The sequence below is a fragment of the Limnobaculum parvum genome, assembly GCF_003096015.2.
GTDB lineage: Bacteria > Pseudomonadota > Gammaproteobacteria > Enterobacterales > Enterobacteriaceae > Limnobaculum > Limnobaculum parvum.
The window spans coordinates 1,265,343-1,323,013 of the sequence record NZ_CP029185.2; the positions used below are offsets into that span (position 1 = coordinate 1,265,343).

Here is a 57,671-nt window from a genome sequence, read left to right on the forward strand (position 1 = left end):
GATGATTGGGGCGTTTGCCGCAACTGAATTACGAGTGCATGACATTTTGCTGGTGGATATGTTCGCCCCGGAAGCGGATGTTCGGCACTTCTGCACCGAAGAGCAATTGGAGCCGATGATTTTGCGCGGGGAATACTTCTCTGAGCAAGCGCGCGAAGTAGGCATGGCGGAAGTGTCGCTGGTTCCTGAATCTGAATATATCGGTAAAACTCTGCGGCAGATGGGATTTCGCACTCGCTATAACCTGAATGTGATTGGTATCCGACGCAATGGCAAGCTGATTGAAGCCAATCAAATTGATGAAGAGCTTAAAGTGGGTGACATGATGCTGGTGATTGGCGACTGGCGTCAGATTCGTCAATTGCAAAGTAATACCCGTGATTTTCTGGTGATGAATCTCCCTGCCGAAGTGGATGAAATAGCACCTGCCACCAGTCAGGCTCCTCATGCATTGTTGTGTCTGATTCTGATGATTTTCCTGATGGTGACGGGTAGTGTGCCCAACGTGATTGCAGCCCTGTTGGCCTGTTTACTGATGGGGAAGTTCCGCTGTATTGATATGGAAAGCGCCTACAAGTCTATTCATTGGCCGACGCTGATTCTGATTGTAGGCATGTTGCCTTTTGCCCATGCGCTACAAAAAACCGGTGGTATTGACCTTATTGTGCAGGGATTGATGGGCACCGTTGGGGATATGGGGCCAAGGGTGGTACTGCTTAGCCTGTTTGTTTTGAGTGCGATAATAGGATTGTTTATTTCCAATACGGCGACAGCGGTATTGATGGCACCGATAGCTATTGGCGCTGCAAATCAGATGGGGGTTTCAGCCTTGCCGTTTGCCATGGTGGTGGCGATTGCCGCATCGGCCGCGTTTATGACACCCGTATCATCACCGGTAAATACTATGGTGCTTGGGCTTGGTGGCTATAAATTTAGTGATTTCCTGCGTATCGGCGTGCCGTTTACACTACTGGTGATGGTGGTGAGCGTGCTAATTATTCCGCTGTTGTTTCCGTTCTAAGACACAAATTGGACATATTTCGTTCATAAAATTGACACTCAGCCTGAGTAAGCTGCTCCTGAAAAAGAAAAATAAGGAGAATGTTATGAAGGCAAGTTGGTTGGTTCCTGTCACTTTTGCGTTAGTTCCTGTGGTTATACCTGCGACGGCGTTTGCCGTGAATATCTATCCTATCGATCGAGCGACCATGTTAACCGGTGGCAAATTTGACTTTAAGGTTGAGTTTGACAAACAGGTCGATCCCGCTCAAGTCAGTATCAAAATTAATGGAAAATCGTACCAACAGGTATGGAGCCAAAAAAGCGATTTTATTAAAGATGAAGACGGGCTAAATGCCTCATCAGTGGTAATAAAGAATGTCGACATCGCCACGCCGGGTGATTACAAAGTTGAAGTAAGCGCAGGGGATGAAAACGGCACGGTAAGCTGGAGTGTTTATCAAACGCCGAAAAAACGTCAGGCTAAAAACGTCATTCTATTTATTGGTGATGGCCTGTCGGTTGCCCACCGAACCGCTGCCAGAGTGATGTCGAAAGGTATCACTGAAGGTAAAGCCAATGGTCGTCTAGCCATCGATGACTTAACCAATATGGCATTTATTGGCACCTCGAGTACCGATTCTATTGCTGCTGACAGTGCCAACACCATGAGTGCCTATATGACTGGTCACAAGTCCGGCGTTAACGCGTTGGGGGTTTATGTCAGCCGCGCTAAAGATTCCCTTAACCATCCTAAACAAGAAACACTGGGAGAACTGATTAAACGCACAACCAACATGTCGGTGGGCGTCGTCAGTGATGCTGAACTGGAAGATGCCACGCCAGCAGCGGTACTGTCCCATACTCGTCGTCGTGCCGATAAAGCGGAAATTGTCAGTATGTTCTATGACATTAAGCCGGATGTTCTGCTTGGTGGAGGTTCAGCCTATTTTCTGCCGGAAACCACGTTAGGCTCTAAACGCAAAGATAACCAAAACTATATTGAACGCTTCCAGAAGGCAGGTTATCTGCTGGTTACTAATGCTAATGAGCTGAAAAAACAGGGCTCCAGTGCGGATAAGTTACTCGGTCTGTTCCATACCGGTAATATGGATGATGTACTAGATCGACGCTTCTTGAAGAATGATGTCACTAAAAAGTTTCCCGACCAGCCGGACCTGACGGAAATGACCCAAACGGCATTGGATGTATTGTCAAAAAATCAGGATGGCTTCTTTCTGATGGTCGAATCAGCCCTGATTGATAAAGCCTCACATCCACTGGATTGGGAACGTGCGGTATATAACACCATTATGCTTGACCAGTCCGTGGCCATTGCCAAAAAGTTTGCCGAAACCCATCCAGATACGCTGATTATTGTTACCGGCGATCATACTCACGGCATCTCAATTATCGGAACCATTGACGATGATAAGCCGGGTAACGATATGCGTGAGAAGGTTGGTGTGTATGAAACGGCAGGATATCCAAACTATCAGGATAAAAACGGTGACGGCTACCCGGACAGGGTGGATGTCTCTAAACGTTTAGCCGTGTTCTTCAATAATTTCCCAGACCATTATGAAATCTTCAGACCCAAGCTGGATGCGCGTTTTGTGCCCGCGATTCAAAATGAGAAGGGAGAGTATATTGCCAACGCGATATACAAAGATATACCGGGAGCCGTACTGAGAAGCGGTAATCTTCCGCGTAAAAGCGATACCGGTGTGCACTCCGTTGATGACATGATTGTTCAAGCATCTGGCCCCGGCGCTGAACGCTTTCATGGATATATGGACAACACCGAGTTGTTCCGTGTGATTGTCGATGCGCTGTCGTTAGGCCACGGTAAGCAGGAGTGATAATGACAAGATGCGCCGTTCTGAATCGCCGGATTGCCCTCGGCGGTTTTTCTGGCAGGCGTTATTGCCAATGGTTACTGCTGATACTGCTTGTGGCATCACCGTTAAAAGCCCAGCCGACACTTACCTTCGAGCAGTTTTATAGCAAAGTAAGCGTGTTGGGACTGGAGTTTTCCGATCGCGTAAAACAATTGTCGGGCCAACAGATAGAAATCACCGGCTTTATGGCACCTCCCATCAAAGCGGAATCCCAGTTTTTTGTCTTAACCAAAATGCCGATGGCAATTTGCCCGTTTTGCTCTTCGGATGCCGACTGGCCGGAAGATATTCTGGTGGTCTATCTCACCAAACGTCAAACCTTTATACAAAATAACAGCATGATAAAAGTGACCGGTATCCTAGAGTATGGAACCTGGCGGGATGAAAATACGGGGTTTGTCAGCCTGTTACGCCTGCGTGATGCACAATTTAGCGAACTTTAATCGGGAGTCTGTATATGTCAGAACTGTTTATTAATCAGTTACAGGTTAGGTTTAACGGCAGCGTTCAGGCGGCACTGAATATTCCTCAATTGGTCGTCTCTGCAGGGGCTCATGTGGCGGTTACCGGTGCTTCCGGCAGTGGAAAAACCACGTTGGTTAATGCGATTAGCGGCCTTGAGCGTAGTGGTAGCGGTAAGATTTTTTGGAATGGTAAAGATATTGGTCGTATGTCGGAACGCCAACGGGATCGCTGGCGGGCGAATCATGTCGGTCTGGTGATGCAAGACTTCCATTTGTATCCCGGATTAAGCGCGCTGGATAATGTTTTGCTACCGGTGCGTTTTCATCACTGGCGTTTGCCCTCATCGTTGAAAATACGCGCCGCTGAGCTACTGGAGCAGGTTGGTATCCGACAGCACAAGCAGGTGGTGGATACATTATCGCGAGGTGAAAAACAGCGGGTAGCAATAGCTCGGGCATTGTTGAGTAAACCGGAAATTGTGATTGCCGATGAGCCTACTGCCAGTCTGGATGCTAATAATGGGCTGGACGTTATCCGTTTGCTTACTCAGTTTGCAAAGCTGTCGAGCGCTACCCTGATATGCATTACTCACGATCCCCGTTTGAGCGATGAAATGCGTCGGCGAATTACGCTGGAGAACGGCCGTCCGGTTAAAGACATTACCGCAGGGAAAGCACAATGATTCCTTTTAAAATTATCTATGCTGATTTTAGACGCCTGTGGGGCGGAACGCTGATTCTTATCCTACTGATTGCCGCCGCGGTTGCTTTCAGTATCGTGGTCAACTTGCAAGAAAGAGCGTTGCGCGAGGGAAGTGCTAGAGCGGCTGACCGCTTTGATTTGATCGTTGGTGCCGCAGGAAGTGAAACTCAACTGGTGTTATCCAGCGTATTTTTACAGCCCTCTCTATTACCGCTGTTACCCCATCACTATTTGGATGAGCTGAAACAGCATCCGCTAGTGGCGTCTGCGTCACCATTAGCCTTTGGTGATAGCTATAAAGGTATGCCTATTATCGGAACCGATGATGACCTGTTGCGGGGCAGGAATATACAGTACGGTAGCGACGGCCTGAACCATAAAGATTCTGTATTTGGTGGTGAGTATGGTGCCATTGTCGGCGCGGCGACGGGACTCTCTGTGGGTGATAAGGTGATACCCATACATGGACAGGTTGGTAGTGAAGGTGCCCACCCACATGAGTCGATTCGATATACCGTCACTGGCGTATTGTCAGCCTTTGGTGATGCTTGGGATAAAGCGATTCTGGTACCTATCACTGCCGTATGGGCGATACATGGGGCTGAAGAGCATGAAGGTCACGTCGATGGTGAAAAACATCATCATGAGGGTGATGTCTCCGCGGTGGTGGTTAAGCCGAAAAGCATTGCCGGAGCCTATCAACTCAGGTCGCAATATCGTGCAGGTGAAAGTATGGCGGTTTTCCCCGGTGAAGTATTGACGCGCCTGTATGGCACGCTGGGAGATGTCCGTCAGATCCTCTCCCTGATGGCGATTGGCACACAGGTTCTGGTGGTGATTGCCATTTTGATGGTGATTGTGGTTCATCTGGAACAGCGTAAACGGCAGCTTGGTGCTCTGCGGGCATTTGGCGCACCGCAACGTGGTATTGTGGCACTCATCTGGTCTGGATTGATGTTAATGATGACCACTGGAATTATGCTGGGAGTTATCGTTGGCTATCTGGCGACGCTATGGATCTCTCAACGTATATCCTCACTGTATGGAATGAAACTGCCGGTAACAATCCAACCGGAGGACGGCCTGTTGATAGCGGCGATATGGGGTATTATTGGCGTGATCCTGCTGCTGCCAGCGGTGTGGACGTATCGTTATTCTCCTGCGGAGGCATTGAAGGTCTGAAGTCTTTATTGTTTTGACCTTTGGATGTTAACTGCGTCGGAATGTTGCCGAAGGAAGGCAAAAAGTAGCACGAGCCGCATGGATGCGGTGAGAGGCGTAGCGCTGCCGGGAGCAGCTCTACGCCGGTGCGTAAGCTTTTTGACTGACTGAGGTTGCCGCCGTAAAGCGGCGGTCAACATTCTGCGCAAAGGCGCGGGAGTGCAGGGGGCGTTCGCCCTAACGCCTCCTGCTCGCCGCATACATTGTGGCTGAGATAGACACTTAACTTGAAGCGGCGAAATGTACACGGAACTAATATGAACAAGTTATAACTGACTATCACCACTAATCTCATCCAACGACAAACTAAAACTCGGTACAAACACGTTAATGAAATACTCCATTTCCGGGCTGTGGCGGAGTTTTAACGTTTTTTCCAGCCGTTGCTTAGCCAGTGTGAATTCATTATTTCCAGCGGATAGCTCTTCCAGGCTTTTTAGATAGGCGCAGAGCGCATCGGCCTGTTTAACTACCAATTTTTCATCTTCACTGTAGTAGCTGTCGTCCAGAACAGAACGAAAGTCTTGCTGTAACTCTTCGGGTAACATTTCAATCAGCTTAAGCTGCGCCACTTTTTCTATCTTCTTATATTCATGGGCAATTTGCGGATTGTAATATTTGATAGGGGTTGGCATATCGCCAGTCAGTACTTCGCTGGCGTCATGGTACATGGCTAGCAGTGCTATTCTGTCAGGGTTCACATTGCCATTGAATTTTCGATTCTTGATTACCCCAAGCGCATGAGCGACAAAGGCGACCTGCAAACTATGTTCAGAGACGTTTTCAGTGCGGACATTACGCATCAGGGGCCAGCGGCTGATTAATTTCAGGCGCGATAAATAGGCAAAAAAGTGGCTTTGGGGCTGGCTCATGATGGTTTACCTCTGTCAGTGCGAAAACGAGGCTAGATTGTGGGGAGTTATCGCGTTGAGTGCAAGTTGGAGTTAGCTTGAAGAATGGAAATTATTGTACGTCACGCCCATTTTCGTCACTTAGATATTAGGTTGGTTCCATCTTTTGAGTTTTTGATTCAAATTTTACGGCCTGTAAATGAATATTAAGGACGGTATTTTATTCATCAGAATAACTAAATAACGTTAAATCGAATTATTTCTTCGATATTTTACGGGGGTGTCATCAACTATCTTTTTAAATTGCCGATGGAAGTAACTAACACTTTGAAAACCGCACTGCGATGCAATAGCAGATAAAGAAAGTGAGCTTGTCCTCAGCAGGAAGCTGGCTTTATTTATTCGCAGTTGCGATATGTAGTCACTAAATGACAATCCGGCAAAGGTAGCTAAATCCCGTTTTACCGCGCTAATACTACAATGTGCATGCTCGGCCACATGTTGTAGTGTCACTGGGGTTGTGAAGTGATTATCGAGATAATTTAATATTTTCTCCACCCGTTGGTTTTGATAGGGCAAGAGCGGATGTCTGTCAGAAATATACTCAACATCTCTATCTTCAATCAAAAGTTCAAACAGCAATACAAGCAGACTCAGGCGTGTTAGTGGTGAGCTACTGGCAACTATCTTTCTGAATAAAGACTCACTCTGCTTTGCGCACGCTTTAGAGAATTTAATAGCAGGTGATGCACGTGAAAATAATTGACTAACTGCACGGTATTCTTCCATGCCGCTAAGTAATTGTCGGTTAAGCCAGGTCTGTGGAATCAGAATGACAAAAATCTCACAGACAGAATCCATCCGAAGACTTTTCCATGAGTGAGGCTGATTGGGTGCGATAAAAACAAGGTCAGGCGAACTAAAGTTGGAAGCATGGTTACCAATATAGAGTTTCCCTTCGCTGTTTAGTGTCAGCGTTAGTTCATATTCCCGATGATGATGCCACTTAAACGGTATTTCATGCCCTTTCAGGTGTGTTGAAAACCATGAGGATGTTGTTTCATAACGGAATATTTCACGCTTGAGCATGGGATACCTCACATGCGAATCTAAGCTATTAGTATAGCATTTTGAGCTAATAGTGAATTTTAAAAATATATTTTTCTGGAGAATGAATGCAACTATTCCTGACACAGAGCAATATAAAATGATTACTGATTACTTTCAGACAAGTCTTCCTCACATCAACCGCGTTTTACTGAACCAGAAAGATCAAATTGAGCGTGTGGCTGAACAGATGGTAAAAACCATTCGGGATGATGGCATTATCTATGCTTTTGGAACAGGCCACTCTCACATGATTCCGATGGAATTGTTTGGACGAGCAGGAGGATTAGCTAATGTCTGTGCGATGTTTGACGAAACTATTTTAAACGGTGGTGGAGCAAGACGTTCGAGCAGAATGGAGCAGTTATCAGGGCTTGCTGAAATTATTTGGCAAAGTACGCCACCAGGCCATGGTGATATGCTATTTATTGTCTCAAATTCTGGCAGGAACGCCGCTGTTGTTGAAATGGCGTTTAAAGCCAAAGAGGAAGGTATTTTTACTGTCGCCATCACTTCACTAGCGCAATCAAAGGCTAATGAGTCGCTTCACCATAGTGGAAAAAAACTTTATCAACTTGCTGATATTGTTCTGGATAATGGTGCGCCTGACGGTGATGCACAAATGAAATTTGGCGATTATATGACCGGCCCTTTATCGACGCTAACAGGTATTATTCTTATCAATTCGCTGGTTTGTGAAAGCGTACGGTTGTGTCAGGAACGTAACATTCCGGTGCCGCTTTTTCAGAGTCAGAATACAGAAAGAAAGACAAATAATAACGTGCTGTTTGAACGCTTCGAATCCCGAATCCCTCGATTTTAAAACGGACATTGCACGGATAAATATGAATGGCGGTGGGGACACCGCCATCAGAAGAGAATTACTGTTGCTTATAGGTTTCTAGGAACTTGGCAAACTTACCGATAGCCATTTCCAGCTCATCTACCCGAGGCAGGGTTACAATGCGCACATGGTCCGGGTAAGGCCAATTAAAGCCAGAGCCCTGAACCAGCAGAACCTTTTGCTGTAGCAGTAGGTCGAGTACCATTTGCTGGTCATTCTTAATATTGAATTTTTTAGCATCAATTTTCGGGAACATATACAGCGCGCCTTTTGGCTTCACGCAGGAGACGCCCGGAATTTCATTAATCAGTTCCCAAGCACGGTTACGCTGTTCGTACAGACGACCACCGGGTTGAATAAATTCATTAATACTTTGGTAGCCGCCAATGGCGGTTTGAATCGCATGCTGCATGGGTACGTTAGCGCATAAGCGCATCGATGCTAGCATTTCCAAACCTTCAATATAGCCTTTGGCGTGCTCTTTCGGGCCGCTTAACACCATCCAACCCTGACGGAAACCGGCAACGCGATAGGTTTTAGACAGGCCGTTGAAGGTGATGGTTAACAAGTCTGGAGCCAGCGCTGCGATAGAGTGATGCTGTGCTTCATCATAAAGAATCTTGTCGTAGATTTCGTCAGCGAAAATAATCAGGTTATGTTCACGGGCTATTTGAACAATTTCCATCAGTAGCTCTTTGCTGTAAACCGCCCCAGTTGGGTTATTCGGGTTGATGATGACGATACCGCGAGTACGTGGGGTAATCTTTTTGCGAATATCATTTAAGTCAGGGAACCAGTCTGACTCTTCATCACACATATAGTGCACAGCCTTACCACCAGATAGTGACACGGCGGCGGTCCATAGTGGATAGTCCGGAGCAGGGATCAGCATTTCATCACCCATATTCAGCAGCGCCTGCATGGCCTGTACAATCAGTTCAGACACGCCGTTACCGATATAGATATCTTCTACGGTGATATCTCGAATTCCTTGTGCCTGATAGTGCTGCATGATGGCTTTGCGCGCAGAATAGAGCCCTTTAGAGTCGCTATAGCCCTGTGCCGTTGGCAGATTGCGGATCACATCTACCAGAATTTCATCCGGCGCTTCAAAACCAAACGGTGCCGGGTTACCAATATTCAACTTAAGAACTTTGTTGCCTTCTTCTTCTAGGCGCTTGGCTTCTTTTAGCACCGGGCCGCGGATGTCGTAGCAAACATTGTCCAGCTTTCTCGATTTCTCAACAACTTTGTTGGAGCTGGGTTCGATTAAGGGCTTAATGATTTTAGGCGCGGTTAAGCTTTGTTCTGCTGCATCCAACATGGCGTTGATCATTGGGTCATCGCCTTTAGGCTCAGTCTGATTTTCATCTGAAGCCACAATAATACCTGTATTATCCGACAGCAGACGCATTGTTGCGCCTGATGCAAAGGCGGGAGCCGCATCCAAAAGTTCTTTTTTTAAACGTAACGCTTGAGAGTTACCGCTTTTGAAGGATGCCAGATCGATCCATTCATTTGACCCTGTCATGCCACACCGCCTTAGTACTTTATAGGTTGTATATTGTTGTGTATTTTTACGTATATGGTAAATCCTACTATTGGATATACTTTATGGCAAGGCTTGGTTAATAAATTTGATTAAAAAAATGTTTATCGGTGTTTTGATGGGAAGGATATGGTGGATGTATATACATTTTTGGTGCTGGGTTGATACCGAGTGAATCTTTATAATCGGCTACTGTGAATATTCCGGCCGTAAAAGCTAATGGCTTATACGATCAATGTGCCCGTCCGGGGGAGATGTTCAGTAGCAATGTGTGCCGGGCAAAGCCCGGCATTTAATAAAAAAGCAGCGTTTCCGCTGCTTCAGACTGATGACAAAGTTTGCTAGTTCAGTTTAGTCCCTGACTAATTACTGTTGTATATGAACACCAAAAAGCAGCTTGAAACTGCTGACAAACCTAATAAATCAACGCCTGCGTATATTCCAACCATAAAAACACTCTGCTTATATCAGCACTGATAACGGTCGATAAACAATCTGTACTTAGCAACAGAGTGCGATGGGCCTGGCCGGGTTAGGGGTGTTTCGTTGGCTTACGCCAAGTCGACCCCAATACCCGTCCCTCCCATTGATGGGTTATCGCTATCTTAAAGTGCTTTCTTCTTATTCCCGGGAATCAGAAATACCAGCAGCATCACAATCGCTGTTGGAAGCACCCATGCCATCCCTTGAGCTGCCAGCGGCATATACTCAGTTTGCGCATCCAGCAGGGATTTAATCCAACCTACATTTTGCAGACTAGCGATGCCGCGCATGCCGTCTAACAGGCTGAAAATCAGCGCGACAAACATCACAGTGCGGAAGGCGTATTTAGGGTTTGGTAACCATGGGCGAATAAACGTCAGGGCAACCAGCGCGATTGTCAGTGGGTACAGGGCTAATAACACCGGTACAGACAGAGCGATTAACTGGCTCAGACCTACGTTGGCTACCAGCGCACAGATGATACATAACAGGATAACCCATTGGCGATAGCGCAGTGGTGTCAACGTAGCGAAGTAATCCGCGCAAGCACTAACTAGACCCACTGCGGTTGTCAGACAGGCTAACAGCACTACGCCAGAAAGAATCCACTGGCCCGGTTGACCAAACAGTGCTTGTACATAAGCCGCTAAAACCACACCGCCGTTTGCCGCACCCGGCGCTACGGTTGAAGACGTAGCCCCGAGCCAGAACAGAGAGATATAAACAAACGCTAAACCTGCGGCAGCGATAACACCTGCAATCACCAGATACTTATAAGTGGCCTTTGGTTCGGTTACACCCTTGCCGCGCAGTACGTCTACCAGCAACATACCAAACATCAGTGCAGCGAAGGTATCCATGGTGTTATAACCACCGATAAAGCCTTTAGTAAAGGAGTTATCCTGATAGCTAGCGGCTGGATCAGATAATGTACCCTGAGGAGCAACAATGACGCCAATCGCCAGACAGATTAACAGCAAGAATAGGGCAGGAGTGAGTATCTTACCGATGTTATCAATCAGCTTGCCGCGGCTCCAAGAAAAGACCAGCGTTATAACGAAAAACAGGCTGGTAATAATAGCTTGCGTCTTGTCGAGGATAATATTGGTAGACAGTGCCAGTTGATTATCTTCCAGCGTACCTATCAGCGGCTTGATTGCCATCTCATAAGCGACCAGACCGGTACGAGGCGTCGCGAAAGCTGGGCCGATAATGATAAACAGCAATACGGCTGCAAAAGTACCGGTGCCTCTTGGCAGGTCAGTGGTCATGGAAGGTAAACCACCGCCAACGCGTGCAACGGCAATAATTGATACCAGAGGTAGGCCTACCGCAGTCAGCAGAAAGCCAAACATAGCATACAGCACATTGGTGCCTGCTAACTGGCCTTCTAATGGAGGGAATATGATGTTACCTGCGCCTAAAAAGAAAGCGAAGGTCATTAAGCCTAAGCCAATGGTGTCAGCCCGGCTCAAACGTTGGTTCATGTGTTATTCCTTGTCTTAAATAATAACCACTAACTTATTGATAATTTTATAAAATCAATGAAAATTTAGAAGCTAAGTCTAGTTAAAAAAGAGATTAATGTGTGGTAATAAAGGCCAAAATTGCATTTAAATTCAATTCTAATGAATAAAACCAATTTATTCACTAAAACTGAGTCTGTTATCCAGCAGATTACCATTCAGGGGGATAGTCCATGATTGGCGGCCTTTACGCAATAGGAGTAGCATAAAATATGCAAATATTTGGTGATGAAACTAAATATTTAGATTTAATCGCTAGTTTCTTTTCTACTAATGGATGTTTAGTCCGATTAACCCGCTTAATTGTGGTTGTAAGGGCAGCCAGACTGCGTGTTAAAAATGAGATTTAGCAATTTAGCCCGTGTTATCTGACTAAAAACCAATCAAATGACGCATTAATTTAACCATTTTGAGGTAATGAATGTGTGGAATATGATTCAATTAGAATAATTTTTTGAGCCATTCTATCTTTTTACCAAACGCGTATTTTTTAGCCTGAGTCAGCGGTCATATCAACTTTGCGCTTGGTATAGGAGTAGGATAAGGTAACTCAATCCTGATTGTCATTGGCGTCATTTAGCGATGATCAACTTGCAGCGTGCGGCCCATCATTCTGTCGAGAAATGAAAGAGTTATACTATGGTACATCTGAAACGTCCTATTCCTAATCTTGAGCTTGATCTGTTACGAACTTTTGTTGCTGTGGCTGAAGGCAATAGTTTTGCCGCCGCAGCGGAGTCCGTTCATCGTACACAATCTGCCGTTAGCCAACAGATGCAGCGTCTGGAGCAGTTGGTGGGTAAGGAGTTGTTTGGTCGCAGTGGACGCAATAAATCGCTAACCGAGCACGGCGTGAAAATGCTGGGTTATGCCCGGCGTATTCTGCGTCTGAATGACGAAGCCTGTCTTTCTTTAATGTATGACGATGTGGATGGCGTATTACGTATTGGTTCACCGGATGATACAGCAAATACTATTTTGCCTGAGCTGCTCTCCCGTTTCTCTAAAGCTTATCCACGACTGGTGATTGAGATTGTGGTTAAACGCAGCCCTTTCCTGATGGATATGCTGAAAAATGACGTAGTGGATATGGCTATCTCCACGGTAGAAAGCGTCGATTACCCCAGTTTGGTGCTGCGTGTATCGCCTTCTTTATGGTACTGCGCCACCAACTATGAACTCAATATTGATGAGCCGTTGCCGTTAGTGGCTCTGGATGAACCCAGCACTTATCGGAATATGGCGATTAATCATCTGGAGCAGGCGGGTATTGCTTGGCGCATTGCTTATGTGGCGACCACGCTCTCCGGAGCCAGAGCAGCAGTCAGGGCAGGATTGGGAATCATGGCCCGTTCCATTGAGTTGCTGGGTGATGATTTGAGGATCCTGGGTGAGGCGGATGGCTTGCCGCGGTTACCGGATATTAAGTATAACCTGTATATGCGGAGTAATAGTCCGCAGAAGGCGGCGAAGGTGTTGTTTGAGTCGTTGAGGGGGGATGATTATCATTCGGAGGAGATGACTGGCTAAGATATGAGTTAGTTTTATCTGACATGACTGAGATATGCGCCAGTTTCGTTCACATATAGTTTTGCGTTAGTTTCGTCCACCAATAGTGCTGTGTTTGGATTGGCTATCGTGCAGGTGGCCGAGCAGAGGGCGCTGGGGCGAGCGCCCTCTGCACTCCCGCGCCTTCGCACCCGAATCCAGGTCGCCTGACGGCGACTTCCCTCCGCCTTCATTCGGGTTTACGCACCGGCATGGATTCGGTTTATTCGCCTCATCCATGAGGCTCACCCCTACGGGGCCAGCACGTTGTGCTGTTCAAAATTGCTCCTGCAATTTTGTCAGACGAAGCCATGCCTCGCCAAACATCCATGTTTGGCGTGCTACCCTCTCTCAGTTGTCGGCTGAATTCCAGTGCTCTTTGTTGAAGGGCCAGTTCAAGAGCAGTGAAAAGGACAAAGTTAAAAGAAGAGCGATACTCATGGACAGAAGAATAAAAAAAGCCCTTATCACGGTTAGAGTGAGATAAGGGTAAGGGGTATACAAGTAAATAATATTTTTATTATTAGAATGACTTCACTGTGCCAGTGAGGAGTTTTGCCAGTTCGGTGACTGACTGATTTTCCAGATCGCTGACCAGTTTAATGACTTTCTCTGTGGCTTCCTGAGTCAGAATGCCGGCTACGTTGTCGCGGAATTTGCGCTCTACGTCGCTACGCTGCATAGGGTTGTCTGGGTTGCCATAGTTAATATTCAGACGTTTGCTGATTTTGGTGCCGTTTTTTAAAGTCACATCAATATAACCTGGGAAGTAGGTTGGGAAGGGGATCTCTCCCGGTTGGCAATAACGGTAAGAGACCTTTTTTGCCATCTCCAATACTTCCGGGCGGGTTAACTGCTGCGGTTGGAATGATGAAAGACTCAGGCCATCATCATAGATACCGCTGGCGACCAAATATGGCAGGCTGAATTTCGCGGCATAAGGGGTTTGTGGAGCAAACTTGTTTTCCAGCGGTTCACAAATCAGTGCGGCTGCAATGGGATCCACTACGCAGTAAATACTTTCAATGTTATCCGGGGTGACGCCATCCTGACTCAGCATGCGGGCGCAATCTACGGTGGCGTGAGCGAAGTGGCAGCATGGATAAGGTTTGATTGAGACATGCATCATTTCCCAACGTTCGCCTAATTCAGCGTACACTTCTGCCGGTTTGGCATTTTCTTTTATACCGTGGGTAACATACAACCCGTAGCGGCCCTCAAAAATGGTCAGTGGCCCGGTCATACCACTTTTTGCCATATAGGCTGAAATCAGCCCGGAATGGGCAGACCAACCGGCATGGAAGCATTTGGCGGAAGAGCTGTTGGTCAAGTATTCCGCTACGCCAGAAGCCTGACTGCCGGTTAATCCGATGGCATGGGCACAGGCTTCCTGGCTCAGTTTTAGCAAATATGCGGCGCTGCTGACTGCACCAAACACGCCGGCAATAGCGGTAGAGTGGAAACCGCGTTGATGAAATGAGCCTTTGGAGGCGATGCCTACTCGAGCTGCCACTTCCCAACCAATGACATAGGCAGTCAGCATTTCTCGACTATTAAGTTTCAGATCTTCTGCTAATGCCATCACGAGCGGTGCCAACACCGCACTACCGTGAACAATCGAGTCAGTATGGGTATCGTCAAAATCCAGCACGTGAGAGGCAATACCATTTGCTACTGCCGCATAAGCAGGAGAAAGGGTGAATGGACTTCCCCATATCCGACATTCTCCCTGAGTGTGTGGCATTTCAACCAGACTGGTGCGGCTGTTGATACCGTTAGCCTGAACTGAACCCGCCAGCGCAACGCCAAAAGTATCCAATAAATGAAGCTTGGCCCGCTCAATAACCTGCGGGGGAATAGACTGAAAATTTTGTTGGGTAATAAACTGACTTAAATATTCACTGTGGGTCATGATTGTATTTCCAGATTCTTTTGAGTGATTCTCAGGGCTTATCTCACTAAGACTGCTTACTGAGATTGGCTCTGCTGGGTTAAATCAGTGACAGAGAATTAAAGATTCCTCTGTCACTGATGAGATAATTACTTCAGCCAGCCACTGGCTTTGACTGCAGCGACTACACGGTCAACTTGCTCTGGCGCGTTACCAACATAAGTGGTTGGATCCAGAACCGCATCCAGTTCCTCTTTAGTTAACGCAGCTTTAATGCGTGGGTCATCGGACAGGGCCTGACTGAAGGTGCCACCCTCTTCTAAACCGTGCATTGAGGCTTCATACACCAGTTCATGAGCGGTTTGCTTGCCCAATTTTTCTGACAGCTCAAACATCACGCGTTCTGCCAGCATAAATCCACCGAGAATATCCATATTGCTGCGCATTTTTTCTTTCTTCACGTGCAGGCCGGAAAGGGTGAACTTCATGTTATCCATGATGACAGACAGCATCAGGCAGATTTCCGGTAACAGTTTCCACTCCATTTTCCAGATAGCGCCATCACGTTCATGTTGATGTTTCATCAGATCTAACAGAATAGAGACGTTGCCTTTTAGGGTATTGCTAACGCAGGCGGCGTTTTCGGTAATTGCCGGGTTACGTTTATGTGGCATGGTGGAAGAACCAACCTGACCTTTGGCAAAAGGCTCTGCCACTTCATCAAATTCGTTATGGGCCAGTAGCAGAATTTCATTGGCAATTTTGCCGAGGGTGGCGCTGATCATGCCTAACACCATACCGTACTCGCAGAAGCGGTCGCGGGCAGGCTGCCAAGAGATTTCCGGTGTACCTAAACCAAGACGGGTTAGTACGCGCTGTTCCAGTTCATCGGCACCTTTGCCAAATGAGGCTTTGGTACCTACGGCACCCACTACGCTACCAACAAACAGGCGTGGTTCCAGTTGTACCAAGCGCTCGTGGTGACGCATCATTTCAGCCAACCAGATAGCGGTTTTATGACCGAAAGTAATCGGCAGTGCCTGAAGGGCTAAGGTTCTTCCTGCCATTGGGGTGTTACGGTGTTCTTCCGACAGTTTGAGTAAAGAGCGGCCGATCTCTTTTAGATCGCGTAAAAAGATCTTATGCGCCATTTTAAACTGCAACACCATACCGGTATCCATCACGTCCTGAGTGGTGGGGCCGAAGTGAACATACTCACCAAAGCCGTTAGCACAGGCGTGTTCAAGGCCACGGATAGTCGGAACCAGCGGGTGCTTAGTTAAACGAACCTGCTCAAGGATGAAATCCATATCCAGACGTTCAAGTTTGGCACAGGCAACGATCTCATCGGCGGCATCCTGAGGAATGATGCCCATCTTAGCCTGTTCTATCGCCAACGCTGCTTCGTAGTCCAGCCACATCTGCATACGCACATCGTCAGAAAAAACCTGACGCATCTCTTCGGTTGACCACAGGTTCTTCAGTAAAACAGAATCGAAAACGCTGGTAGACATAAATTTATCTCCTAATTTAAATAGGTTTTTAGTAATTTTAATGAATAGATAACACTCATTAGGGTGTTATTTTTATTGAAATATATTGTAATGAATTTATAAATTCAAATTATGATCTGGTTTTAAGTTTCCAATAACAATAAAAGATAAACAAGGTGTTTTTGATTGATATTCCATTAGTAATATTAATTCATTGTTAAATAATTTTAATGTGTCGTTAAATGGGCGTTTAACTGAATTCATTAAAAATTTTAAGATGATTTTTTGTAGTGGTTTATTTTTTTAATCATTTGTTTTTATTATATTTATTTCTTGTATAAATTTACCTTAAACACTGTTTAGAATAATTAATGTATTAAAGTGAGATCGCGATCAATATTTCAATTTATTTGGATTTTTTAGTTAATTTTTCAGTGGTAGTTTCAATTCAGGTAGCAAGGATATATTTGAAAAATAATTGGGCTAATATTTTTATATTTCGAATGAATCTATAGCCTTTTTAATTATATTTTTTATTAATTCACTATTTCTTATTTGTAATAAGGAATAAGGAGATATATCCAGAAATATTCTTTCTAAGGAGTAAATAATAATGACTCAAACGCGTAAAACTCGTCTTATTCATGGTGGTAGAGGACTAGCCCGGGACATTGGTCCGGTTAATCCGCCGGTAATGCGGGCCAGTACCATTCTTTTTGATTCAATCACTACCTGGCGCGATGCCCGTAAGCGCAGAGAAACCGAGCGTTTATTGAGCTACGGTGCCCGGGGGACCGAAACCGCTTTCGCATTAGAACAATTAATTACCGAACTGGAAGGTGGTTATCGCGCTCAGTTATTTCCTACCGGACTGGCCGCTATCGCTGTGACTATCATGGGCTACGCCCGGGCGGGTGGTCACGTACTGTTCGCTGATTCTGTGTATGAGCCGGTACGTAAAATCTGTAGCCACTTTTTAAAACCAAACAACATTAGTTACGACTTCTTTAAGACCGATGGCAGCGATTTTGAAGCCAAACTGCGTCCGGAAACTCAGTTGGTATTCGCTGAATCACCGGGTTCTTTGCTGTATGAAATGTTGGACCTTCCTGAAATTTGCCGTATTGCCCATGCGCGCAATATACCGGTAGCGGTAGATAACACTTGGGGTTCTGGCTGGCTATATAACCCGTTGGAACTGGGGGCAGACGTCTCGGTTATTGCCGCAACCAAATACCTGTGTGGTCACTCTGACGTGATGATGGGCATTGTTGTCGCCAATGAACAGGCATGGAAACAGATCGGTGAACTGCCGGAAGCGCTGGGTCAGGTAAGCAGCCCGGATGATGCCTCTCTGGTTCTGCGCGGTATGCGGACGCTGTCTACCCGTCTGGCGGTACATGGTCAAAACGCCATGACAGTAGCCAAGTGGTTACAGCAGCGTCCTGAAGTGAAGAAAGTTTATTTCCCAGGGCTGGAAGATCACCCACGTCACGATCTCTACCAGCGCGACTGTAAAGGATTAAATGGCCTGCTAACCATTGAGCTACACCCTCAATACACCTTAACTCAGGCGGAAGCCTTTATTGATGCTCTGGCGCTGTTTGGCATTGGTGCTTCGTGGGGGGGCTACGAAAGTCTGGTTCTGCCGGCCAACGTCAAAGGTGCCCGCACCGCGACGGACTGGAGCCAATACGGGCAATTCATTCGCTTCCATATTGGTTTGGAAGAGGTGAGTGACTTGCTGGCGGATTTAGAACAGGGAATTCAGGCGCTGAAAGTCTGATGTTATCCGGCGGGCAAGTCGTGGAGTCATTGCTCGCCGGAACCCGACTGTTCAGGCCAATTTAATGAGGAAAAATTATGCTTGGCGTTATTCTTGCTTTATTGGTAACGGTGCTGGTGATCTATATGCTGGCGAAGGGGTACAAGCCCCAACCTGTTCTGCTGCTGGGTGGCTTATTGTTGATGGGGCTAACGGTTGCGTTTGATATTGGGCCTCTCTTACCGGAAAAGACCACCACCAACTTTGAGTTTTTTGACATCTTTAAAGTTTTTAGCGATTTATTAAGCTCAAGACTTGCAGGATTGGGCCTGACCTTGATGGCCATTGCTGGTTTCTCTCGCTATATGGATCACGTGGGTGCCAGTAAAGCGCTGTTTGCGGTATTTGAGCGTCCGCTAAAAGCGGTTCGTTCTCCTTATATACTATTAGTGGTTGCTTTTCTGGTTACACAGGTACTGGTTATTTTTATACCAAGCCATGCAGGGTTGGGAATGTTGTTAATGGTGACCATGTATCCCATTCTGATCCGTACTGGCGTTAGCCCGCTGTCTGCGTTGGCGGTGATTGGTACCTGTCAGTTTATTGACCACGGCCCAGGCTCTGGTAACGTGATCATGGCGGCTAAAACCGCTGGGCTCGATCCGGCAGTCTACTTTGTTCATTATCAGTTGCCGGTGACCATTCCGATTATTCTGGCGGTGGCGGTAACGCACTTTATTGCACAACGCTGGTGGGATAAACGTGAAGGTTATGTATTCAATCAGGAAACGCTAGATAATATTGACCATAATGACCACAGTCGTCCGCCACTTATCTATGCATTATTACCGGTGGTACCTTTAGTTTTGATTATTGGTTTCAGCCCAATCTTCCATTCCAGTATTAATATGGACGTCACCACGGCGATGATTATCAGTACCATTGTGGCCTTAGTGTTTGAGTACTTTAGATTGAAGAGTGCCAAAGCGGTGATGGACAGTTTTATGCTGTTCTTTGAGGGAATGGGTAAACAGTTTGTCTTAGTCGTTTCACTGATCGTATGTGGTGAAGTCTTTGCTAACGGTTTACTCAAAGTAGGGGCGGTAGATACCCTGATTACGGCGGCGCAGAATGCGGGCTTTGGCGTCGGGGCGATGATCATCGTTATGAGCATCATTCTGGCTCTGGCTGCGTTCCTGATGGGTTCCGGTAATGCGGCGTTCTTCTCTTTTGCAGCCTTGACGCCAAAAATTGCCGCCTTCCTTAAAGTCGACGTGGTAACACTAATTCTGCCAATGCAGATTATGACCAGCTTTGGGCGAACGGTATCACCTATTACCGCCGCCATTGTGGCTATCGCCGGAATCGCCAACGTTTCGCCATTTCAGGTGGTAAAACGTACGGCTATTCCTATGGCAGTTGCTGCGATTGTTAACTTGGTAATGACCTTTATTTACCTCGGGTAACTATTTCAATCAGTGTTACAGAGTTGTGTCAAAGGTGGCTAATCAGCCACCTTTTTTCATATCAGTAAAAAATTTTTATTCATTTTGGTATTGGCTATACGAATATTTGGCTGGAAGCTATGCTTACCAAAGGCCGTGTGACGAAATAAGTTAAGGTTAATATTTCCAGTATGTACCAGAAATGTTTCATGATGTGCGGAGTGTCAAAGAAAAACTTCTGTTACAACGGTGGTAAAAATATCTATTTCTGTCAGAATAGCTGCTTGATTGAGTTCAGTTATTCTTATGCTGACTCGATTTAGTTAGATCGAGCAGTTTTACCTCTGTTTTGTGATTTGTATTAGTAAATGTTTGGTTGATGTTGACAAAATGTTGTAAAAAAGAGTAAAACTCCACGTTAATCATTGCGTAAGACAATGAAGCCCAAGTCAGGTGCAGGCGTTTTATTTTTCCTTTTAATTGTCGTAGTCATCGGATTGGCTCTCCTGAGAACAAGCCGGTAAATACTATTTTTTCTAAGAGTAGTAAGAGCATATGCCTACAAGTACTGAAGTTTTCGCCCATAACTGGGCTTTTGCCGTATTTATTGTTATTGCGTTGGGCCTGTGTGCCTTCATGCTAACCGCCGCCTATTTTCTTGGTGGTCGTGCCAGAGCAAGAACCAAAAATACGCCATATGAATCAGGTATCGATGCCGTAGGGTCCGCACGTTTGCGCCTCTCTGCCAAATTCTATCTGGTTGCCATGTTCTTTGTTATCTTCGATGTTGAAGCCCTCTATTTATTTGCCTGGTCTGTTTCCGTTCGTGAAAGCGGCTGGATAGGTTTCATTGAAGCAGCCATTTTCATTTTTGTTCTTTTAGCCGGATTGTTTTATCTGGTGCGCATCGGTGCATTGGACTGGACGCCACAGCGTTCCAAACGGCAGCTTAAGAACAGTGCAAAAATTCCCAGTAACTTGCAGTAACAGCGAGGCTTGAAGATGAAATATACGCTCACTCGCGTAGATCTCGACGGTGAAAACGATCGTTATCCTCTACAAAAACAGGAAATAGTCACCGATCCCTTGGAACAGGATGCCCAAAAAGGCATCTTTATGGGCAAGCTCGATACTGCCCTGAACGATGTCGTTAACTGGGGGCGTAAAAACTCGCTCTGGCCTTTTAACTTCGGTCTGTCCTGTTGCTACGTTGAAATGGTGACCTCGTTTACCGCGGTTCATGACGTTTCTCGCTTTGGTGCGGAAGTACTGCGTGCTTCTCCGCGTCAGGCCGACTTTATGGTGGTTGCCGGTACCTGTTTCGTCAAAATGGCACCGGTTATTCAGCGTTTGTACGATCAGATGCTGGAACCTAAATGGGTTATCTCGATGGGTGCCTGTGCCAACTCTGGCGGCATGTACGACATCTACTCCGTAGTACAAGGCGTTGATAAGTTTATACCGGTTGATGTGTATATTCCCGGTTGTCCGCCGCGTCCGGAAGCCTATATGCAGGCACTCCTGTTATTACGTGATTCTATCGGTCAGGAACGTCGTCCACTCTCTTGGGTGGTTGGCGAGCAGGGCGTGTATCGCAAAGAGATGCAGTCAGAAAAAGAACGCAAGCGCGCTGAGCGCATTGCCGTCACGAATCTGCGTACCCCTGACGAAATTTAACTTTAGCCAAAACACTCGCCCATTTATGCGGGTGTTTTAGCCACAGAATTTTATTTGAGTAATGAGCGGCGAAAACAACTATGACAGAACCGATGACGCAGGCGAGCGACCAGCCCGCTTGGCACACACGGGATCATCTCGATGATCCGGTAATAGGTGAACTGCACAACCGTTTTGGGCCAGACGCCTTTACCGTTCAGCCTACCCGTACTGGCGTGCCGGTGGTGTGGGTTAAACGTGAACAGCTTCTGGAGGTAATGACCTTTTTACGTAAGCAACCCAAACCCTATGTCATGCTATTTGATTTGCATGGTATGGATGAACGTTTACGTACCCACCGCAACGGTTTACCGGCTGCGGATTTTTCCGTTTTCTACCACCTGATTTCTGTTGAGCGTAATAAAGACATTATGCTGAAAGTCGCTTTGGTGGAAAACGATCTACATGTGCCGACCGTGACCGGCATTTTCCCTAACGCCAACTGGTATGAGCGTGAAACTTGGGAAATGTTTGGTATCACTATTGATGGTCACCCAAACCTGCGTCGTATCATGATGCCGGACACTTGGGAAGGGCATCCGCTGCGTAAAGATTATCCGGCGCGTGCGACAGAATTCGATCCTTTCGTCTTAACCAAGGCCAAAGAAGATCTGGAGATGGAGTCACTGACCTTCAAACCTGAACAATGGGGTATGAAGCGCGGAACCAAAAATGAGGACTTCATGTTCCTCAACTTGGGTCCTAACCATCCATCTTCTCACGGTGCATTCCGTATCATTATGCAGTTAGACGGTGAAGAGATCGTCGATTGTGTACCGGATATCGGTTATCACCACCGCGGTGCAGAAAAAATGGGCGAACGCCAATCATGGCACAGCTACATTCCTTTTACTGACCGTATTGAATATCTTGGTGGCTGTATCAACGAAATGCCTTACGTGCTGGCGGTTGAGAAGCTGGCAGGCATTGAAGTTCCGGACAAGGTGAAAACCATCCGCGTCATGCTGTCTGAGCTGTTTCGTATTAACAGCCACCTGCTGTATATCTCCACTTATATTCAGGACGTTGGTGCCATGACGCCAGTGTTCTACGCCTTTAGTGACCGCGCCCGTATTTATGACATCGTTGAAGCCATTACCGGTTTCCGTATGCACCCGGCTTGGTTCCGTATTGGCGGTGTGGCTCACGACCTGCCAAAAGGCTGGGAGAAGCTGCTGAAAGAATTCCTCGACTGGATGCCGAAGCGCCTTGATTCTTATGTGAAAGCCGCGCTGCAAAACACCATTTTGAAAGGCCGTACTGTGGGTGTGGCTCAGTACAGCGCGGAAGAAGCGCTGGCCTGGGGTGTTACCGGTGCCGGACTGCGTGCAACGGGCGTCGACTTTGATGTGCGTAAAGCACGTCCTTACTCTGGCTATGAAAACTTCGAGTTCGAAGTACCGATCAGCTATAACGGCGACTGCTATGACCGTGTGATGCTGAAAGTGGAAGAGCTACGCCAGAGCCTGCGAATTCTGGAACAGTGTCTGAATAACATGCCTGAAGGGCCGTTTAAAGCAGACCATCCACTGACTACGCCTCCGCCGAAAGAGCGTTCATTGCAGCATATCGAAACCCTGATTACTCACTTCCTACAAGTGTCATGGGGTCCGGTCATGCCTGCGAACGAATCGTTCAGCATGGTGGAAGCCACCAAAGGGATCAATAGCTACTATTTGACCAGCGACGGCGGCACCATGAGCTACCGTACCCGGGTTCGTACGCCAAGCTATGCGCATCTGCAGCAGATCCCGTCCGTCATTCGTGGCTGCCTGGTATCAGACTTAATTGTCTATCTGGGTAGTATTGATTTTGTTATGTCAGACGTGGATCGCTAGTTATGACCGATAAAGAAATTTTCACGCTGAGTGCGGAAGAGCTCGAAGCCATTGAGCACGAGAAACATCATTACGAAGATCCGCGCGCGGCATCGATTGAAGCACTGAAGCTGGTGCAGAAGAAACGCGGCTGGGTTCCTGATGGTGCCATTGGGGCAATTGCTGATGTGTTAGGCATTCCTGCCAGTGACGTAGAGGGTGTAGCCACTTTCTACAGCCAGATTTATCGTCGCCCGGTTGGTCGTCATGTGATTCGCTACTGCGACAGCGTAGTGTGTTACATCAATGGCTATAAGGCGATTCAGGCCGCGCTTGAGAGAAAGCTGGAGATCAAGCCGGGCCAAACCACCTTTGATGGACGTTTCACCCTGTTGCCAACCTGCTGTTTAGGTAACTGTGACAAAGGGCCAAGTATGATGATCGACGAGGACACTCACGAACATCTGAAACCGGAAGATATTGAGAAACTACTGGAGCAATATCAATGAGCGGGCCAACATTTTTAGGACCTCAACGTATCCTGACGGAAGAGCAACATCCGCTGACTTGGCGCCTGCGTGCTGACCAGCAGCCGGTATGGTTTGATGAGTACCGTAGCAAAAGCGGTTATGTCGGTGCGGAAAAAGCCCTGAAGGGAATGGCGCCGGATGACGTGGTTTCTACCGTCAAAGACTCAGGCTTAAGCGGTCGCGGCGGCGCAGGTTTCTCCACCGGTCTTAAGTGGAGCCTGATGCCGAAAGACGAAAGCATGAATGTCCGTTATATCCTGTGTAACGCAGATGAGATGGAACCGGGCACTTATAAAGACCGTCTGCTGATGGAGCAACTGCCTCATCTGCTGGTTGAAGGTATGCTGATTGGTGGTTTTGCTCTGAAAGCCTATCGCGGTTATATCTTCCTGCGTGGCGAATATATTGAAGCAGCCGACCACCTGCGTCGTGCCATTGAAGAGGCGAAAAAAGCCGGTTTCTTGGGCAAGAACATTTTAGGCAGCGGGTTTGATTTTGAACTGTTTGTGCACACTGGTGCAGGGCGTTATATCTGTGGTGAAGAAACCGCATTGATTAACTCACTGGAAGGCCGTCGTGCTAACCCTCGCTCTAAGCCTCCGTTCCCGGCCACTTCGGGTGCATGGGGTAAACCAACCTGCGTAAACAACGTAGAAACCTTGTGCAACGTGCCTTCTATTGTTCAGCACGGTCCAGAATGGTATCGCGGATTATCTGCCGGTAAGAGTCAAGATGCGGGGACTAAACTGATGGGCTTCTCAGGGCGGGTGAAGAATCCGGGCCTGTGGGAATTGCCTTTCGGTATTACCGCGCGTGAACTGCTGGAAGATTATGCCGGTGGTATGCAGGATGGTCTGAAGCTGAAAGCTTGGCAGCCGGGTGGTGCAGGAACCGATTTTCTGACCGAAGCACACCTCGATTTACCAATGGACTTTGCCAATATAGCAAAAGCCGGCAGCCGTTTAGGTACCGCCTTGGCGATGGCCGTTGATGACAAAATTAGTATGGTTGGATTGACTCGCAATCTCGAAGAATTCTTCGCGCGCGAATCCTGCGGCTGGTGTACCCCGTGCCGTGACGGTTTACCGTGGAGCGTGAAAATTCTGACCGCACTGGAAAAAGGCGAAGGCCAGCCGGGGGATGTTGAAACCCTTGAACAACTGTGCCGTTTTCTGTCGCCGGGCCATACCTTCTGTGCCTTGGCACCGGGAGCCGTTGAGCCATTACAGAGCGCGATTAAGTATTTCCGTGAAGAGTTTGAAGCGGGTATTAAAGTAAAAACTTTTAGTAACCTGAATCCAATCGCCGGGATCCAGCCAAACCTGCTGAAGCAGCGTTGGTAATAACGTCATCTACTTATATCTCTTTATTTATAAAAGTATGACGACGATCCGGGAACGAATTTTTTAAGTTATATGCCCGCTGTTGCGGGCTACAGGAAGCATGCTGACTATGGCAACGATTCATGTAGACGGCGAAGAATACGAAGTTAATGGTGCCGAGAACCTGCTGCAAGCATGTCTCTCACTGGGCCTCGATATTCCTTACTTTTGCTGGCATCCGGCGCTCGGTAGCGTCGGCGCTTGCCGCCAATGTGCGGTTAAGCAGTTCCAGGGGCCTGATGATAAACGCGGGCGTTTGGTAATGTCATGTATGACACCGGCATCTGACGGTAGCTATATCGCTATTGAAGATGAAGAAGCCAAAAAATTCCGCGAAGCCGTCGTGGAGTTCTTAATGGTAAACCACCCTCACGACTGTCCGGTCTGTGAGGAGGGCGGAAACTGTCATTTACAAGATATGACCGTAATGTCCGGTCATAGCTTCCGTAAATATCGTTTTAATAAGCGTACGCACAACAATCAGGAGTTGGGGCCTTTCATTAATCATGAAATGAACCGCTGTATTGCCTGTTATCGCTGTGTTCGTTATTACAAAGATTACGCGGGCGGTGAAGACTTTGGCGTATATGGTTCCCATGACAACGTCTACTTCGGGCGTCCGGAGGACGGCACCCTAGAAAGCGAATTCTCAGGTAATCTGGTGGAAGTCTGTCCTACCGGTGTATTCACCGATAAGACTCACTCCGAGCGCTACAACCGTAAATGGGATATGCAGTTTGCCCCAAGCATTTGCCAGCAGTGTAGCGTCGGCTGTAATACCAGCCCGGGAGAACGTTATGGTGAATTGCGCCGGATTGAGAACCGTTACAACGGCACGGTAAACCACTATTTCTTATGTGACCGTGGTCGTTTTGGCTATGGTTACGTTAACCTGAAAGATCGTCCACGCAGTCCGCAGCAGTTACGCGGTCAGGACTGGATTCACCTGAATCCGGAACAGGCGATGGAAGGTGCCGCAGACGTTCTGCGTCAGTCTAAGAAAACCATCGGTATTGGCTCACCACGCGCCAGTCTGGAAAGTAACTATGCGTTACGTCAGTTGGTCGGTGCTGAAAACTATTCCAGCGGTATGGAAGCCGGGGAGTTAGCCCGGGTTCAACTGATGCAGAAAGTGATGCGTGAAAGCGGTTTATATACCCCTTCATTGCGCGAAATGGAAGGCTATGATGCGGTGCTGGTACTGGGTGAAGATGTCACTCAAACCGGTGCACGTATTGCTCTGGCACTGCGTCAGGCCGTGAAAGGCAAAGCGCGCGAGATGGCTGCAGCCCAGCGCGTTGCCGACTGGCAAATTGCCGCGGTACAAAACATTGGTCAACATGCGAAATATCCGCTGTTTGTTACCAACGTTGATAGCACTCGACTTGATGATGTTGCCGCTTGGAACTACAGCGCTTCCGTTGCTGAGCAGGCGCGTTTAGGCTTTGCCATTGCTCACGGTATTGACAGTTCTGCGCCAGCGGTAGCGGATTTATCGGCATCGCTAAAAGGTAAAGTCGATATCATCGTTCAGGCGTTATCCGGTGCCAGAAAGCCATTAATCGTTACCGGCAGCGGTGCTGGCAGCGAAGAGATTATTCGGGCAGCAACCAATATCGCGCTGGCGCTGAAAAAGCAGGGTCTAGAAACCGGTATCACCTTTGTTGCGGCAGAAGCCAACAGCATGGGTGTGGCAATGATGGGTGGTAGCTCCATTGATGAGGCGCTGACTCAAATTGAAAGCGGTGAAGCCGATACCTTAATCGTGATGGAGAATGACCTATACCGTCATGCTTCCCGAGCGCGTATTGATGCGGCACTGGCCAAAGTCGAAAATCTCATCGTTGTTGACCATCAGCGAACAGATGTGATGGATAAAGCGACCCTGATTCTTTCCGCGGCAAGCTTCGCAGAAAGCGACGGTACGCTGGTGAATCAGGAAGGCCGCGCTCAACGCTTCTTCCAGGTTTATGAGCCATCGTTTTACGATAAAGATCCTGCCCATAAGAGCTATATTCTGGAAAGCTGGCGCTGGCTGCACTCGCTAGACAGCGTGTATAACAGCCGTCGCCTTGACTGGACGTTGTTGGATCATGTGGTTAGCGCGGTAGCACAAGAATTCCCACCGTTGGCGGGTATTGTTAACGCCGCACCGGATGCGTCATTCCGTATTAAAGGTCTAAAAATTGCCCGTGAGCCTCATCGTTACAGCGGTCGTACCGCAATGATGGCCGATGTCAGCGTGCATGAAAAACGTCAGCCTCAGGATAATGACACCGCCTTTGCTTATTCAATGGAAGGCTATAGCGCACCTGAAGCCGATCGTCAGCAAATCCCGTTTGCCTGGGCTCCAGGCTGGAACTCACCGCAGGCGTGGAACAAATTCCAGTCTGAAGTGGGTGGGAAACTGCGTTCTGGCGATCCGGGCGTACGTCTGATTGAGAAAGCGGAAAGCGGCGAACTGGCCTATTTTGATGCGGTAGTGAATGTAGCGGCTAACGGCGAAAACAGCTGGCAGGTCGCACCTTATTACCATCTGTTTGGCAGTGACGAAATGTCACAGCGTTCCGATGTGATTCAGCAACGTATGCCAGCGGCTTATGTGATGCTGAATCCACAAGACGCCGCCAAACTGAGCGTCAAGGTTGGTTCGGTAGTGGCGTTCAGCTGCGAAGGTTCCGAGCTGAAGCTGCCGGTGAGAATCAGCGATGCGCTGGAAGTGGGCTTTATTGGTCTGCCTTTGGGCTTACCGGGCATTTCTCCTGCTCTGGTTGGCAAGCGCGTTGACAACCTGAAGGAGACGACGGTATGAGTTGGCTGACTCCGGAAGTGACGGATACTCTGATTGCTATCGGTAAAGCAGTAGTGATCCTGCTGGTGGTGGTAACTTGCGGTGCACTGATGAGTTTCGGTGAGCGCCGCCTGTTATCTCTGTTTCAGGATCGTTATGGACCAAACCGCGTAGGGCCGTTTGGTTCACTGCAAATCGTAGCGGACATGATCAAGATGTTCTTCAAAGAGGACTGGGTTCCCAACTTCTCTGACAAGATGATCTTTACTCTGGCACCGATTATCGCCTTCAGCTCAATGCTACTGGCTTTCGCTATCGTACCGGTTACCCCGACCTGGGGCGTATCTGACCTGAATATCGGCATTCTGTTTTTCTTTATGCTGGCAGGTCTGGCGGTCTATGCGGTGCTGTTTGCAGGCTGGTCAAGTAACAACAAATATGCACTGTTAGGTGCCATGCGCGCCTCGGCGCAAACCCTGAGCTATGAAGTGTTCCTGGGCTTGTCGCTAATGGGTATTGTTGCGGTGACCGGCTCGTTTAACATGCGCGATATCGTAGAAGCACAGGCTGACGTCTGGTTTGTGATTCCGCAGTTCTTTGGCTTTGTCACCTTTGTGATAGCGGGCATCGCAGTATGTCACCGTCATCCATTTGACCAGCCGGAAGCGGAACAGGAACTGGCTGACGGTTACCACATTGAATATTCCGGTATGAAGTTCGGTCTGTTCTTCGTGGGTGAATACGTCGGTATCGTCACTATTTCTGCCTTAATTGTGACGCTGTTCTTTGGTGGCTGGCAGGGGCCGTTCTTACCACCAATCTTGTGGTTTGCACTGAAAACCGGCTTCTTCATGATGATGTTTATTCTGGTGCGGGCATCATTGCCTCGTCCACGTTATGACCAGGTGATGTCTTTTGGCTGGCGCGTTTGCTTGCCGTTGACGCTGTTGAACCTGCTGGTTACCGCGGCCATCATTCTGATCAAAGCGCAATAAGGGAGAGATAACCATGACATTAAAAGAGTTAGTGGTTGGTTTCGGTACCCAACTGCGCAGTCTGTGGATGATTTTCCTGCACGCGTTTCATAAGCGTGACACGAGAATGTACCCGGATGTACCTATTTACGTCCCACCTCGTTACCGTGGTCGTATTGTTCTGACTCGCGATCCTGATGGGGAAGAGCGTTGCGTTGCCTGTAACCTGTGTGCGGTTGCCTGTCCGGTTGGCTGTATCTCGCTGCAAAAAGCCGAGATGCAGGATGGTCGTTGGTATCCGGAGTTTTTCCGCATTAACTTCTCACGCTGCATTTTCTGCGGCATGTGTGAAGAAGCGTGTCCGACGACGGCAATTCAGCTAACGCCAGACTTTGAAATGGCTGACTTTAAACGTCAGGATCTGGTGTATGAAAAAGAAGATCTGCTGATTTCTGGCCCGGGTAAATACCCTGAGTATAGCTTCTACCGTATGTCTGGTATGGCGATTGACGGCAAGGGTAAAGGCGAAGCGGAAAACGAATCTAAACCAATCGACCTGAAAAGTCTTTTACCCTAAAGGAGCGGAACGTGGAAGTTGCATTTTATATTTCAGCGGCCATTGCCGTTCTGGCAACGCTAAGGGTGATTACACATACCAATCCGGTGCATGCGCTGCTGTTTTTAATCGTCTCGCTGCTGGCTATTTCCTGCGTGTTCTTCTCGCTGGGAGCCTACTTTGCCGGTGCGCTTGAAATTATCGTTTACGCCGGGGCCATTATGGTGCTGTTCGTGTTCGTGGTGATGATGCTGAATCTGGGTGATTCGGTTGCTCATCAGGAGCGCGAGTGGCTGAAACCCGGTGTATGGCTTGGCCCTGCGGCACTGTGTCTGGTGCTGTTAGTGATCCTGTGCATTGGTATCTATAGCGCAGCGGGTCAACCTATTTATGGGGATATGGTAGACGCGAAACGAGTAGGTGTGAGCCTGTTCGGTCCTTACGTTCTTGCCGTTGAACTGGCTTCTATGCTGCTGTTAGCAGGTCTTGTTGTTGCTTACCACTTAGGTCGTGAGAACAAGAGTGCTGAAGCGTCGATTAACAAAACGGAGGAACAAGCATGATCCCATTGGAACATGGTCTGATACTGGCGGCGATTCTGTTCGCGCTGGGTCTGGCCGGGCTGCTGATCCGTCGTAATTTGTTATTCATGCTGATCAGCCTGGAAATCATGATCAACGCCGTAGCGTTGGCGTTTGTAGTGGCGGGTAGCTTTTGGCAACAGCCGGATGGACAGGTGATGTACATTCTGGTGATTAGCCTTGCAGCGGCAGAGGCCAGTATTGGTCTGGCGCTGTTATTACAGCTTCATCGTCGTCGTCAAACCCTGAATGTCGACTCTGTCAGTGAGATGCGCGGATGAACCAGAACCTACTATATCTAACAATTTTGCTACCGCTGCTGGGCTTTTTGCTGCTGGCATTCTCCCGCGGTCGCTGGTCTGAGAACACTTCTGCTACGGTGGGTGTGGGTTCTATCGGTCTGGCAGCTCTGGTTACGGCGTGGATAGTTTATAGCTTTGTCTCTCAGGGCAATCCGGCAGAAGTATCTCAACAGGTACTCTGGACCTGGATGAAAGTGGATAACTTCGATATCAGCGTGACGTTAACGCTGGATAGCCTGTCGGTCACCATGCTGTCAGTGGTAGTAGGCGTAGGCTTCTTCATTCACCTGTATGCCTCATGGTATATGCGTGGTGAAGAGGGGTATTCCCGTTTCTTTGCTTATACCAACCTGTTTATCGCCAGCATGGTGGTTTTGGTACTGGCCGACAACTTACTGCTGATGTATCTCGGCTGGGAAGGGGTAGGGCTGTGTAGTTACCTGTTAATTGGTTTCTACTATACCAATCCAAACAATGGCGCAGCGGCCATGAAAGCCTTTATCGTGACCCGTGTGGGTGACGTGTTCTTGGCGATTGGTCTGTTTATCCTGTTCCACGAACTGGGTACGCTGAATATTCGTGAGATGCTGGAACTGGCTCCGCAGAAATTTGCGGCAGGTTCAACGGCGCTGAACTGGGCAACCCTGATGTTAGTGGGTGGTGCAGTGGGTAAATCAGCACAGTTACCGTTACAAACCTGGTTGGCCGATGCGATGGCGGGGCCAACACCGGTTTCTGCTCTGATCCACGCCGCGACCATGGTTACCGCGGGTGTTTATCTGATTGCCCGTACTAACGGTCTGTTCCTGCTGACGCCAGAGGTACTGAATCTGGTGGGTGTGATCGGCGGTGTGACCTTGTTGCTGGCCGGTTTTGCCGCATTGGTTCAAACCGATATTAAACGTGTTCTGGCCTACTCAACCATGAGTCAGCTGGGTTACATGTTCCTGGCGCTGGGCGTACAGGCATGGGACGCAGCAATCTTCCACCTGATGACTCACGCTTTCTTTAAAGCGCTGTTATTCCTGTCATCCGGCTCGGTGATTCTGGCTTGCCACCATGAGCAAAACATTTTCAAAATGGGCGGATTACGTAAGAAGATCCCTCTGGTGTATGTTTGCTTCCTGGTGGGTGGTGCGGCACTGTCTGCATTACCAATGGTCACGTCTGGCTTCTTTAGTAAGGATAAGATCCTGTTTGAAGCCTATGCATCAGGCCACTTTAACTTAATGCTGGCAGGTTTAGTCGGGGCGTTCCTGACTTCGCTGTATACCTTCCGCATGATCTTTATTGTGTTCCACGGTGAAGAGAAAACCGAAGCGCATTCAGTGGGTGGGATTTCTCATTCGTTACCGCTGGTGGTGCTGTTGGTGTTATCAACCGCTGTGGGCGCTTTCCTTGCGCTGCCGCTGAACGGTGTATTACCGGTTCACGAGTGGCCTGAAGAAGGCAAACTGATGTTAGAGATGATCTCCGGTGGTGTGGCGATTGTCGGTATCTTACTGGCTGCGGTGCTGTATCTGGGCAAACGTCAACTGGTTACCAGCATTGCACAAAGCGCACCGGGCAAACTGCTCTCTACTTGGTGGTATAACGCGTGGGGCTTTGACTGGCTGTATGACAAGGTGTTTGTTAAGCCTTATCTGGCCGTGGCGAAGTTGTTACAGCGCGATCCGCTGAACTCTCTGATGAACCTGACGGCGATGTTTGTCCGCTTATGTAATCGTACGATGGTGGTCAGTGAAAATGGTCTGTTGCGCTGGTACGCCGCGTCAATGGCTTTGGGTGCAGTGGTCGTATTGGCTCTGTTATTGTGGGTTTAACTGAATAACTTAACAAAAGAAAAATTTTGTAGTTTTTCAAATAAAGCTTATTCAAATAAAGGACATAAAACGCCATGCTACTACCTTGGCTAATACTTTTACCCTTTATCGGCGGCTTCCTTTGCTGGCCGAGCGAGCGCTTAGGTAAACAAGTGCCTCGTTATGTTGCGCTGATATCGATGGGGTTAACGCTGGTTCTCTCCCTGTATCTGTGGATGGAGAGCGGTTTTACCGTCACTTCGCCGCAGAACATGTGGCTGGCTGAACCATTCCGCGTAGACTGGATCCCAAGCCTTGGCATTCAGATCCATCTGGCATTAGATGGTCTGTCACTGCTGATGGTTGTATTGACGGCTTTTCTGGGGCTGCTGGCTATCCTCTGTTCATGGACAGAGGGTCAGCGCTCTCAGGGTTTCTTCCATTTAAACCTGCTGTGGATTCTTGGCGGGGTAATGGGGGTGTTCCTAGCGGTCGATATGTTCCTGTTCTTCTTCTTCTGGGAGATTATGCTGGTTCCGATGTACTTCCTGATTGCTCTCTGGGGGCATAAAGGATCTGACGGTAAAACCCGCATTAGCGCTGCGACTAAATTCTTTATCTATGCGCAGGCCAGTAGTCTGTTCATGTTGATTGCCATCGTTGGTCTGGTGTTTGTTCACTTCAAAGCCACTGGCGTGATGACCTTCAACTATGAAGACTTGCTGAATACGCCAATGTCCTACGAAGTACAGTTTATGCTGATGCTGGGCTTCTTTATCGCCTTTGCGATGAAAATGCCGGTCGTGCCACTGCATGGCTGGTTGCCGGACGCGCACAGTCAGGCGCCAACCGCAGGTTCTGTTGACCTTGCGGGTCTGCTGTTGAAGACTGCGGCTTATGGCTTGCTGCGTTTCAGTCTGCCGTTCTTCCCGGAGGCGTCTCACGCGTTCGCACCAATTGCCATGTGGCTGGGTGTGTTGGGGATCTTCTACGGTGCATGGATGGCGTTTGTTCAGACCGATATTAAACGTTTGATCGCTTACACCAGTATTTCCCATATGGGCTTCGTGATGATCGCTATCTATAGCGGCAGCGTGTTGGCTTATCAGGGTGCGGTGGTACAGATGATTGCTCACGGTCTGTCGGCGGCGGGGATGTTTATCATCAGTGGTCAACTGTATGAGCGTCTGCATACTCGCGATATGCGTGAAATGGGCGGTCTGTGGAAGCGTATTCGTTATTTACCAGCACTGTCGCTGTTCTTTGCCGTAGCGACTTTGGGTATGCCGGGAACCGGTAACTTCGTTGGTGAATTCATGATTCTGTTTGGAAGCTATCCGGTAGTTCCGGTTATTACCGTGGTGGCAACGTTTGGTTTGGTATTCGCATCAGTTTACTCACTGGTTATGATGCAACGTGCTTATTACGGTGCACCAAAATCTGATAAACCCATTGCAGGCATGAACGTGCGCGAGCTGTCCATGGTGCTGTTACTGGTGGTGTTACTGGTACTGTTAGGCGTTTACCCTCAGCCGGTTCTGGATACGTCACACTCTGCGGTGAGCACCATTTCTCAATGGTACAACGCTGCGGCCTCCGTATCTCCAGACATGTCTATAGGAAAGTAAATCGCCATGACACTAACTGCACAACATATGCTTTCTCTATTACCGCTGTTAATCGTTGGATTGACCGTGGTGGTTGTGATGCTGTCCATTGCGTGGCGACGCGATCACTTCCTTAATGCAACGATTACGGTTATTGGCCTTAACGTTGCGCTGCTGTCGCTGTTTATTGTTGCACAGCAACCGGCAACGGATGTGACCCCGCTGTTACGAATTGACGGATTCTCAATCTTTTTCACCGCACTGGTGCTGCTGGCGAGTCTGGCAACCTGTACCTTCGCTTACCCATGGCTGAGCGGCTACCCGGATAATAAAGAAGAGTTTTATCTGCTGGTGCTGATTGCCGCATTGGGTGGGGTAGTATTAGCCAGTGCTAACCATTTGGCATCGCTGTTTATTGGTATTGAACTGCTTTCACTGCCGCTGTTTGGTCTGGTGGGTTATGCCTATCGCCAGCGTCGCTCACTGGAAGCGTCAATTAAATATATGGTGCTGTCTGCTGCGGCCTCTTCATTCTTGCTGTTTGGTATGGCGCTGCTGTATGCGGGAACCGGTGGTTTGTCTTTCGCCGATCTGGGTCACAGCATGAGCGATAAAGTGCTGCATCAACCGCTGCTGATTGTTGGTCTGGGGATGATGCTGGTTGGCTTCGGCTTTAAGCTGTCGCTGGTGCCGTTCCAACTTTGGACGCCAGACGTTTATCAAGGTGCTCCGGCGCCGGTATCAACCTTTCTGGCAACCGCCAGTAAGATTGCTATCTTCGGGGCGCTGGTGCGGATGTTCATGTATGCACCGATAGCTGATGGTGAGTCGGTTCGTACCGTGCTGGCGATTATTGCCTTCTGTTCCATCCTGTTTGGTAACATTCTGGCACTGACCCAAAGCAACATTAAGCGGATGCTGGGTTACTCTTCTATCGCTCACTTGGGCTACCTGCTGGTAGCGCTGATTGCGGTTCAGGGGCATCAATTGTCGATTGAAACCATCAACGTCTATCTGGCGGGTTATCTGTTTGCTAGTCTGGGTGCCTTTGGTGTGGTCAGTCTGATGTCCAGCCCGTATACCGGCCCGGACGCTGAGTCTCTGTATGCTTATCGCGGCCTGTTCTGGCATAAGCCAATTCTGTCTGCGGTGTTAACCGTGATGATGCTGTCTCTGGCCGGTGTGCCGATGACGTTGGGTTTTATTGGTAAGTTCTATGTTATCGCAATCGGTGTGAGCGCTGACCTGTGGTGGTTAACCGTCACGGTAGTGGTAGGTAGTGCGATTGGTCTTTACTACTATCTGCGTACTATGGTCAGCCTGTATCTGGAAGCGCCGCAAGAGCGTCAACGTGATACGCCAAGCAACTGGGCGTTAACCGCCGGTGGTGTGGTGGTTCTGCTGTCGGCACTGGCAGTGCTGTTCTTCGGTTTGTATCCGGAGCCGCTGATTAAGCTGGCGCGGTATGCGTTTCCGATGATGTAATAGATAGTTGTTGTGATGAAAATACCGGCGATTTTGGCCGGTATTTTTAATTTATAGGTATCCGTTTCAGTGGATATTCCGACCGTAAAGACTATGAGCGTATATTGACGTTGTGCACGGTCGGTAGGGCCATACACTTAGCTTCAGTGTGCGTCGGGCCTAGCCGGGTTAGGGGCGATCCGGCAGCTAAAGCTGCTACGGCCCCAACATCCGTCTCTCCCGACGGTCAACTTTTACGGTTAATTTGAAATATCGGCCTTTAAGCCGATATTTGTTTGATGGTGGATTTAGTTTCCATACAGAAATGCCTTAAGACTAACTATTGCATTGCCAAACATCGGGAGAGATTGCCGTTGGGGTCGACTTGGCGTAAGCCAACGACAAACAGGCGAAAGCCTGTTTGAACAGCGCTTGCGCTGGCCCGCAAGGTGTTTCATAACTGCCCCTAGGGAATCTAGGCCCGATGTACACCAATGCCAAGTACCGATGGTCTTCCGGCCGGGCACGATGATGGTATAGGCACACAATCATTACGGCCGGAATATCCCCAAAAGCCAATTTTGATTAATAGTTCGTTTTTAAAAATGACCCTGTGCGACAATCTATTTTTATCTGATTTTCAATCCAATCCACCGTATAATCCGTTGGTTTAAGTTTTATCTCCGAGAGGTTGTAGTGAAGCAAATATCTGAACTGGTGAAGCAACTGCATAAGCGCCTGCAAGAAGTTGCTCGCCCGGAACCAGGTCGGGAGCGTATTACCGTTTCCCTCACGCTTCAGCAACGTACCTCGTTACTCAGCTGGCTTGCGGCTCAGCCCATTTTCCCCCAGTTTTACTGGCGTCAGCGTGACGATCTGGAAGAGGCGGCGGTGTGTGGTGAAGTGATCCGCTTTAACGATGCGGATTCAGCCCGTTATTTTTTGATGACTAATGATGTCGCCGATATGCGTATCTGGGGGCTGAATACGTTCGATCAGGTAGAAACCCCGTCATTAAACACGCCAAAAAGTGCGTTATTTCTGCCTCGTATTGAGCTGTTGCGGGATATGGATGGCGGCAAGCTGGTGGTGAACCTTTACAGCGAAACCTCACTGGCTGACGACGTGGCTATTGCACAGAAAACTATCGAGCAGTTAACCACCTCCAGGCCGTTACCGGTACTTAATGTAAACGTTAATTCGGTGCAGCATCAGCCAGAAAAGCAGGGGTGGTGCGATCTGTTAAATCAGGCGTTGGAAGCCATTCAACAGGGGCAGTTTGAGAAAGTGGTGTTGGCCCGTAAGTCAACGCTATCGCTAAATGAACCCCTAAACCCAGCGGCTTTTCTTAATGCCAGTGAGAAAGTAAATCACCATTGCTTCCATTTTATGATGCGAATGAATGATAAAACCGCATTTTTAGGCTCCTCTCCGGAATGTCTGTTTTTGCGGGTTGGTCAGCATCTGACGACCGAAGCGCTGGCGGGTACCGTAGCCAGTTCATCAGATAACCAACAGGCTAAACAGCTGGGTGACTGGCTCATGCAGGACAAAAAGAACCAGCATGAAAACCTACTGGTGGTAGATGATATTTGCCAGCGGCTGCACGGCGGTATTCTGGCTATTGACGTTTTGCCTGCGGAAATCGTTCGTTTACGCAAAGTACAGCATCTGCGTCGCTGCATTCATGCGGAGCTGGCGGTGGCTAATGATGCCGACAGCCTGCAACGATTACAGCCAACGGCGGCAGTAGCCGGACTTCCTCGTGAGCCTGCCCGCCAGTTTATTTTGCAGCACGAACCTTTTACTCGCGATTGGTATGCCGGTTCTGCCGGGTATATCTCTTTGAACCAAACCGAGTTCGCTGTTTCTCTGCGTTCTGCGCTGGTAGAAGGCAGTAATATTCACCTGTATGCCGGAGCCGGTATTGTCGCGGGTTCCGATCCAGAGCAGGAGTGGCTGGAAATAGAGAATAAAGCGGCAGGATTGAGAACGCTGCTGGAAGAATAAAAGGTCAGTCATGCGATGTTTAGCACTGGAGTTGCGTTTTCCACCGCCGATTATTTTTAGTGTTTCTTTGTTATTTATTGGCTTTATTCATTGGTGTTTTCCGGCATTCAAAACGGAATCTACGCTTATGCCGATCGTGTCTGGCGTCTGTTTTCTGGCATCCGGTATCATTGGATTATCCAGCCTGACAATGTTCTATCGTGCGAAGACCACGGTAAATCCCATCAACGTAAATTCAGCCACGACTCTGGTCGATAGCGGCCTGTATGCTTTTTCCCGTAATCCGATGTATCTGGCGTTAGCGTTATTGCTGCTGAGTGCCTGTTTTTGGCTGGGGAACCTGTTGGGGCTGGTGGGGGTATTCGTGTTTATCTTATATATTACTCGCTTTCAGATTATTCCTGAGGAAAGGGCTCTGGGGGCGTTGTTTGGACAGCGTTATCAGGATTATCAGCGTAGGGTACGCCGCTGGCTCTGATAAACCGTTTCTGTATAACATCGTTACTTTATTCGCTTTTCTCGTCAGAACGCCAATACCCTATTCAACGCGTATTATTACCACTCGTGGTTATTCCATTATCGTCTATCATTTATCAATGAGTTAGTCACTTTTAACGGCGCTAAATGCGGCATGCAGGAACGACTGCTGCTTTTTCCGCTATTTTATATCGACCTCCAACGGGTGGTTTACCGATAAGATAAATTATTCAGCGACGGTGTCGTTCCTGAACGCTGGATTACAGGATATTGCTATGCTGACCTTGCTTCATTTGCTCTCCTCTGTGGCCCTGTTAGTTTGGGGAACTCACATCGTTCGTACCGGTGTGATGCGGGTGTTTGGTTCTGACCTTCGCCGGATACTTAGCGCCAGCATTCAGAAAAAATGGCGGGCATTTATCGCCGGTATGGGTGTGACCGCGCTGGTACAGAGCAGCAATGCAACAGCCTTACTGGTGATCTCTTTTGTCTCTCAGGGATTGATTGGTTTAGCGCCGGCGCTGGTGATTCTGTTAGGGGCGGATGTGGGAACGGCACTGATGGCGCGAGTGCTGACGTTCGATCTCTCTTGGTTATCGCCCTTATTGGTTTTGTTTGGTGTGATTACCTTTTTAAGCCAGAAGAAAACCCGTATTGGGCAAGTCGGTCGGGCGGGTATCGGCCTCGGGCTAATTTTGCTGGCCCTGCAATTGATCGTCATTTCCGCCGAACCTATCACTCAGGCCAGCGCAGTTCGCGAGGTATTTTCCTCTCTAGCCGGTGATGCCATCCTTGCTCTACTGATTGGTGCTCTGTTTGCCATGGTGAGTTACTCAAGCTTGGCGGCAGTTTTGTTAACCGCGACGTTAGCCGCCACCGGGCTGGTACCGCTAAATATTGCGCTGTGTATTGTTATTGGTTCCAATTTAGGCAGCGGCTTTTTGGCCTTGTTTAGCAGCAGAGGACTAGGGGCAACTTCGCGCCGCTTGGTATTGGGTAGCCTGTTGTTTAAGATTATTGGCTGCGTGCTGGTGGTACCGTGGATTGCGGCACTGACCCAAGGGTTACGTCAGTACTCACTGCCTGCTGAGGAAGTGGTGATTTACTTCCATGTCATGTACAACTTGGTGCGCTGTATTTTGATGTTGCCATTGGTTAATCCGATGGCTCGTCTGACAACCCGCATGATAGCGCAAGATCCCGCTCTAGCCGCTCAGTTGACCCCTCGTTATTTGGATAGCGCTGCATTGGATACGCCCTCGCTGGCGCTGGCCAATGCGGTACGAGAGACCCTGCGTTTGGGGGATGTGGTGGAGCAGATGCTGGTTGGCTTTAATGAAGTCTTGCAGGGACACCAGCAGCACCGCCGTGAAGTCGCCCATCTGAAAGATGAAACCGACATGTTGTACGGTGCCATTAAGCTCTATCTGGCAAGGTTGCCTCAAGAGAGTTTAAGCACGGTGGATTCTCGACGTTGGGCAGAGATTATTGATACGGCGGTAAATTTAGAGCAGGCGGGAGAGATCATTGACCGTATGACTTCAGAGGTATCATCTCAGTCGCTGGGGGTACGTAAATCGTTTTCTTTAAAGGGCATGGAAGAGCTGAATACGCTGTATTTACGCCTAGTTAAAAATCTGGACTTAGCCATGTCGGTATTTCTTTCCGGCGATATTGATAATGCGCGTCGTTTGCGTCGCGCCAAGCACCGTTTTCGTTTACTGAATCAACGCTATTCTTTGGGGCACGTAGAGCGTCTGCATCATAAGAATCTGCAAAGCATAGAGACCAGCTCTCTGCACATGGGGCTGTTGGCGGATATGCGAAGGCTTAATTCGCTGTTTTGTGCGGTGGCTTATTATGTGTTGGAAGTACAGGATGAAGAGAGCCATGTTGATGGAGAAGTCGGGATAACTCACTGACAAAACTGTCAGATTTGTCAGTGGGGGTAAAGGTTTGTCGGGACTATTGATTCAATTTTTCTATCTGGATAATTTGTGGGAAATTTTTGTTTAATCAATGTCCCGTGAGTTAAAGGAATCGCTATGAACGTTAATTATCCGACGACCTATGAAATCGGTGATGTGGTATTTACCTGTATTGGCAATTTGCTGTTTCGTCAGGTGTCTGCGGCATCGGCCTGCTGGAGCAATCACGTTGGAATGATTATTGGTCATGATGGTAAGGATTACATCGTGGCGGAGAGTAAAGTACCTCTGTCCCAAACTACCACGCTGACTAAATTCGTTTCCCGCTCGGTAGAAGGACGTTACGGCGTTCGTCGCCTAGAAGGTGGGCTTACGGAACAGCAAAAGCAGTTGCTGGTTGAGAAGGTGCCCGCGCGTTTAAACGTGTTGTATCATACCGGCTTTAACTATGAATCTTCCCGTCAATTTTGTTCCAAATTCGTGTTTGATCTGTATCGAGAAGGGTTGTCTATTCCCATCGGAAAAATTGAGAGCTTTAATACACTGCTCAGTAGTAATCCCAATGCGAAGTTACAATTCTGGCACTTTTGGTTTTTAGGGGCGATACCCTGGGATCGTAAAACCGTCACGCCAGCCAGTTTATGGTTTTATCCAACGTTAGTTCCGGTGTTCAATAGTCATCCTGATGCGAATGAAACCGAGCCTAATTGGTATTACCACTAAGTTATTTATTCATACTCGATGGACCGGAGATATCTGCTTTGGATAAATACAGCCCATCTTCTTCTGATGAGATCATGTTTTGATACGGATGAAGAGCACAGATACCAGTACTGGATCAATCTATTCGCGCAAGTGATGATTGCGTTTTTACAACCGCTAGAATATGAAGCGATTCCCAAGCAGCAGGATTTTAAAGTGTTGGTTTACGATCATGATGAAGCGCCAGAAAACAGCGAGCAGCGGTTGAAGGTTTTTGGTGATGGGCCAATATTTCGTTTAAATTAGCGGTAATTTCAGCACACCAATTTATTTTGGTCATCTGTAATTACTTGAAACTAAATGTATCTTAATATTTCTTAATATCCACTGTTGCCATCATTAATAACAATCAGGCTACAGACCAAACGGTTGAAAGGTTGTCGCGGGCTGGGGATTAACTTAAAAATCAATATGTTTGTTTGCAAAACCACGTCATTCGGGCATTTCATTGTCCCTACTGTCGGCTTAGTGTAATATACCTGCCAATTATGGATTCTATTTTTTAGTTAAATCAATAGATTAAGCTAATTTTCGGTGAACTCCCCATGTCGATAAGTGTGTTTAACCGCCGTTGGGCGGCAGTGCTATTAGAAACATTAACCCGCCACGGGGTTCAGCATGTCTGTATTGCACCGGGTTCCCGTTCTACTTCTCTTACGCTGGAAGCGGCTGCCAACGCCAAAATAACCTGTCATACCCATTTTGATGAGCGTGGCCTTGGCCATTTGGCTCTCGGTATTGCTAAAGTTACCGGCCAGCCGGTTGCGGTGATTGTAACTTCCGGCACGGCGGTGGCAAATCTGTATCCTGCGTTGATTGAGGCCAGTTTGACGGGAGAGCGTCTAGTTTTGCTAACCGCCGATCGCCCGCCGGAACTGATTGACTGTGGTGCTAATCAGGCTATTCGTCAGCAGGGTATTTTTGCTGACCATCCCACTCAATCATTATCATTACCTAGGCCTACGCCGGATATTTCAGCTGCATGGCTAACTTCAATTCTCGATCAGGCTTTAGGTGAACAGAAACAAGGGGCATTGCACATTAACTGCCCATTCGCCGAACCGCTGTATGGTGGCGATGCGTCTGCTTACGCTGACTGGTCTGAAACACTGGGCGACTGGTGGCAAAGCGATAAACCTTGGTTACTCAGCGATAATCAACGTAGGGTGAGGCAACAGTTTGACTGGCTTCAGTGGCGGCAGCGTCGTGGCGTGGTGATTGCGGCACGTATGGGTGCAGAGCAAGGGCAGCAGTTAGCGGCATGGGCTAAACAACTAGGCTGGCCATTATTAGGTGATGTGCTCTCCAGCAGCGGGCAGCCGTTACCCTGCGCCGATCTGTGGCTGAATAATCCCAAAGCGCAGGAGATATTGGCGCAGGCGGAGATCGTGGTGCAGTTCGGTGCCAGCCTGACGGGTAAACGCATGCTGCAATGGCAAGCTAGCTGTTGCCCAAAAGAGTACTGGCTGATTGATAACATTAGCGGACGCTTGGATCCAGCAAACCATCGCGGTCGTCGTTTGGTGGCAGATATTAGCGAGTGGTTAGAACTGCATCCGGCCGAGGCTCACCCGTTCTGGGCCGATGAACTCAATATATTATCGGCACGAGCTCGCACCCATGTTACCAATTATCTGGAACATCGATTTGGTGAAGCACAACTGGCCTGTTATTTAGGTGAATTGTTACCTTCGCAGGGCTTGTTTTGGGCGGGTAACAGCCTGATCGTGCGGCTGATCGATGCATTAGGACAATTACCCGCAGGCTATCCGGTATACAGTAACCGTGGAGCCAGTGGAATTGATGGTTTATTCTCTACCGCCGCCGGAGTTCAACGGGCGGCAGACAAGCCGATGCTGGCGGTGCTGGGGGATATTTCCGCACTTTACGATCTCAACTCTTTGGCGCTGATGAAACAGTGCACGGCGCCAGTGGTATTGGTGGTGGTGAACAACGACGGTGGTTCGATTTTCTCGCTGCTGCCTACGCCGGAAGCGGAAAGAGAGCGTTTCTATCGCATGCCGCACGGCATAAATTTTGAGCATGCGGCGGCCATGTTTGGTTTATCTTATGCCAGTCCCAAAAGCTGGCAGGAAGTTAAACAGGCGGTAGATGCTCACTGGCAACAGCGTGGCGTTTTGCTACTGGAGTTGCAGGTAGCCCCTCATGATGGCGCCGAAACCCTACGTCAGTTAGTCAACGATGTGGTGAATTTTTAATGCTGGCGGTAACCCGTTATCCATCGGTTGAGGCAGATGACAATCAGCCTTGGCTGGTGTTTCTCCACGGGCTATTGGGTGACGGACACGATTGGGATGCAGTATTGCCCCATTTAAATCACTGGTCTTGTATCACCATTGATTTACCGGGCCACGGTCAGTCGCAAGATATCAGCGTTAATGGCTTTGAGCACTTAAGTCAGCAACTGGGGGAAACCCTGCTGTCCTGTAATATTAACCGCTATATTCTTATCGGTTACTCTCTTGGGGGGCGCTGTGCGATGTATCATACTTGCTTTGGCGAGAGTGATGGGTTAGTTGGGCTAGCGATCGAAGGGGGAAATCCCGGACTGAACGCTGACTCAGAACGACAGGCCCGTTTGCATCACGACAGTCGATGGGCTGAACAGTTTCGCCATCAGTCTCTGCCAGAGGTGTTAGCCCAGTGGTATCAGCAGCCGGTGTTTGCCAATCTGAACGATGAGAGCCGCCAGCGCTTGATTCTGCGTCGTCATCACAATGATGGTCATCATGTGGCTCAAATGTTGGAATCTACCTCATTGGGCTGTCAGCCCCAATTGGGCGAGCGGTTGAATACCCGCTTAAAACACCGAAATATACCTTTTTGTTATCTCTGTGGTGAACAAGATGCAAAGTTTCAGCAAATTGCGCTTGAAAATCACTTTCCGCTGCGTATTGTAGCCGCAGCAGGTCATAATGCACATTCGGCGAACCCAGAGGGTTTTGCTGCACAGTTGCTTACATTTTTGAAGGAATGCTAATTATGCTTTATCCAAGTGAACAGGAACTCTACGCACCTATCGAGTGGCTGGATTGCTCTGAAGGATTTCAGGATATTCGTTACCATAAGTCAGCCGACGGTATCGCAAAAATTACTATAAACCGTCCTGAAGTGCGTAATGCATTCCGTCCTCTGACCGTAAAAGAGATGATTCAGGCGTTAGCGGATGCCCGCTACGACGATCATATCGGCACCATTATTCTGACCGGTGAAGGTGATAAAGCGTTCTGTTCCGGCGGTGACCAGAAAGTGCGTGGCGACTACGGCGGTTATCAAGATGACAGCGGTACTCACCATCTGAACGTGTTGGATTTTCAGCGCCAAATTCGTACCTGTCCTAAACCTATCATTGCCGCGGTAGCCGGGTATTCCATCGGTGGCGGTCATGTCCTGCATATGATGTGCGATCTGACTATCGCCGCAGAAAACGCGATTTTTGGTCAAACCGGCCCTAAAGTTGGTTCTTTTGACGGCGGCTGGGGTGCTTCTTATATGGCGCGTATTGTGGGTCAGAAAAAAGCCCGCGAAATTTGGTTCCTGTGCCGTCAGTACAACGCTCAGGAAGCGCTGGATATGGGGCTGGTAAACACTGTGGTTCCTGTCGCTGACTTAGAGAAAGAGACGGTTCGCTGGTGTCGTGAAATGCTCAAAAACAGCCCAATGGCGCTGCGCTGCCTGAAAGCGGCGCTGAATGCGGATTGTGATGGTCAGGCAGGACTGCAAGAACTGGCGGGTAACGCCACTATGCTGTTCTACATGACGGATGAAGGACAGGAAGGACGCAATGCGTTCAATGAGAAACGCCAGCCGGACTTCAGCAAATTTAAGCGTAATCCATAATGCGTAAAGTCGAACTCTACCGTTTTAGCCTGCCGATGGAGGCAGGGGTGATTCTGCGTAATCAACGGCTAAAAACTCGCGATGGCCTGCTGGTTTGCTTGACGGAGAATGGTAAACAGGGCTGGGGAGAGATCTCCCCATTGCCTGAGTTTTCTCAAGAGACGCTGGAAGAGGCGGAGGCCTCTACTTTGGGCTGGTTACACAGTTGGGTTAATGGTGAGCAGGCGTTTGAAAGCGCGCTGCCTTCCGTGGCTTTTGGTCTGAGTTGTGCGTTGGCTGAACTGTCAGGTTTTCTTCCTCAAAAAGCAGATTACCGCAAGGCACCGCTGTGTAATGGCGATCCGGATGAGCTGTTTGCCGTACTGGGCGCCATGCCGGGTGAGAAAGTGGCTAAAGTTAAAGTCGGTCTGTACGAAGCAGTTCGTGATGGCATGATTGTTAACCTGCTGCTGGAAGCCATTCCTGATTTGAAACTGCGTCTGGATGCCAACCGCAGTTGGACTCGAGCGAAAGCGGATGGTTTTGCTAAATATGTGCAGCCTCAGTTTCGCGATCGCATTCAATTTCTGGAAGAGCCGTGTAAAACCCGCGAAGAGTCCCGCGATTTCTCCCGAGAAACCGGGATCGCTATTGCATGGGATGAAAGCGTACGTGAAGCGGACTTTGTGGTGCAAGCTGAACCGGGCGTCGCCGCGATAGTGATTAAACCAACGCTGGTGGGTAGCATTCAACGCTGTCATATGTTGGTTGAGCAAGCGCACAATGCCGGTTTAATGGCTGTCATTAGCTCATCAATAGAAAGTAGCCTCGGCCTGACCCAGTTGGCAAGAATGGCCGCATGGCTGACGCCGGATACCATACCTGGGTTGGACACGCTGTCATTGATGCAATCACAACTGGTACGCCCGTGGCCTGACAGTGAACTCCCCGTGCTGGAGGTTGATGCGCTGGAAGTGGTATGGCGTCGTTAATTTCAACGGTTTTTAGCAACTGGCCGTGGCAGCAGTGGGCAGCCGAACAGCCGAACGCCACGGCAATTATTAGAGAACAACAACCTGTCAGCTGGCGACGGCTGGCTGATGAGGTTAATGCCCTGTGCGCGCGGTTCCATCATCATGGTGTTCGCGCCGGACAGGGTGTGGCGCTGAGTGGTAAAAACAGCCCTGAACTGCTGTTAGGGTATTTGGCGATATTACAACTGGGCGCCAGAGTATTACCCCTCAATCCCCAGCTACCAACCGCATTACAGGCACAACTGCTGCCCATGTTGAATATTGACTGGGGTTGGAGCAACTATCCTTTGGCGTGGACGGATAGTATTGACCCATTGCCATCATTCAATATTGAACAACTTTCCATCGATAATTCCGATACTCATCCGATAGCAGATTGGTCATCGGCGCAGTCATTTACCATGACCCTAACCTCCGGCTCTAGCGGACTGCCGAAAGCAGCAGTACATACCCCAGACGCCCATTTGGCCAATGCCGCCGGACTGTTGCAGCGGATGCAGTTTGAGCTGGGCGACAGCTGGTTGCTCTCTTTACCGTTGTTTCATGTTTCCGGTCAGGGGGTGATATGGCGCTGGCTGCAAAAAGGCGCGACGCTGGTGCAGCGCAATATGCATCCTTTAACAAATGCGCTGGCTGGCTGTACTCATGCTTCACTGGTACCCACTCAGCTTTGGCGTTTGCTGGAACAGGATGCCGATAAATTAGTGCTTAAGCAGGTGCTGCTGGGGGGCGCTTCCATTCCGGTTGAGTTGACCGAACGCGCACGGAAGGCAGGAATTAGCTGTTGGTGTGGATATGGCATGACGGAAATGGCCTCGACGACCTGTGCCAAACCCGCTGACGAGACTGCCAGTGTCGGCGTGCCATTACCCGGCAGAGAACTGCAACTGATGGATAATGAAATTTGGCTGCGGGGCAGTGGTCAGGCGCTGGGCTATTGGCAAAATGGTGAAATCAGACCGCTAAGCGACAGTCAGGGCTGGTTCCATACCCGCGATCGCGGCGAGATGAGAAATGGTGAACTGTATGTTTGTGGACGTATGGATAACCTGTTTTTCAGCGGTGGGGAAGGCATTCAGCCGGAGGACATTGAGCGAGTACTGGTGACTCATCCTCTGATTGAACAGGCGTTTGTGGTACCGATCGATGATGTGGAATTCGGTCAGCGTCCGGTGGCGGTGATTGATGCACTACCGGGACTGGATTTGTCTCAATTGTCCACATGGCTGGAAGGTCAGATAACCCGCTTTCAGATCCCGGATGATTATTACGTTTTGCCTGCTGAGTTAAAGCAGGGGGGGATTAAGATTTCGCGGTTGGCGGTGAAGGAATGGGTTTATTCACAGATTAAAGACGCAGTGAAATAGGCTAACCAATAAGTTAGAGATTAAAAATAAGAAACCCACGGGTTATACCCGTGGGTTTAGTATCAATGAGTGATGATTATTTCATCTTCTTCAACGCTTCAACTATCCCATTACCGTAGTCCGGATGAACTTTGGTAAACAGGTCGATTTGACGCTGTCGAATTTCTTCTGGAACTTCACACAGTTCACTTGCAATACGTTTGAACATGCGTTGATGTTCTGCTTTGCTTAGCAGGTTAAATAGGGCGCGCGGTTGGCTGAAATAGTCTTCATCCTCACGATGATTCCAGTGGTCTGCGGCACCTTCTAAGGTCAATGGTGGTTCACTAAAGTTAGGTTGTTCTTTAAATAGACCAAAGCTGTTTGGTTCATAAGTAGCACCGTTGCCGCTGTTACCATCTACGCGCATAGCACCATCGCGATGGTAGTTATGGAACGGGCAACGTGGCGCGTTAACCGGGATTTGATTATGGTTAACACCTAAGCGATAACGCTGTGTATCACCATAAGAGAACAGACGACCCTGTAACATCTTGTCTGGAGAGAAGCTCACTCCGGGCACTATGTTCCCCGGATTCATCGCCACTTGCTCAACTTCAGCAAAGTAATTGTCTGGATTGCGGTTCAGTTCCATCACACCCACTTCAATCAGCGGGGCATCTTTATGTAACCAGACTTTGGTTAAGTCGAATGGATTGTAAGGCAGTTTGGACACTTCATTTTCCGGAATAATCTGAACAAACAGCTTCCAGCGAGGGAAGTTACCGGCAGTAATGTTGTCATGCAGGTCGCGCTGTGAACTTTCGCGATCTTTACCAACCAGCTCTTCTGCTTCTTCATCCATCAGGTTTTCGATACCTTGCTGGCTGCGGAAATGAAATTTAACCCAATAACGTTGATTGTCTGCGCTGATAAAGCTGAAGGTATGGCTGCCGAAACCGTGAATGTGGCGGTAGGATTTTGGTAATCCGCGGTCACTGTAGTCGATAGTTAACTGGTGCAGAGTTTCAGGTACGAGAGAGAAGAAGTCCCACTTATAGGTTGGATTCCGCAGGTTAGTATGCGGGTCGCGTTTTACGACGTGATTTAAGTCTGGGAATTTTAGCGGATCGCGCAGATAGAATATTGGCGTGTTGTTACCCACCAGATCCCAGTTGCCTTCTTCGGTATAGAATTTGATAGAAAAACCACGGATATCGCGTTCGGCGTCTGCTGCGCCACGTTCACCGGCTACGGTAGAGAAACGAATAAACAGGTCGGTTTTTTTACCAATCTCAGAGAATATTTTAGCTCGGGTATATTTGGTAATGTCATGTGTCACGGTAAAAGTACCGTATGCGCCAGAACCTTTAGCATGCATACGACGCTCAGGAATGACTTCGCGGTCAAAGTGAGCTAGTTTTTCAAGGAACCAGATGTCTTGTAACAACATCGGCCCTCTTGGCCCTGCGGTTATTACATTATTGTTATCAACTACCGGCACGCCAGCTGCCGTGGTTAGTTTTTTATCGCTCATCACTTTCTCCTGTTAAACATCAAAAAATTATCGTCATATTGACTAAGAGCTAAAACACCACTTCTTGGTTCTGACTCTATTAGTAAGGCTGTGGACACAATATAGCTAATTGTTACTGCCTATCATGGTTATCAGCCTAGCCAATGTACAAAATTCGTGAACTTGAATGGTGTTATAAAGAGATCGACAGATTTTTAGTTGAGCCTTGCTGTACGGGCGTTTATCGCCAATGGTGCTTTTATTGGATGGTTTTAAGGTGCTGTGAACGTTTATTTTTTTTGATGCAAAAAACTAAGAATTATCTTCTGTAGGCTTTTGGCATGCTCGGTATCATCATAGAGCCGAATTGGCTACAATTAAACCATTATTGTACTGATTTAGTAAGAGGGTATTTCGGTAGCTATTTGTTTGAAATCAAATTCATGTCAATTAAAACTAATCGGGCTATTATTTGTATTTCAACTATTTTTTAAGATGATAGTTATATTTGTTTTTGAGATATAAGTCCTAAAAATTGCATCAGATAAAGTGCTAATCACTGTGTGTGGTTTCATCGCCGGTGAGGTTGTTGATAAGAGATAAAAATGGGCCATCAGCGTGGCTGATAGCCCATTTTTGAAAGATTTAAACATCGGTTGATATTAAGTTTGTGGCAGCAAACCAAATACAATGCCGAATTGAATCAGAATAATGGCAAAACCGAAGGCTAGAGCAAGACACAGTCCTACTGAACCACCGGGAACGCGATAACCTTCTCTGTTTTGCTTACGGGATTGCATCACCATCATGGCAGGTAATAGCAGCGCGAGAATCGATAAGGCTATTGCCGCATAACCCAACGCCATAATGAAGCCTTTTTGATAGAACAAGGCAAACACCAAAGGTGGCAAGAAAGTAATTAGTCCGGTTTGCAGACGACCTGACGTATTGTTGGTACGCTTGAACAGATCCGCCAGATAATCAAACAGCCCTAGTGCGACACCCAAGAATGAGGTCGCTAACGCCAGCGCTGAGAACAGGCGTACAGAAATTTCAACGCTCGGCGTGTTGACCACTTCTTTAACCGCTTGCAGCAGACCATTCAAACCCGATTCGGCGGCGATGATACCGACAAAGGTGCTGGAGCTAATCGCACCCAAGGTTGCTAGTTGCCATAAGATATAGGCAGCCAGAGGAATGGCGCTACCGATAATAAATATTTTACGCAATTTAGCCGTGTCGCCACCCATGTATTTGACGATGCTGGGGATACTGCCGTGAAAGCCAAAAGAGGTAAAAATGAGCGGAATAGCTGAAATCGCCAAACCGTGCTCCAGCGGCAGCGTAGTCAGGTTTACTGCCTGAACGTGCGGGATCATCAGGGATAACATGATCACCAGAAACACAATTTTTGCGCTGAACAGAATTCGGTTAATCAAGTCAACGGAGTGAGTGCCAATACAGACAACACCGCCACCAATAATGGTAAACAGCAGTGGGCCAAAAATAGGAGGTAGGTCTAGTCCTACAGAATCTTTAAGGCTGACAAACAACAATTCACCACCGCCGCTGATATACGCAGCAACGAGGGCATACATTAAAAACAGCATGGCAAAACCGGTAACAAGATGCCCTTTGGCACCCAGATAGCGTTTGGCCAGTGTACCTAAGCCGTCATCGGGGTCGCTGTACTGATACACTTCCACCAGTAGTAATGCGGTGTAACACATCATCACCCATAAGATAACCAACATGGCAAAGGTGACGCCAAAGCCGACGCCTGCCGCGGCTAGAGGCATGGCTAACATTCCTGCGCCGATAGTGGTACCGGCAACGATAAATATACTACCCAGAGTGCGATTCCTCACACGGACCTCGATTTCTTTTCATGATGTTAATCGGCTAGATAAGTACCCGTTGGGCGGCACTCTCTTAGTTACACAGCCATCAAACAAAGACGATAGCCGGAAGACGACGGTAGGGTATGTGAGATGAATGAGGGTGTCAAATTATTGATACGAGATGTAATTTTATCTTTACAAAAAGAGGGCGATCTAATTTAAATGTAATTAGCATGCAGTTTTATCATCACATTCGCCGCGATAATTGGCCTATGCTATTTTTAGCTGATAAGCAAGTTCATCAGGCGTAACATAGTCGATATTATTTGCAGATAATACAAAGAATAACCATAAACGGGAGTCATCGGATGTTAGTGGTAGAAATGTTAAGTACGGGAGACGAAGTTCTTCATGGGCAGATAGTAGATACGAATGCCGCCTGGCTGGCCGACTGCTTCTTTCAACATGGGCTGCCGCTTAGTACACGAACAACGGTGGGTGATAATCTCGACAGCCTAGTCGATATTTTGCTGGAACGTAGCCTGTATGCTGATGTATTGATTGTTAATGGTGGGTTAGGGCCAACCAGTGACGATTTAAGTTCGTTGGCTGCGGCGACGGCTGCCGGTGAATCGCTGATTGAGCATCCGGAATGGATTGCCTATATGGAAAGCTATTTTGCCGCCCGGGGCCGAGTGATGCCGGATACTAACCGTAAACAGGCAATGATTCCTGAAAGTGCTGAACTGGTTGATAACCCGGTGGGCACTGCCTGTGGATTTGCGTTAACCATCAATGATTGTCTGATGTTTTTTACCCCAGGGGTACCGTCGGAATTTAAAGTGATGGTTAACGATCAAATTTTACCGCGTTTACACCAGCGCTACAGCTTACCTCCGTCACCACTCTGTTTACGTTTAACCAGCTTTGGCCGAACGGAGAGCAGTCTGGCTCAACAATTTGATGTTTTAACACTGCCTGAAGGTTGCGTGATGGGCTATCGTTCTTCCATGCCGATCATTGAGCTGAAGTTGACTGGACCAGAAAGCCAGCGTCAGGAACTGCTAAGAAACTGGCAGATCGTTAAGCAAGGGGTTGATGAAAATGTGTTGTATGAGGGAACGGAAGGACTACCGACCATCATTGCACGTCAACTGACAGAACGAGGATTGACGGTTACGCTGAGCGAGCAATTCAGCGCTGGGTTGCTTAGCTGGAATCTGTTTTCAGCCCAGGCCCCAATCCTTCAGTCTGAAGTTCGACCCTTAACCGATACGTTTAGCCTTGAACAGTTATTGGAAAAATCAAAACAGATGGCGACACAGCAGCAGGCGGATATCAGTATTGCTATTGGATCTCGCCACGATGAGTGTTTGTCATTAGTACTGGTGACACCTGATGGCGGTTATGCCCAGCGAGTACGCTATATGCCGCGCAATCACAGCATTAAAATTCAGCAGGATGTCAGTGTGATGCTGGCGTTGGATATGCTGTTGCGTTGGTTGAACCAGCGAAATGTTTTTGGCAATTATGAGTGGTTGTCGCAGGCGGAGACGTTAGCCTACTAACTTCCTTAACAAAACAATTCACATCCCATTGAATTCAAACACCGTTGCTATAACGGTGTTTTTTTACCAGAAAAACCCAAAATTTGATGTTAACTACGGAAATTTTCATGCTACTAAACTATCATGCTGAAAAATCTGATTTTAATTGAAAACTGGAGGGATGGTGAAGGGAACCTATATGTTATGTACCGCAGGGGGCTGCCTGTTGCTGATGGCGTGCGTTGCGAAGCCCGATATGCCTACTTTGTCCCCCACATTACTTGAAGCCGATGTGGCGATAAAAGCGGCATTTTTGCAGGATGCACAGCAGAACAATACACCAATGACCATGAATATGGTTAAAACCGATATTAGCCGGATGACGGTCACCGCTGTTGATGATTGCAACGTTCAGCAAGACCAAACTCTTATTTGTAACGTTTATTCTGAATTTCAGCCAGAGGGTTCTGATAAAATTCGCCGCAATTTGGATAAGATTGGTTTTATGAAGTCAGAAGAGAAGTGGGTGGCGATGCTGTTTAAACCATAATTTATATTGGTTGATATACAAACAGCTTTTTTTATATATGACATTCGTATCTTATTATTTTTTATAAAAAAGTGTTTTTTTATTTTGTTATTTATGTGATGAATCTAACAGTCTACGTCATCATAAAACGAATATCCTTTCTGAGACTTGACGTCTTGATAACTAAAAGGATATTTGATGAGGCCCCCGCGTAATAGCAATGTCATAATCCGCATTCCTTATACTGAGTGCCCAGCTAAAACCAGAAAAACACCGGATGGGAAAGCTATCCTTGGTCGTGATGTATTTACGCCGTCTTCCCCACACCAGTGGGGGTGTTTCAGTTCAGGGCTTAAAATCAGATACCAACAGTGTTTGCCTCCACCTCAGTAGAGATATACCGAATAGCGTTGCTGATAAATATACGAGTGGGATTATGTCTAAAATCGATTATTAATGAATGAGTTATCATGATTTTTATAAATCAATTCATTATTACGCTGTAGGTAGTCAATTGAGTATTAAATATAATAATGAGGCTGATTTTCGAAAACTCAGCCTCATATAGGACATGATTAAAGCTCAAAATCACTTAAATCATCAGCGTGCATTTCAGAATCAATCTGACCGACCAGATAAGAGCTTACTTCAACTTCCTGCGGTGCTACCTGAACATTGTCAGAAACTAACCAAGCATTAATCCATGGAATTGGGTTGGAGCGGGTTTCAAACGGTAATGATAAACCAACCGCCTGCATGCGAATATTGGTGATGTATTCTATATACTGACAAAGAATATCTTTATTCAGGCCAATCATAGATCCATCACGGAACAGATAAGCTGCCCATTCTTTTTCTTGTTGAGCCGCCAGAACAAACAGGTCATAGCATTGTTGTTCGCACTCTTTGGCAATCTCCACCATTTCTAGGTCATCATTACCGGCGCGCATCAGATTGATTATATGCTGAGTACCGGTCAGATGTAGTGCTTCATCACGGGCAATCATTTTGATAATTTTGGCATTGCCTTCCATCAGTTCACGTTCAGCAAAGGCGAAGGAACAAGCAAAGCTAACGTAAAAACGAATGGCTTCCAGCGCATTTACACTCATCAGGCAAAGATAAAGCTGCTTCTTCAGCGCACGTAGATTAACGGTGACCGATTTACCATTAATCTGATGAGTACCTTCTCCCAGTAAATGGTAGTAGTTACTCATGCTGATCAGGTCGTCGTAATAGCCGGAGATATCTTTGGCGCGTTTAAGGATCTCTTCGTTAGAAACGATGTCATCAAACACAATCGCCGGGTCGTTAACAATATTACGAATAATATGCGTGTAAGAACGTGAGTGAATGGTTTCAGAGAAAGACCAAGTTTCTACCCAAGTTTCCAGCTCAGGAATCGAAATCAGCGGCAGAAACGCGACGTTAGGGCTACGGCCCTGAATAGAGTCCAGCAGGGTTTGATATTTCAGATTACTGATAAAAATATGTTTTTCGTGATCAGGCAACGCCTGATAGTCAATACGATCGCGGGAAACGTCAACTTCTTCAGGACGCCAGAAGAAGGAGAGTTGTTTCTCTATCAGCTTTTCAAATAGCTCATGTTTTTGCTGATCGTAACGCGCGACGTTAACCGGTTGACCAAAAAACATCGGTTCTTTTAGCTGATCGTTCTTAGTCTGTGAGAACGTGGTGTAGGTATGAGGCATAATGTATCCCTGTAATAGGGGGGCTAATGCCCCCTGAAAATGATTAAATCTTACATGCGCCGCTTTCGCAGCCATCATCTTCTTGTTTAGCTGGTAACAAATCTTCCTGAGAATCCTCTGCACCATCACGGGTGTTCTGGTAATAGAGGGTTTTTACACCGTATTTATAGGCGGTCAGTAGATCTTTCAGTAACTGTTTCATGGGTACTTTGCCGCCCGGGAAACGGGTTGGGTCATAGTTGGTATTGGCAGAAATTGACTGATCGATAAATTTCTGCATTAAACCAACCAGATGCAGATAGCCATCGTTGTTTGGCATATCCCATAACAGCTCATAGCGATTATTCAGTTTTTCATAGTCAGGCACTACCTGACGCAAAATACCGTCTTTTGATGCTTTAATGCTGATGTAACCGCGCGGTGGTTCAATGCCGTTAGTGGCATTGGAGATTTGCGATGATGTCTCAGAAGGCATCAGGGCAGAGAGCGTGGAGTTACGCAGACCGTGATTTTTTATGTTTTGGCGTAATGCTTCCCAATCATAGCGCAGTGGCTCATTGCACAGAGAGTCCAGATCCTTCTTGTAGTTATCAATCGGCAGAATGCCTTGGGCATAACGCGTTTGATCAAACCACGGGCACGGGCCTTGCTCACGCGCCAGTTCGTTAGAGGCTTTCAGCAAATAGTACTGAATAGCTTCAAACGCTCTGTGGGTCAGGCCGTTAGCGCTACCGTCAGAATAACGAACACCATTTTTCGCCAAATAATACGCGTAGTTAATGACGCCGATACCCAGTGTACGACGGCCCATTGAGCCAAGTTTAGCGGCCAGAATTGGATAATCCTGATAGTCCAGCAGGGCATCTAGAGAACGTACTGCCAGAGTTGCCAGCTCTTCTAGCTCATCCAGGCTGTCAATAACACCCAGATTAAAGGCAGAAAGCGTACAAAGGGCTATCTCACCATTTTCATCGTTAATGTCGTTCAGCGGCTTGGTTGGCAGTGCAATTTCCAGACACAGGTTTGACTGGCGCACAGGGGCTACTGCCGGATCAAACGGGCTGTGGGTATTACAGTGGTCAACGTTCTGAATGTAGATACGGCCGGTTGAAGCACGTTCCTGCATCATCAGAGAGAACAGTTCTACCGCTTTTACCTGACGTTGGCGAATGGATGAATCAGCTTCATATTTTACATACAGGCGCTCAAATTCGTCCTGATCGGCGAAGAAGGCATCATACAGTCCCGGTACGTCAGACGGGCTGAACAGCGTAATATTTTCGTTCTTCACCAGACGCTGATACATCAGTTTGTTTAGCTGAACACCATAATCCATGTGACGAACGCGGTTTTCTTCTACGCCACGGTTATTTCTTAATACCAACAGGCTTTCCACTTCCAGATGCCATAACGGATAGAACACTGTTGCGGCACCGCCGCGCACGCCACCCTGAGAGCAGGACTTAACCGCAGTCTGGAAGTGTTTATAGAATGGAATACAACCGGTATGGAATGCTTCACCGTTACGGATTGGGCTACCCTGAGAGCGAATCCGTCCTGCATTAATACCGATACCGGCACGTTGAGAAACGTATTTCACAATGGCGCTAGCCGTAGCGTTAATAGAATCTAGACTATCACCGCACTCAATCAGTACACAGGAACTGAATTGACGGGTAGGAGTACGCACTCCTGCCATAATTGGGGTAGGTAAAGAAATCTTAAAGGTCGAAATCGCATCATAAAAACGTTTCACGTAATCAAGGCGAGTTTCACGCGGATAGCGGGAGAACAAGCAGGCGGCTACCAGAATATAAAGGAATTGGGCACTTTCATAAACTTCGCCGGTTACGCGGTTTTGTACCAGATATTTTCCTTCTAGCTGTTTCACGGCAGCATAGGAGAAGTTCATATCACGCCAGTGGTCCATAAAACTATTCATCTGCTCAAATTCTTCTTGAGTGTAATCTTCCAGCAGATGCTTATCGTATTTTCCTTTCTCAACCATGCTCTTAACATGCGTATAGAGAGCAGGTGGTTCAAACTGACCATAGGCTTTTTTGCGCAAATGGAAGATAGCCAGACGGGCTGCCAAATATTGATAGTCTGGAGAATCACGTGAAATTAAGTCCGCGGCAGCGCGGATAATCGTCTCATGAATGTCAGAGGTTCGGATACCATCGTAAAATTGAATGTGTGAACGAAGCTCAACCTGAGAAACGGAGACGTTGTGCAAACCTTCGGCAGCCCAATCAATGACCCGATGAATTTTATCGAGATTAATACGTTCCTTTCGACCATCGCGTTTGGTGACTAATAAACTTTGATTCATAGCGTAATACTACCTTTCCGTGAGAATTTATGGCTTACACCGACATGAGTAGAACGTTGTAGGTGTAATTGCACGATAAAAACACAATATGTAGGGGGTGTGGTGTGCATGAGCTACAAGATAGTGGTCTATGAGGATTTTTGCAAGTGAACAAAATAGGGGGGATGTGTGGATAACTTTTTGGATAAACGCGCTAAGTACCCGCCTGCTCTTAGGTTATTATCTCAATTAGACGGTAAATAAATTTTTAACGGTTCGATATAAAAAATTTTCAAACCGTTTTTTTCTTAATCAATGCGGAGTTAGATGTGTTTTTTTAGAAAATGTGTTGTTCGATAACCTTATTATATTAATGGTTATCAAGCATTATCCTCAGCTTCATTGGTGCAATGTAGCATATAGTTAACATCAACGTTGCCACCCAGCTTAAACGTCTGAAACAGCGGGTTATAGTGAAGCCCGGTGATATGGCGTTCGCGAAGCGTAGTGCTATTGACCCAGCTTATCAGTTCTGAAGGGCGAATGAATTTATTGGCATCATGTGTTCCCTTTGGCACCATGTTCATCACATATTCAGCACCGACAACCAACATCAACCAAGCTTTGGTATTGCGGTTAATGGTAGAGAAAAATACGTGACCGCCGGGCTTAACCAGTTTTGCACAAGCTCGAATAACCGATGCCGGATCGGGCACATGCTCCAGCATCTCCATGCAGGTGACAATGTCGTAATGACCCTGGTTTTCCAACGCATGGGCTTCGACAGTTTGCTGAACATATTCAACAGGAATACCGCTTTCTATCGCGTGTAGACGGGCGACTAACAAAGGTTCTGCGCCCATATCCAAACCGATAACGTTGGCACCTTCTTTCGCCATACTTTCAGAGAGAATACCACCGCCGCAGCCGACATCGAGGATTCGTTTACCAAAGAGCCCATCAGCACGTTGCTGAATATAGTCCAGACGCAATGGGTTAATTTGGTGAAGGGGCTTAAATTCACCGTCGAGATCCCACCAGCGTGAAGCTACGGCTTCAAATTTAGCAATCTCTTTCTGGTCAACGTTTTCTGATGAGTGCATAGGAGCTATCCGATAATTCGCTATAGGATTGCCGATTATACATGAGTTTATGGGAATGAGTTACGTTGCATCGGTAGTTGATACGGCTCACTACGAAGCCGAATGCATTTTTGCCTGAATGATTAAGCGGTTTTTGGGCGCAACACACATATGGAGCGGCTGGGGGAGCCGCCGGGATACATTAAGCACTTTTAGCTATGCTTTTCGGGCAAGATAACGCGGTGAAAATTAGAAACAGGCGGCTAGATATGATATAATTCTGCACCTTTTCCGGGCTGATGATAATAGAGGGATAGCGGCTCCATGAGCGACCTTGCCAGAGAAATTATGCCGGTCAACATCGAAGATGAGCTTAAAAACTCTTATCTTGATTATGCGATGTCCGTAATTGTTGGACGCGCAT

At 47.9% G+C, this 57,671-nt stretch carries 46 protein-coding genes (2 of these 46 cut by a window edge); 35 read left to right on the forward strand and 11 right to left on the reverse strand.

The genetic code is table 11. The annotated features are described in order from the left end of the window. The 5 genes from HYN51_RS05060 to HYN51_RS05080 form a co-directional block, all read left to right on the forward strand. Window positions 1-1,021, forward strand: partial view of an SLC13 family permease gene (locus tag HYN51_RS05060; protein WP_329958626.1) — the 3' portion only. It extends 737 nt beyond the left edge of the window; the window shows 1,021 of its 1,758 coding nt (coding positions 738-1,758); its start codon lies beyond the left edge, outside the window; the stop codon is at window positions 1,019-1,021. Window positions 1,022-1,106: 85 nt separating this feature from the next. Continuing rightward, on the forward strand, window positions 1,107-2,861 hold the full coding sequence (locus tag HYN51_RS05065) for an alkaline phosphatase (RefSeq protein WP_108901835.1): 1,755 nt from the start codon (window positions 1,107-1,109) through the stop codon (window positions 2,859-2,861). A 2-nt stretch (window positions 2,862-2,863) separates the two neighbouring features. Beyond that, entirely contained in the window at window positions 2,864-3,343 is a 480-nt protein-coding gene (locus HYN51_RS05070; RefSeq protein WP_230514022.1) for a hypothetical protein, read from the forward strand. Window positions 3,344-3,357: 14 nt separating this feature from the next. Then, a complete protein-coding gene (locus HYN51_RS05075; protein WP_108901836.1) occupies window positions 3,358-4,047 on the forward strand; it encodes an ABC transporter ATP-binding protein in 690 nt (229 codons plus the stop codon). Next, window positions 4,044-5,249 (forward strand): ABC transporter permease, encoded by a 1,206-nt coding sequence (locus HYN51_RS05080; protein ID WP_108901837.1) that lies wholly within the window; start codon window positions 4,044-4,046, stop codon window positions 5,247-5,249. Before HYN51_RS05075 ends, HYN51_RS05080 begins: the two co-directional genes overlap by 4 nt. Before the next feature lie 305 nt (window positions 5,250-5,554). On the opposite strand, the gene yfbR is transcribed toward HYN51_RS05080, so the two are convergent. Both yfbR and HYN51_RS05090 read right to left on the reverse strand, forming a co-directional pair. After that, a complete protein-coding gene (gene yfbR / locus HYN51_RS05085) occupies window positions 5,555-6,160 on the reverse strand; it encodes a 5'-deoxynucleotidase (RefSeq protein WP_108901838.1) in 606 nt (201 codons plus the stop codon). 225 nt (window positions 6,161-6,385) lie between these two features. Continuing rightward, the gene (locus tag HYN51_RS05090) at window positions 6,386-7,228 is read right to left on the reverse strand and encodes a helix-turn-helix domain-containing protein (RefSeq protein WP_108901839.1); all 843 of its coding nucleotides are present in this window, start codon (window positions 7,226-7,228) and stop codon (window positions 6,386-6,388) included. Window positions 7,229-7,310: 82 nt separating this feature from the next. Between HYN51_RS05090 and HYN51_RS05095 the strand changes: the two genes are divergently transcribed. Further along, entirely contained in the window at window positions 7,311-8,069 is a 759-nt protein-coding gene (locus HYN51_RS05095) for a sugar isomerase domain-containing protein (RefSeq protein ID WP_108901840.1), read from the forward strand. A 58-nt stretch (window positions 8,070-8,127) separates the two neighbouring features. Here HYN51_RS05095 and HYN51_RS05100 read toward each other — a convergent pair whose 3' ends face one another. Further along, a complete protein-coding gene (locus HYN51_RS05100) occupies window positions 8,128-9,621 on the reverse strand; it encodes a pyridoxal phosphate-dependent aminotransferase (RefSeq protein WP_230514023.1) in 1,494 nt (497 codons plus the stop codon). 623 nt (window positions 9,622-10,244) lie between these two features. Then, window positions 10,245-11,609: a branched-chain amino acid transport system II carrier protein gene (gene brnQ, locus HYN51_RS05105; RefSeq protein ID WP_108901841.1), complete on the reverse strand. Its 1,365-nt coding sequence runs from the start codon at window positions 11,607-11,609 to the stop codon at window positions 10,245-10,247. Between the two features lie 678 nt (window positions 11,610-12,287). Between brnQ and HYN51_RS05110 the strand changes: the two genes are divergently transcribed. Further along, window positions 12,288-13,178 (forward strand): LysR family transcriptional regulator, encoded by an 891-nt coding sequence (locus HYN51_RS05110; protein ID WP_108901842.1) that lies wholly within the window; start codon window positions 12,288-12,290, stop codon window positions 13,176-13,178. 541 nt (window positions 13,179-13,719) lie between these two features. On the opposite strand, the gene HYN51_RS05115 is transcribed toward HYN51_RS05110, so the two are convergent. Both HYN51_RS05115 and purB read right to left on the reverse strand, forming a co-directional pair. Beyond that, the gene (locus tag HYN51_RS05115) at window positions 13,720-15,108 is read right to left on the reverse strand and encodes an MmgE/PrpD family protein (protein WP_108901843.1); all 1,389 of its coding nucleotides are present in this window, start codon (window positions 15,106-15,108) and stop codon (window positions 13,720-13,722) included. A gap of 128 nt (window positions 15,109-15,236) precedes the next feature. Beyond that, window positions 15,237-16,601: an adenylosuccinate lyase gene (purB, locus tag HYN51_RS05120; RefSeq protein ID WP_108901844.1), complete on the reverse strand. Its 1,365-nt coding sequence runs from the start codon at window positions 16,599-16,601 to the stop codon at window positions 15,237-15,239. A 592-nt stretch (window positions 16,602-17,193) separates the two neighbouring features. Between purB and metC the strand changes: the two genes are divergently transcribed. From metC to menE, 25 genes are all read left to right on the forward strand, one after another. Further along, window positions 17,194-18,366, forward strand: coding sequence for a cystathionine beta-lyase (gene metC / locus HYN51_RS05125; protein ID WP_108901845.1), 1,173 nt, complete (start codon window positions 17,194-17,196; stop codon window positions 18,364-18,366). A gap of 77 nt (window positions 18,367-18,443) precedes the next feature. Next, window positions 18,444-19,811, forward strand: a complete 1,368-nt coding sequence (gene dcuC, locus HYN51_RS05130; protein WP_108901846.1) for a C4-dicarboxylate transporter DcuC — start codon at window positions 18,444-18,446, stop codon at window positions 19,809-19,811. Between the two features lie 534 nt (window positions 19,812-20,345). Continuing rightward, the gene (locus tag HYN51_RS05135) at window positions 20,346-20,777 is read left to right on the forward strand and encodes an NADH-quinone oxidoreductase subunit A (protein WP_108901847.1); all 432 of its coding nucleotides are present in this window, start codon (window positions 20,346-20,348) and stop codon (window positions 20,775-20,777) included. Window positions 20,778-20,792: 15 nt separating this feature from the next. Beyond that, window positions 20,793-21,467 (forward strand): NuoB/complex I 20 kDa subunit family protein, encoded by a 675-nt coding sequence (locus HYN51_RS05140; RefSeq protein ID WP_108901848.1) that lies wholly within the window; start codon window positions 20,793-20,795, stop codon window positions 21,465-21,467. Window positions 21,468-21,547: 80 nt separating this feature from the next. Beyond that, entirely contained in the window at window positions 21,548-23,344 is a 1,797-nt protein-coding gene (gene nuoC, locus HYN51_RS05145; protein ID WP_108901849.1) for an NADH-quinone oxidoreductase subunit C/D, read from the forward strand. A gap of 2 nt (window positions 23,345-23,346) precedes the next feature. Then, complete coding sequence (gene nuoE / locus HYN51_RS05150) at window positions 23,347-23,832, forward strand: NADH-quinone oxidoreductase subunit NuoE (protein ID WP_108901850.1); 486 nt, start codon at window positions 23,347-23,349, stop codon at window positions 23,830-23,832. Further along, on the forward strand, window positions 23,829-25,196 hold the full coding sequence (gene nuoF, locus HYN51_RS05155; protein ID WP_108901851.1) for an NADH-quinone oxidoreductase subunit NuoF: 1,368 nt from the start codon (window positions 23,829-23,831) through the stop codon (window positions 25,194-25,196). The genes nuoE and nuoF overlap by 4 nt, the downstream gene beginning before the upstream one ends. Window positions 25,197-25,305: 109 nt before the next feature. Further along, window positions 25,306-28,047 (forward strand): NADH-quinone oxidoreductase subunit NuoG, encoded by a 2,742-nt coding sequence (nuoG, locus tag HYN51_RS05160; RefSeq protein WP_108902175.1) that lies wholly within the window; start codon window positions 25,306-25,308, stop codon window positions 28,045-28,047. Continuing rightward, complete coding sequence (nuoH, locus tag HYN51_RS05165) at window positions 28,044-29,021, forward strand: NADH-quinone oxidoreductase subunit NuoH (RefSeq protein WP_108901852.1); 978 nt, start codon at window positions 28,044-28,046, stop codon at window positions 29,019-29,021. Before nuoG ends, nuoH begins: the two co-directional genes overlap by 4 nt. 13 nt (window positions 29,022-29,034) lie before the next feature. After that, window positions 29,035-29,577 carry an NADH-quinone oxidoreductase subunit NuoI gene (nuoI, locus tag HYN51_RS05170; protein ID WP_108901853.1) on the forward strand — a complete coding sequence of 181 codons (543 nt, stop codon included), beginning with the start codon at window positions 29,035-29,037 and terminating at the stop codon, window positions 29,575-29,577. Between the two features lie 11 nt (window positions 29,578-29,588). Then, window positions 29,589-30,119, forward strand: a complete 531-nt coding sequence (gene nuoJ, locus HYN51_RS05175; RefSeq protein WP_108901854.1) for an NADH-quinone oxidoreductase subunit J — start codon at window positions 29,589-29,591, stop codon at window positions 30,117-30,119. Next, window positions 30,116-30,418, forward strand: a complete 303-nt coding sequence (nuoK, locus tag HYN51_RS05180) for an NADH-quinone oxidoreductase subunit NuoK (protein ID WP_108901855.1) — start codon at window positions 30,116-30,118, stop codon at window positions 30,416-30,418. The genes nuoJ and nuoK overlap by 4 nt, the downstream gene beginning before the upstream one ends. After that, window positions 30,415-32,262 carry an NADH-quinone oxidoreductase subunit L gene (gene nuoL / locus HYN51_RS05185; protein WP_108901856.1) on the forward strand — a complete coding sequence of 616 codons (1,848 nt, stop codon included), beginning with the start codon at window positions 30,415-30,417 and terminating at the stop codon, window positions 32,260-32,262. The genes nuoK and nuoL overlap by 4 nt, the downstream gene beginning before the upstream one ends. 74 nt (window positions 32,263-32,336) lie before the next feature. Continuing rightward, on the forward strand, window positions 32,337-33,869 hold the full coding sequence (nuoM, locus tag HYN51_RS05190) for an NADH-quinone oxidoreductase subunit M (RefSeq protein ID WP_108901857.1): 1,533 nt from the start codon (window positions 32,337-32,339) through the stop codon (window positions 33,867-33,869). A gap of 6 nt (window positions 33,870-33,875) precedes the next feature. After that, the gene (nuoN, locus tag HYN51_RS05195; RefSeq protein WP_108901858.1) at window positions 33,876-35,333 is read left to right on the forward strand and encodes an NADH-quinone oxidoreductase subunit NuoN; all 1,458 of its coding nucleotides are present in this window, start codon (window positions 33,876-33,878) and stop codon (window positions 35,331-35,333) included. A gap of 675 nt (window positions 35,334-36,008) precedes the next feature. Then, a complete protein-coding gene (gene menF / locus HYN51_RS05200) occupies window positions 36,009-37,322 on the forward strand; it encodes an isochorismate synthase MenF (RefSeq protein ID WP_108901859.1) in 1,314 nt (437 codons plus the stop codon). 10 nt (window positions 37,323-37,332) lie between these two features. Continuing rightward, complete coding sequence (locus tag HYN51_RS05205; protein WP_108901860.1) at window positions 37,333-37,800, forward strand: methyltransferase family protein; 468 nt, start codon at window positions 37,333-37,335, stop codon at window positions 37,798-37,800. A gap of 274 nt (window positions 37,801-38,074) precedes the next feature. Continuing rightward, window positions 38,075-39,721 (forward strand): Na/Pi cotransporter family protein, encoded by a 1,647-nt coding sequence (locus HYN51_RS05210; protein WP_108901861.1) that lies wholly within the window; start codon window positions 38,075-38,077, stop codon window positions 39,719-39,721. Window positions 39,722-39,844: 123 nt separating this feature from the next. Continuing rightward, window positions 39,845-40,450: a YebB family permuted papain-like enzyme gene (locus HYN51_RS05215; RefSeq protein WP_108901862.1), complete on the forward strand. Its 606-nt coding sequence runs from the start codon at window positions 39,845-39,847 to the stop codon at window positions 40,448-40,450. A 135-nt stretch (window positions 40,451-40,585) separates the two neighbouring features. Continuing rightward, window positions 40,586-40,735 carry a hypothetical protein gene (locus tag HYN51_RS16285; protein WP_157952989.1) on the forward strand — a complete coding sequence of 50 codons (150 nt, stop codon included), beginning with the start codon at window positions 40,586-40,588 and terminating at the stop codon, window positions 40,733-40,735. 299 nt (window positions 40,736-41,034) lie between these two features. Continuing rightward, complete coding sequence (gene menD / locus HYN51_RS05220; RefSeq protein ID WP_108901863.1) at window positions 41,035-42,708, forward strand: 2-succinyl-5-enolpyruvyl-6-hydroxy-3-cyclohexene-1-carboxylic-acid synthase; 1,674 nt, start codon at window positions 41,035-41,037, stop codon at window positions 42,706-42,708. Then, window positions 42,708-43,490, forward strand: a complete 783-nt coding sequence (gene menH, locus HYN51_RS05225) for a 2-succinyl-6-hydroxy-2,4-cyclohexadiene-1-carboxylate synthase (protein ID WP_108901864.1) — start codon at window positions 42,708-42,710, stop codon at window positions 43,488-43,490. Before menD ends, menH begins: the two co-directional genes overlap by 1 nt. A gap of 2 nt (window positions 43,491-43,492) precedes the next feature. After that, a complete protein-coding gene (gene menB, locus HYN51_RS05230) occupies window positions 43,493-44,350 on the forward strand; it encodes a 1,4-dihydroxy-2-naphthoyl-CoA synthase (protein ID WP_108901865.1) in 858 nt (285 codons plus the stop codon). Next, window positions 44,350-45,321, forward strand: coding sequence for an o-succinylbenzoate synthase (gene menC, locus HYN51_RS05235; protein WP_108901866.1), 972 nt, complete (start codon window positions 44,350-44,352; stop codon window positions 45,319-45,321). The genes menB and menC overlap by 1 nt, the downstream gene beginning before the upstream one ends. Continuing rightward, on the forward strand, window positions 45,309-46,730 hold the full coding sequence (gene menE / locus HYN51_RS05240) for an o-succinylbenzoate--CoA ligase (protein WP_108901867.1): 1,422 nt from the start codon (window positions 45,309-45,311) through the stop codon (window positions 46,728-46,730). Before menC ends, menE begins: the two co-directional genes overlap by 13 nt. Window positions 46,731-46,806: 76 nt before the next feature. Here menE and HYN51_RS05245 read toward each other — a convergent pair whose 3' ends face one another. Both HYN51_RS05245 and tyrP read right to left on the reverse strand, forming a co-directional pair. After that, window positions 46,807-48,246 carry a catalase gene (locus HYN51_RS05245; RefSeq protein WP_108901868.1) on the reverse strand — a complete coding sequence of 480 codons (1,440 nt, stop codon included), beginning with the start codon at window positions 48,244-48,246 and terminating at the stop codon, window positions 46,807-46,809. Between the two features lie 641 nt (window positions 48,247-48,887). Then, complete coding sequence (gene tyrP / locus HYN51_RS05250) at window positions 48,888-50,093, reverse strand: tyrosine transporter TyrP (RefSeq protein ID WP_108901869.1); 1,206 nt, start codon at window positions 50,091-50,093, stop codon at window positions 48,888-48,890. Between the two features lie 341 nt (window positions 50,094-50,434). On the opposite strand from tyrP, the gene HYN51_RS05255 reads away from it, so the two are divergent. Beyond that, complete coding sequence (locus HYN51_RS05255) at window positions 50,435-51,634, forward strand: nicotinamide mononucleotide deamidase-related protein YfaY (RefSeq protein WP_108901870.1); 1,200 nt, start codon at window positions 50,435-50,437, stop codon at window positions 51,632-51,634. Between the two features lie 178 nt (window positions 51,635-51,812). Further along, window positions 51,813-52,163: a hypothetical protein gene (locus tag HYN51_RS05260; protein WP_108901871.1), complete on the forward strand. Its 351-nt coding sequence runs from the start codon at window positions 51,813-51,815 to the stop codon at window positions 52,161-52,163. Window positions 52,164-52,717: 554 nt separating this feature from the next. On the opposite strand, the gene nrdB is transcribed toward HYN51_RS05260, so the two are convergent. The 3 genes from nrdB to ubiG all read right to left on the reverse strand — a co-directional run bounded on the left by nrdB (window position 52,718) and on the right by ubiG (window position 57,268). Continuing rightward, a complete protein-coding gene (gene nrdB / locus HYN51_RS05265) occupies window positions 52,718-53,854 on the reverse strand; it encodes a class Ia ribonucleoside-diphosphate reductase subunit beta (protein ID WP_108901872.1) in 1,137 nt (378 codons plus the stop codon). 43 nt (window positions 53,855-53,897) lie between these two features. Further along, window positions 53,898-56,186, reverse strand: a complete 2,289-nt coding sequence (nrdA, locus tag HYN51_RS05270; RefSeq protein ID WP_108901873.1) for a class 1a ribonucleoside-diphosphate reductase subunit alpha — start codon at window positions 56,184-56,186, stop codon at window positions 53,898-53,900. Between the two features lie 359 nt (window positions 56,187-56,545). Beyond that, a complete protein-coding gene (gene ubiG, locus HYN51_RS05275; RefSeq protein ID WP_108901874.1) occupies window positions 56,546-57,268 on the reverse strand; it encodes a bifunctional 2-polyprenyl-6-hydroxyphenol methylase/3-demethylubiquinol 3-O-methyltransferase UbiG in 723 nt (240 codons plus the stop codon). Between the two features lie 303 nt (window positions 57,269-57,571). Between ubiG and gyrA the strand changes: the two genes are divergently transcribed. Then, window positions 57,572-57,671 carry the 5' portion of a DNA topoisomerase (ATP-hydrolyzing) subunit A gene (gene gyrA, locus HYN51_RS05280; RefSeq protein WP_108901875.1) on the forward strand. The gene runs 2,552 nt beyond the window's last position, so the window shows 100 of its 2,652 coding nt (coding positions 1-100); it begins with the start codon at window positions 57,572-57,574; the stop codon falls past the right edge of the window.

Coding starts and splice junctions, on each gene's coding strand:
- HYN51_RS05075 (WP_108901836.1), top strand. CDS start 3,358: ATGTCAGAACTGTTTATTAATCAGTTACAGGTTAGGTTTAACGGCAGC.
- metC (WP_108901845.1), top strand. CDS start 17,194: ATGACTCAAACGCGTAAAACTCGTCTTATTCATGGTGGTAGAGGACTA.
- HYN51_RS05210 (WP_108901861.1), top strand. CDS start 38,075: ATGCTGACCTTGCTTCATTTGCTCTCCTCTGTGGCCCTGTTAGTTTGG.
- HYN51_RS05260 (WP_108901871.1), top strand. CDS start 51,813: ATGTTATGTACCGCAGGGGGCTGCCTGTTGCTGATGGCGTGCGTTGCG.
- menE (WP_108901867.1), top strand. CDS start 45,309: ATGGCGTCGTTAATTTCAACGGTTTTTAGCAACTGGCCGTGGCAGCAG.
- menD (WP_108901863.1), top strand. CDS start 41,035: ATGTCGATAAGTGTGTTTAACCGCCGTTGGGCGGCAGTGCTATTAGAA.
- dcuC (WP_108901846.1), top strand. CDS start 18,444: ATGCTTGGCGTTATTCTTGCTTTATTGGTAACGGTGCTGGTGATCTAT.
- HYN51_RS05095 (WP_108901840.1), top strand. CDS start 7,311: ATGAATGCAACTATTCCTGACACAGAGCAATATAAAATGATTACTGAT.
- menH (WP_108901864.1), top strand. CDS start 42,708: ATGCTGGCGGTAACCCGTTATCCATCGGTTGAGGCAGATGACAATCAG.
- nuoM (WP_108901857.1), top strand. CDS start 32,337: ATGCTACTACCTTGGCTAATACTTTTACCCTTTATCGGCGGCTTCCTT.
- HYN51_RS05135 (WP_108901847.1), top strand. CDS start 20,346: ATGCCTACAAGTACTGAAGTTTTCGCCCATAACTGGGCTTTTGCCGTA.
- HYN51_RS05110 (WP_108901842.1), top strand. CDS start 12,288: ATGGTACATCTGAAACGTCCTATTCCTAATCTTGAGCTTGATCTGTTA.
- nuoE (WP_108901850.1), top strand. CDS start 23,347: ATGACCGATAAAGAAATTTTCACGCTGAGTGCGGAAGAGCTCGAAGCC.
- HYN51_RS05090 (WP_108901839.1), bottom strand. CDS start 7,228: ATGCTCAAGCGTGAAATATTCCGTTATGAAACAACATCCTCATGGTTT.
- brnQ (WP_108901841.1), bottom strand. CDS start 11,609: ATGAACCAACGTTTGAGCCGGGCTGACACCATTGGCTTAGGCTTAATG.
- nuoF (WP_108901851.1), top strand. CDS start 23,829: ATGAGCGGGCCAACATTTTTAGGACCTCAACGTATCCTGACGGAAGAG.
- nuoG (WP_108902175.1), top strand. CDS start 25,306: ATGGCAACGATTCATGTAGACGGCGAAGAATACGAAGTTAATGGTGCC.
- nuoN (WP_108901858.1), top strand. CDS start 33,876: ATGACACTAACTGCACAACATATGCTTTCTCTATTACCGCTGTTAATC.
- ubiG (WP_108901874.1), bottom strand. CDS start 57,268: ATGCACTCATCAGAAAACGTTGACCAGAAAGAGATTGCTAAATTTGAA.
- nuoC (WP_108901849.1), top strand. CDS start 21,548: ATGACAGAACCGATGACGCAGGCGAGCGACCAGCCCGCTTGGCACACA.
- nrdA (WP_108901873.1), bottom strand. CDS start 56,186: ATGAATCAAAGTTTATTAGTCACCAAACGCGATGGTCGAAAGGAACGT.
- HYN51_RS05070 (WP_230514022.1), top strand. CDS start 2,864: ATGACAAGATGCGCCGTTCTGAATCGCCGGATTGCCCTCGGCGGTTTT.
- nuoH (WP_108901852.1), top strand. CDS start 28,044: ATGAGTTGGCTGACTCCGGAAGTGACGGATACTCTGATTGCTATCGGT.
- HYN51_RS16285 (WP_157952989.1), top strand. CDS start 40,586: ATGATTGCGTTTTTACAACCGCTAGAATATGAAGCGATTCCCAAGCAG.
- nuoK (WP_108901855.1), top strand. CDS start 30,116: ATGATCCCATTGGAACATGGTCTGATACTGGCGGCGATTCTGTTCGCG.
- HYN51_RS05100 (WP_230514023.1), bottom strand. CDS start 9,621: ATGACAGGGTCAAATGAATGGATCGATCTGGCATCCTTCAAAAGCGGT.
- yfbR (WP_108901838.1), bottom strand. CDS start 6,160: ATGAGCCAGCCCCAAAGCCACTTTTTTGCCTATTTATCGCGCCTGAAA.
- nuoL (WP_108901856.1), top strand. CDS start 30,415: ATGAACCAGAACCTACTATATCTAACAATTTTGCTACCGCTGCTGGGC.
- HYN51_RS05255 (WP_108901870.1), top strand. CDS start 50,435: ATGTTAGTGGTAGAAATGTTAAGTACGGGAGACGAAGTTCTTCATGGG.
- HYN51_RS05205 (WP_108901860.1), top strand. CDS start 37,333: ATGCGATGTTTAGCACTGGAGTTGCGTTTTCCACCGCCGATTATTTTT.
- nuoI (WP_108901853.1), top strand. CDS start 29,035: ATGACATTAAAAGAGTTAGTGGTTGGTTTCGGTACCCAACTGCGCAGT.
- HYN51_RS05065 (WP_108901835.1), top strand. CDS start 1,107: ATGAAGGCAAGTTGGTTGGTTCCTGTCACTTTTGCGTTAGTTCCTGTG.
- HYN51_RS05245 (WP_108901868.1), bottom strand. CDS start 48,246: ATGAGCGATAAAAAACTAACCACGGCAGCTGGCGTGCCGGTAGTTGAT.
- menB (WP_108901865.1), top strand. CDS start 43,493: ATGCTTTATCCAAGTGAACAGGAACTCTACGCACCTATCGAGTGGCTG.
- HYN51_RS05140 (WP_108901848.1), top strand. CDS start 20,793: ATGAAATATACGCTCACTCGCGTAGATCTCGACGGTGAAAACGATCGT.
- nrdB (WP_108901872.1), bottom strand. CDS start 53,854: ATGCCTCATACCTACACCACGTTCTCACAGACTAAGAACGATCAGCTA.
- purB (WP_108901844.1), bottom strand. CDS start 16,601: ATGTCTACCAGCGTTTTCGATTCTGTTTTACTGAAGAACCTGTGGTCA.
- HYN51_RS05115 (WP_108901843.1), bottom strand. CDS start 15,108: ATGACCCACAGTGAATATTTAAGTCAGTTTATTACCCAACAAAATTTT.
- HYN51_RS05215 (WP_108901862.1), top strand. CDS start 39,845: ATGAACGTTAATTATCCGACGACCTATGAAATCGGTGATGTGGTATTT.
- menC (WP_108901866.1), top strand. CDS start 44,350: ATGCGTAAAGTCGAACTCTACCGTTTTAGCCTGCCGATGGAGGCAGGG.
- HYN51_RS05080 (WP_108901837.1), top strand. CDS start 4,044: ATGATTCCTTTTAAAATTATCTATGCTGATTTTAGACGCCTGTGGGGC.